The organism is Bacillus sp. BS3(2021) (assembly GCF_021043345.1).
GTDB lineage: Bacteria > Bacillota > Bacilli > Bacillales > Bacillaceae > Bacillus > Bacillus paralicheniformis.
Genome location: NZ_JAJNDM010000003.1, coordinates 342,823 through 398,878 on the forward strand (window position 1 = coordinate 342,823; position 56,056 = coordinate 398,878).

Annotated in this window: 60 protein-coding genes, 1 other RNA gene and 3 other annotated features (1 of these 64 cut by a window edge); of the genes, 11 read left to right on the forward strand and 50 right to left on the reverse strand. The window is 47.2% G+C overall.

Translation table 11 applies throughout. The annotated features are described in order from the left end of the window. Positions 1-1,128, forward strand: partial view of a replication-associated recombination protein A gene (locus LQ247_RS09385; RefSeq protein WP_105980170.1) — the 3' portion only. 138 nt of this gene lie to the left of the window's left edge; 1,128 of the gene's 1,266 nt are visible here — the last part of the coding sequence; its start codon lies beyond the left edge, outside the window; the stop codon is at positions 1,126-1,128. A gap of 146 nt (positions 1,129-1,274) precedes the next feature. On the opposite strand, the gene LQ247_RS09390 is transcribed toward LQ247_RS09385, so the two are convergent. From LQ247_RS09390 to LQ247_RS09410, 5 genes are all read right to left on the reverse strand, one after another. Next, on the reverse strand, positions 1,275-2,039 hold the full coding sequence (locus LQ247_RS09390) for a tRNA threonylcarbamoyladenosine dehydratase (protein WP_025811059.1): 765 nt from the start codon (positions 2,037-2,039) through the stop codon (positions 1,275-1,277). A gap of 154 nt (positions 2,040-2,193) precedes the next feature. Next, positions 2,194-2,390, reverse strand: a non-coding RNA gene (gene ssrS / locus LQ247_RS09395) — 6S RNA. A 68-nt stretch (positions 2,391-2,458) separates the two neighbouring features. After that, positions 2,459-4,237 carry an aspartate--tRNA ligase gene (gene aspS / locus LQ247_RS09400; RefSeq protein WP_023855386.1) on the reverse strand — a complete coding sequence of 593 codons (1,779 nt, stop codon included), beginning with the start codon at positions 4,235-4,237 and terminating at the stop codon, positions 2,459-2,461. Positions 4,238-4,251: 14 nt separating this feature from the next. After that, positions 4,252-5,526 carry a histidine--tRNA ligase gene (gene hisS / locus LQ247_RS09405; protein WP_023855387.1) on the reverse strand — a complete coding sequence of 425 codons (1,275 nt, stop codon included), beginning with the start codon at positions 5,524-5,526 and terminating at the stop codon, positions 4,252-4,254. 80 nt (positions 5,527-5,606) lie between these two features. Then, positions 5,607-5,846: a binding site (T-box leader), on the reverse strand. A gap of 54 nt (positions 5,847-5,900) precedes the next feature. Continuing rightward, the gene (locus LQ247_RS09410) at positions 5,901-6,065 is read right to left on the reverse strand and encodes a YrzK family protein (protein ID WP_023855388.1); all 165 of its coding nucleotides are present in this window, start codon (positions 6,063-6,065) and stop codon (positions 5,901-5,903) included. Positions 6,066-6,207: 142 nt separating this feature from the next. Here LQ247_RS09410 and LQ247_RS09415 point away from each other — a divergent pair, with 142 nt between their 5' ends. Beyond that, positions 6,208-7,779 carry an SH3 domain-containing protein gene (locus LQ247_RS09415; RefSeq protein WP_199792212.1) on the forward strand — a complete coding sequence of 524 codons (1,572 nt, stop codon included), beginning with the start codon at positions 6,208-6,210 and terminating at the stop codon, positions 7,777-7,779. 27 nt (positions 7,780-7,806) lie between these two features. Here the strand turns inward: LQ247_RS09415 and dtd are convergent, their stop codons facing one another. The 7 genes from dtd to LQ247_RS09450 form a co-directional block, all read right to left on the reverse strand. Continuing rightward, complete coding sequence (gene dtd / locus LQ247_RS09420) at positions 7,807-8,250, reverse strand: D-aminoacyl-tRNA deacylase (RefSeq protein WP_035338452.1); 444 nt, start codon at positions 8,248-8,250, stop codon at positions 7,807-7,809. Positions 8,251-8,263: 13 nt separating this feature from the next. Continuing rightward, on the reverse strand, positions 8,264-10,465 hold the full coding sequence (locus LQ247_RS09425) for a RelA/SpoT family protein (RefSeq protein ID WP_023855390.1): 2,202 nt from the start codon (positions 10,463-10,465) through the stop codon (positions 8,264-8,266). Positions 10,466-10,634: 169 nt separating this feature from the next. After that, positions 10,635-11,147: an adenine phosphoribosyltransferase gene (locus tag LQ247_RS09430; protein WP_023855391.1), complete on the reverse strand. Its 513-nt coding sequence runs from the start codon at positions 11,145-11,147 to the stop codon at positions 10,635-10,637. 17 nt (positions 11,148-11,164) lie between these two features. Further along, positions 11,165-13,513, reverse strand: coding sequence for a single-stranded-DNA-specific exonuclease RecJ (gene recJ / locus LQ247_RS09435; protein ID WP_026579146.1), 2,349 nt, complete (start codon positions 13,511-13,513; stop codon positions 11,165-11,167). 71 nt (positions 13,514-13,584) lie between these two features. Beyond that, complete coding sequence (locus LQ247_RS09440) at positions 13,585-13,878, reverse strand: LapA family protein (RefSeq protein ID WP_231005934.1); 294 nt, start codon at positions 13,876-13,878, stop codon at positions 13,585-13,587. A 152-nt stretch (positions 13,879-14,030) separates the two neighbouring features. Beyond that, the gene (secDF, locus tag LQ247_RS09445; RefSeq protein ID WP_039072894.1) at positions 14,031-16,256 is read right to left on the reverse strand and encodes a protein translocase subunit SecDF; all 2,226 of its coding nucleotides are present in this window, start codon (positions 16,254-16,256) and stop codon (positions 14,031-14,033) included. Positions 16,257-16,292: 36 nt separating this feature from the next. After that, the gene (locus tag LQ247_RS09450; protein ID WP_023855396.1) at positions 16,293-16,589 is read right to left on the reverse strand and encodes a post-transcriptional regulator; all 297 of its coding nucleotides are present in this window, start codon (positions 16,587-16,589) and stop codon (positions 16,293-16,295) included. A 117-nt stretch (positions 16,590-16,706) separates the two neighbouring features. Here LQ247_RS09450 and spoVB point away from each other — a divergent pair, with 117 nt between their 5' ends. Then, on the forward strand, positions 16,707-18,260 hold the full coding sequence (spoVB, locus tag LQ247_RS09455) for a stage V sporulation protein B (RefSeq protein ID WP_026579144.1): 1,554 nt from the start codon (positions 16,707-16,709) through the stop codon (positions 18,258-18,260). A gap of 9 nt (positions 18,261-18,269) precedes the next feature. On the opposite strand, the gene LQ247_RS09460 is transcribed toward spoVB, so the two are convergent. Beyond that, positions 18,270-18,920 carry a DUF421 domain-containing protein gene (locus LQ247_RS09460; RefSeq protein WP_020452417.1) on the reverse strand — a complete coding sequence of 217 codons (651 nt, stop codon included), beginning with the start codon at positions 18,918-18,920 and terminating at the stop codon, positions 18,270-18,272. A gap of 155 nt (positions 18,921-19,075) precedes the next feature. Here LQ247_RS09460 and LQ247_RS09465 point away from each other — a divergent pair, with 155 nt between their 5' ends. Then, positions 19,076-19,459, forward strand: coding sequence for a TIGR04086 family membrane protein (locus LQ247_RS09465; protein WP_020452418.1), 384 nt, complete (start codon positions 19,076-19,078; stop codon positions 19,457-19,459). Between the two features lie 175 nt (positions 19,460-19,634). On the opposite strand, the gene yajC is transcribed toward LQ247_RS09465, so the two are convergent. The 7 genes from yajC to LQ247_RS09500 form a co-directional block, all read right to left on the reverse strand. Next, the gene (gene yajC / locus LQ247_RS09470; RefSeq protein WP_085959518.1) at positions 19,635-19,898 is read right to left on the reverse strand and encodes a preprotein translocase subunit YajC; all 264 of its coding nucleotides are present in this window, start codon (positions 19,896-19,898) and stop codon (positions 19,635-19,637) included. Between the two features lie 46 nt (positions 19,899-19,944). Next, the gene (gene tgt, locus LQ247_RS09475) at positions 19,945-21,090 is read right to left on the reverse strand and encodes a tRNA guanosine(34) transglycosylase Tgt (protein WP_020452419.1); all 1,146 of its coding nucleotides are present in this window, start codon (positions 21,088-21,090) and stop codon (positions 19,945-19,947) included. 28 nt (positions 21,091-21,118) lie between these two features. After that, positions 21,119-22,147: a tRNA preQ1(34) S-adenosylmethionine ribosyltransferase-isomerase QueA gene (gene queA / locus LQ247_RS09480; protein WP_020452420.1), complete on the reverse strand. Its 1,029-nt coding sequence runs from the start codon at positions 22,145-22,147 to the stop codon at positions 21,119-21,121. A 40-nt stretch (positions 22,148-22,187) separates the two neighbouring features. Further along, the gene (locus tag LQ247_RS09485; protein WP_003183984.1) at positions 22,188-22,388 is read right to left on the reverse strand and encodes a DUF2905 domain-containing protein; all 201 of its coding nucleotides are present in this window, start codon (positions 22,386-22,388) and stop codon (positions 22,188-22,190) included. Continuing rightward, complete coding sequence (gene ruvB, locus LQ247_RS09490; protein ID WP_023855398.1) at positions 22,381-23,385, reverse strand: Holliday junction branch migration DNA helicase RuvB; 1,005 nt, start codon at positions 23,383-23,385, stop codon at positions 22,381-22,383. The genes LQ247_RS09485 and ruvB overlap by 8 nt, the downstream gene beginning before the upstream one ends. 9 nt (positions 23,386-23,394) lie before the next feature. Then, positions 23,395-24,000: a Holliday junction branch migration protein RuvA gene (gene ruvA, locus LQ247_RS09495; protein ID WP_231005935.1), complete on the reverse strand. Its 606-nt coding sequence runs from the start codon at positions 23,998-24,000 to the stop codon at positions 23,395-23,397. A 123-nt stretch (positions 24,001-24,123) separates the two neighbouring features. Beyond that, entirely contained in the window at positions 24,124-24,645 is a 522-nt protein-coding gene (locus LQ247_RS09500; RefSeq protein WP_105980164.1) for an intercompartmental signaling factor BofC, read from the reverse strand. 231 nt (positions 24,646-24,876) lie between these two features. On the opposite strand from LQ247_RS09500, the gene LQ247_RS09505 reads away from it, so the two are divergent. Together LQ247_RS09505 and LQ247_RS22030 are read left to right on the forward strand one after the other, a co-directional pair. Further along, positions 24,877-25,524: a protein kinase family protein gene (locus LQ247_RS09505; protein ID WP_231005936.1), complete on the forward strand. Its 648-nt coding sequence runs from the start codon at positions 24,877-24,879 to the stop codon at positions 25,522-25,524. 70 nt (positions 25,525-25,594) lie between these two features. Further along, positions 25,595-25,717: a hypothetical protein gene (locus tag LQ247_RS22030; protein ID WP_023855401.1), complete on the forward strand. Its 123-nt coding sequence runs from the start codon at positions 25,595-25,597 to the stop codon at positions 25,715-25,717. 81 nt (positions 25,718-25,798) lie between these two features. Here the strand turns inward: LQ247_RS22030 and LQ247_RS09510 are convergent, their stop codons facing one another. The 3 genes from LQ247_RS09510 to LQ247_RS09520 all read right to left on the reverse strand — a co-directional run bounded on the left by LQ247_RS09510 (position 25,799) and on the right by LQ247_RS09520 (position 27,321). Continuing rightward, positions 25,799-25,978 (reverse strand): small acid-soluble spore protein H, encoded by a 180-nt coding sequence (locus tag LQ247_RS09510; protein ID WP_023855402.1) that lies wholly within the window; start codon positions 25,976-25,978, stop codon positions 25,799-25,801. Between the two features lie 108 nt (positions 25,979-26,086). Further along, positions 26,087-26,551, reverse strand: coding sequence for a DinB family protein (locus LQ247_RS09515; RefSeq protein ID WP_231005937.1), 465 nt, complete (start codon positions 26,549-26,551; stop codon positions 26,087-26,089). A 59-nt stretch (positions 26,552-26,610) separates the two neighbouring features. Next, positions 26,611-27,321 (reverse strand): poly-gamma-glutamate hydrolase family protein, encoded by a 711-nt coding sequence (locus LQ247_RS09520; RefSeq protein ID WP_023855404.1) that lies wholly within the window; start codon positions 27,319-27,321, stop codon positions 26,611-26,613. Positions 27,322-27,724: 403 nt separating this feature from the next. Here LQ247_RS09520 and LQ247_RS09525 point away from each other — a divergent pair, with 403 nt between their 5' ends. After that, complete coding sequence (locus LQ247_RS09525; protein WP_003183993.1) at positions 27,725-27,904, forward strand: hypothetical protein; 180 nt, start codon at positions 27,725-27,727, stop codon at positions 27,902-27,904. Between the two features lie 89 nt (positions 27,905-27,993). On the opposite strand, the gene LQ247_RS09530 is transcribed toward LQ247_RS09525, so the two are convergent. The 7 genes from LQ247_RS09530 to nadB all read right to left on the reverse strand — a co-directional run bounded on the left by LQ247_RS09530 (position 27,994) and on the right by nadB (position 34,807). Beyond that, positions 27,994-28,320: a hypothetical protein gene (locus tag LQ247_RS09530; RefSeq protein WP_101561154.1), complete on the reverse strand. Its 327-nt coding sequence runs from the start codon at positions 28,318-28,320 to the stop codon at positions 27,994-27,996. A gap of 138 nt (positions 28,321-28,458) precedes the next feature. Then, positions 28,459-29,181, reverse strand: a complete 723-nt coding sequence (locus LQ247_RS09535) for a YebC/PmpR family DNA-binding transcriptional regulator (protein WP_023855406.1) — start codon at positions 29,179-29,181, stop codon at positions 28,459-28,461. Between the two features lie 124 nt (positions 29,182-29,305). Beyond that, the gene (locus LQ247_RS09540) at positions 29,306-29,941 is read right to left on the reverse strand and encodes a YhcN/YlaJ family sporulation lipoprotein (protein ID WP_023855407.1); all 636 of its coding nucleotides are present in this window, start codon (positions 29,939-29,941) and stop codon (positions 29,306-29,308) included. Positions 29,942-30,113: 172 nt separating this feature from the next. Then, positions 30,114-31,166, reverse strand: coding sequence for a SafA/ExsA family spore coat assembly protein (safA, locus tag LQ247_RS09545; RefSeq protein ID WP_231005938.1), 1,053 nt, complete (start codon positions 31,164-31,166; stop codon positions 30,114-30,116). 115 nt (positions 31,167-31,281) lie between these two features. Continuing rightward, positions 31,282-32,391 carry a quinolinate synthase NadA gene (gene nadA / locus LQ247_RS09550; protein ID WP_023855409.1) on the reverse strand — a complete coding sequence of 370 codons (1,110 nt, stop codon included), beginning with the start codon at positions 32,389-32,391 and terminating at the stop codon, positions 31,282-31,284. Positions 32,392-32,412: 21 nt separating this feature from the next. Continuing rightward, positions 32,413-33,252 (reverse strand): carboxylating nicotinate-nucleotide diphosphorylase, encoded by an 840-nt coding sequence (gene nadC, locus LQ247_RS09555; protein ID WP_101561156.1) that lies wholly within the window; start codon positions 33,250-33,252, stop codon positions 32,413-32,415. Then, entirely contained in the window at positions 33,233-34,807 is a 1,575-nt protein-coding gene (nadB, locus tag LQ247_RS09560) for an L-aspartate oxidase (RefSeq protein ID WP_105980155.1), read from the reverse strand. Before nadB ends, nadC begins: the two co-directional genes overlap by 20 nt. A gap of 100 nt (positions 34,808-34,907) precedes the next feature. Between nadB and LQ247_RS09565 the strand changes: the two genes are divergently transcribed. Together LQ247_RS09565 and LQ247_RS09570 are read left to right on the forward strand one after the other, a co-directional pair. Then, on the forward strand, positions 34,908-36,086 hold the full coding sequence (locus tag LQ247_RS09565) for an IscS subfamily cysteine desulfurase (RefSeq protein WP_231005939.1): 1,179 nt from the start codon (positions 34,908-34,910) through the stop codon (positions 36,084-36,086). Next, a complete protein-coding gene (locus tag LQ247_RS09570; RefSeq protein ID WP_020452437.1) occupies positions 36,055-36,597 on the forward strand; it encodes a transcription repressor NadR in 543 nt (180 codons plus the stop codon). The genes LQ247_RS09565 and LQ247_RS09570 overlap by 32 nt, the downstream gene beginning before the upstream one ends. 41 nt (positions 36,598-36,638) lie before the next feature. Here LQ247_RS09570 and pheA read toward each other — a convergent pair whose 3' ends face one another. The 9 genes from pheA to LQ247_RS09615 all read right to left on the reverse strand — a co-directional run bounded on the left by pheA (position 36,639) and on the right by LQ247_RS09615 (position 42,970). Beyond that, positions 36,639-37,490 (reverse strand): prephenate dehydratase, encoded by an 852-nt coding sequence (pheA, locus tag LQ247_RS09575; RefSeq protein ID WP_231006003.1) that lies wholly within the window; start codon positions 37,488-37,490, stop codon positions 36,639-36,641. A gap of 27 nt (positions 37,491-37,517) precedes the next feature. After that, on the reverse strand, positions 37,518-37,961 hold the full coding sequence (locus LQ247_RS09580; RefSeq protein ID WP_023855415.1) for an ACT domain-containing protein: 444 nt from the start codon (positions 37,959-37,961) through the stop codon (positions 37,518-37,520). Between the two features lie 117 nt (positions 37,962-38,078). Further along, entirely contained in the window at positions 38,079-39,365 is a 1,287-nt protein-coding gene (gene obgE, locus LQ247_RS09585; RefSeq protein ID WP_020452440.1) for a GTPase ObgE, read from the reverse strand. A gap of 32 nt (positions 39,366-39,397) precedes the next feature. Beyond that, complete coding sequence (locus LQ247_RS09590; protein WP_020452441.1) at positions 39,398-39,976, reverse strand: sporulation initiation phosphotransferase B; 579 nt, start codon at positions 39,974-39,976, stop codon at positions 39,398-39,400. Between the two features lie 226 nt (positions 39,977-40,202). Next, on the reverse strand, positions 40,203-40,484 hold the full coding sequence (rpmA, locus tag LQ247_RS09595) for a 50S ribosomal protein L27 (protein ID WP_003184023.1): 282 nt from the start codon (positions 40,482-40,484) through the stop codon (positions 40,203-40,205). 12 nt (positions 40,485-40,496) lie between these two features. Next, positions 40,497-40,838 (reverse strand): ribosomal-processing cysteine protease Prp, encoded by a 342-nt coding sequence (locus tag LQ247_RS09600; protein WP_020452442.1) that lies wholly within the window; start codon positions 40,836-40,838, stop codon positions 40,497-40,499. 12 nt (positions 40,839-40,850) lie between these two features. After that, the gene (gene rplU / locus LQ247_RS09605) at positions 40,851-41,159 is read right to left on the reverse strand and encodes a 50S ribosomal protein L21 (protein ID WP_003184027.1); all 309 of its coding nucleotides are present in this window, start codon (positions 41,157-41,159) and stop codon (positions 40,851-40,853) included. A 12-nt stretch (positions 41,160-41,171) separates the two neighbouring features. Beyond that, positions 41,172-41,246 (reverse strand) — a sequence feature (ribosomal protein L21 leader region). Positions 41,247-41,319: 73 nt separating this feature from the next. Continuing rightward, on the reverse strand, positions 41,320-42,186 hold the full coding sequence (locus LQ247_RS09610; protein ID WP_020452443.1) for a M50 family metallopeptidase: 867 nt from the start codon (positions 42,184-42,186) through the stop codon (positions 41,320-41,322). Next, on the reverse strand, positions 42,179-42,970 hold the full coding sequence (locus LQ247_RS09615) for a peptidoglycan DD-metalloendopeptidase family protein (RefSeq protein ID WP_105980149.1): 792 nt from the start codon (positions 42,968-42,970) through the stop codon (positions 42,179-42,181). The genes LQ247_RS09610 and LQ247_RS09615 overlap by 8 nt, the downstream gene beginning before the upstream one ends. A gap of 145 nt (positions 42,971-43,115) precedes the next feature. Here LQ247_RS09615 and LQ247_RS09620 point away from each other — a divergent pair, with 145 nt between their 5' ends. Next, positions 43,116-43,544 (forward strand): SRPBCC family protein, encoded by a 429-nt coding sequence (locus LQ247_RS09620; protein ID WP_144498734.1) that lies wholly within the window; start codon positions 43,116-43,118, stop codon positions 43,542-43,544. Further along, on the forward strand, positions 43,544-43,867 hold the full coding sequence (locus tag LQ247_RS09625) for an ArsR/SmtB family transcription factor (protein WP_023855421.1): 324 nt from the start codon (positions 43,544-43,546) through the stop codon (positions 43,865-43,867). The genes LQ247_RS09620 and LQ247_RS09625 overlap by 1 nt, the downstream gene beginning before the upstream one ends. 46 nt (positions 43,868-43,913) lie before the next feature. Here the strand turns inward: LQ247_RS09625 and minD are convergent, their stop codons facing one another. The 11 genes from minD to LQ247_RS09680 all read right to left on the reverse strand — a co-directional run bounded on the left by minD (position 43,914) and on the right by LQ247_RS09680 (position 55,625). Further along, on the reverse strand, positions 43,914-44,720 hold the full coding sequence (minD, locus tag LQ247_RS09630; protein WP_020452447.1) for a septum site-determining protein MinD: 807 nt from the start codon (positions 44,718-44,720) through the stop codon (positions 43,914-43,916). A 2-nt stretch (positions 44,721-44,722) separates the two neighbouring features. After that, positions 44,723-45,403, reverse strand: a complete 681-nt coding sequence (gene minC / locus LQ247_RS09635) for a septum site-determining protein MinC (RefSeq protein ID WP_096748468.1) — start codon at positions 45,401-45,403, stop codon at positions 44,723-44,725. A gap of 53 nt (positions 45,404-45,456) precedes the next feature. Then, entirely contained in the window at positions 45,457-45,975 is a 519-nt protein-coding gene (gene mreD / locus LQ247_RS09640; RefSeq protein WP_020452449.1) for a rod shape-determining protein MreD, read from the reverse strand. Continuing rightward, the gene (mreC, locus tag LQ247_RS09645) at positions 45,972-46,880 is read right to left on the reverse strand and encodes a rod shape-determining protein MreC (protein ID WP_231005940.1); all 909 of its coding nucleotides are present in this window, start codon (positions 46,878-46,880) and stop codon (positions 45,972-45,974) included. The genes mreD and mreC overlap by 4 nt, the downstream gene beginning before the upstream one ends. Before the next feature lie 30 nt (positions 46,881-46,910). Further along, positions 46,911-47,921, reverse strand: a complete 1,011-nt coding sequence (locus LQ247_RS09650) for a rod shape-determining protein (protein WP_003184042.1) — start codon at positions 47,919-47,921, stop codon at positions 46,911-46,913. Positions 47,922-48,008: 87 nt separating this feature from the next. Further along, the gene (gene radC, locus LQ247_RS09655) at positions 48,009-48,683 is read right to left on the reverse strand and encodes a RadC family protein (protein WP_020452451.1); all 675 of its coding nucleotides are present in this window, start codon (positions 48,681-48,683) and stop codon (positions 48,009-48,011) included. 54 nt (positions 48,684-48,737) lie between these two features. Then, entirely contained in the window at positions 48,738-49,310 is a 573-nt protein-coding gene (locus LQ247_RS09660; RefSeq protein ID WP_020452452.1) for a Maf family protein, read from the reverse strand. Between the two features lie 150 nt (positions 49,311-49,460). Continuing rightward, a complete protein-coding gene (locus LQ247_RS09665) occupies positions 49,461-50,495 on the reverse strand; it encodes an SPOR domain-containing protein (RefSeq protein WP_026579135.1) in 1,035 nt (344 codons plus the stop codon). A 205-nt stretch (positions 50,496-50,700) separates the two neighbouring features. Then, the gene (locus LQ247_RS09670; RefSeq protein WP_231005942.1) at positions 50,701-51,450 is read right to left on the reverse strand and encodes a prepilin peptidase; all 750 of its coding nucleotides are present in this window, start codon (positions 51,448-51,450) and stop codon (positions 50,701-50,703) included. 152 nt (positions 51,451-51,602) lie between these two features. Next, positions 51,603-52,901 carry a bifunctional folylpolyglutamate synthase/dihydrofolate synthase gene (locus LQ247_RS09675; RefSeq protein WP_020452455.1) on the reverse strand — a complete coding sequence of 433 codons (1,299 nt, stop codon included), beginning with the start codon at positions 52,899-52,901 and terminating at the stop codon, positions 51,603-51,605. An 81-nt stretch (positions 52,902-52,982) separates the two neighbouring features. Then, on the reverse strand, positions 52,983-55,625 hold the full coding sequence (locus tag LQ247_RS09680; RefSeq protein ID WP_231005944.1) for a valine--tRNA ligase: 2,643 nt from the start codon (positions 55,623-55,625) through the stop codon (positions 52,983-52,985). Positions 55,626-55,685: 60 nt separating this feature from the next. After that, positions 55,686-55,918, reverse strand: a binding site (T-box leader). Positions 55,919-56,056 lie beyond the last annotated feature (138 nt).

The window sequence follows — 56,056 nt, forward strand, 5'->3', positions numbered from 1 at the left end:
CCGGGCATCGGCAAAACGTCGATCGCCACGGCGATTGCCGGCAGCACAAGCATCGCTTTCCGAAAGCTGAACGCTGTCATCAATAATAAAAAGGACATGGAAGCCGTTGCCGCCGAAGCCAAAATGTCGGGGCAGGTCATCTTAATCCTTGATGAAGTGCACCGGCTTGACAAAGGCAAGCAGGACTTTCTCCTTCCGTATTTGGAAAACGGCATGATTATTATGATCGGGGCGACGACAGCCAACCCGTACCATGCGATCAATCCGGCGATCAGAAGCAGAACGCAGATTTTCGAGCTGCAGCCATTAGACTCTGAACAAATCAAAGCGGCCATTAAACGGGCGCTTGAGGATGAACACAGAGGCCTCGGTTCGTATGATGTTGCTCTCGACGATGAAGCCCTTGACCATATGGCCCGCGGCTGCGGCGGCGATGTCCGCTCCGCTTTGAATGCGCTCGAGCTTGCCGTATTGTCCACAAAGGAAAACAGCGAAGGAACCATCCGCATTACATTGGAAATCGCAGAAGAATGCCTGCAGAAAAAAAGCTTTGTCCACGACAAAGATGGAGACGCGCATTATGATGTCATTTCCGCTTTCCAAAAATCGATCAGAGGCTCTGACGTCAATGCGGCACTTCATTATCTGGCAAGGCTCATTGAAGCGGGGGATTTGGAAAGCCTTGCACGGAGGCTGCTTGTTATCGCCTATGAAGATATCGGCCTGGCGAGTCCGCAGGCTGGAGGAAGAACGCTTCAAGCTATTCAAACGGCGGAACGAATCGGATTTCCGGAGGCAAGGATTCCGCTCGCCAACGCCGTAATCGAGCTTTGCCTGTCTCCTAAATCGAACTCGGCGATCCTTGCGGTTGACGAAGCACTGTCAGACGTCCGCTCCGGAAAGATCGGCGATGTGCCGAACCATTTAAAAGACGCCCATTATAAAGGAGCCGCAGAGCTTGGCAGAGGCGTCGATTACAAATATCCGCACAATTACGAGAACGGCTGGGTCAAACAGCAGTACCTGCCTGATCCGCTGAAAAACAAAGTTTACTATCAGCCGAAGCAGACAGGAAAATTTGAGCTCGCGCTGAAACAAGTATATGACAAGCTGATGAAACAAAAATAATAAACAGCCTGTTCCCTTTTCATATGGGGAACAGGCTGTTTATTCTTACACTGAGCTTTAAAGGATGACAAAATCCCAAAACGGCTTTTAGTTTTGAGATTTTGTCAACAATCTTAAACGACAGCACCGTTGCCGTCATTTTTGTATTACTTATCTTTCACCCTTTTGATCGGGATATCTTTCAAAAGCTCCATGATCACATGGCCGCCCATGATCAAGCCTGCGACTGACGGAACAAAAGCATTCGAAGACGGCGGCATCTGCGCTTTGCGAATTTTCGCTTCGTCATTTCCGACGATTTGGCGTACGTCTTCGCGGATCACGATCGGGCTTTCGTCAGAAAAGACGACTTTAATGCCTTTCGTAATGCCTTCCTTGCGAAGCCTCGTCCGGATGACTTTTGCAATCGGATCGGTGTGGGTTTTTGAAATATCGGCCACTTGGAACCTTGTTGGATCTGTTTTATTGGCCGCTCCCATGCTTGAAATGATGTTGATGTCCCGCTTCAGGCACTCTTTCATTAAGTGAATTTTATAATGAATCGTGTCTGACGCGTCGATTACATAATCCGGTTCATAAGCAAAAAACTGTTCATACGTCTCTTCGGTATAGAACATTTTTAAAGCGATGACATCACACTCAGGATTAATATCGGCGATTCTCGCTTTCATTAAGTCAACTTTCGGCTGTCCTACCGTTGAAAGTAAAGCCGGCAGCTGACGGTTGACATTGGTGATGTCAACATCGTCTTTATCGACCATCACGATTCTGCCGACACCAGAACGGGCGAGCGCTTCCGCGGCGAAAGAGCCGACCCCGCCGACGCCTAAAACGGCGACCGTGCTGTTTTTTAAAATATTTAAACCTTCTTTTCCAATCGCTAATTCATTGCGTGAAAACTGATGTAACAAGAATCTCACTCCATCTTTATTAACAGTTACCGATAGTATCTTATCATAATCGGGTGATTAAACAAGCGGTCTATTTCATTTTCCCGTCATATTTTTTCGCTTCGCCTCATAGATTATCCTATGTATGGCCGAAAAAGGCCTTTTCAAGCACAAAAAAAGTCCCGATTGTGCCGTTGTCGTATTCCTTCGTTTTGATCCCGCTCTCGGCAGGTGGGTGTTCTGTTCCAAACTTTGCAAGTCCTCCTGAGCACACGAGTGATAAGAGGCATTTGCTCCATTTGGAAACGTCGAACTCCCAAGTAAAAAAATGTTCGGTCAAAACTAGGTGTACAACAAACACATCAGGACTTTATTTGTTAAAAATGATATCATACGTCCCTTTGATTTTCAATGGGATGTACAGCCGTATATTTTACAATTTACTGTCGAACTTTGCGGTTGATTGACAGGTGCAGCTCATCGAGCTGGGCGCTGTCCACTTCGCTAGGTGCTTCCATCAACAAACAGCTTGCGCTTGCCGTTTTCGGGAATGCGATCGTATCTCTCAGGTTGGTGCGGCCGCTGAGCAGCATCACAAGCCGGTCAAGGCCGAGCGCGATTCCGCCGTGCGGGGGAGCCCCGTATTCAAACGCTTCAAGCAGGAAGCCGAACTGCTCTTTCGTCTCTTCCTCAGATAGACCCAAAAGCGCAAACATTTTCTCCTGAACATCTTTTTCAAAAATACGGATTGATCCGCCGCCCAGCTCATAGCCGTTTAAGACAAGATCATAGGCTTGCGCTTTCATGTCTTCCGGATTCGTGTCGACCAGATCAAGGTCTTCCCGGACAGGCATCGTGAACGGGTGGTGTGCCGCATAGAAACGTCCTTCTTCTGAATCATACTCAAGAAGCGGCCAATCAACGACCCATAAAAAGTTGAACAAGCTTTCATCGATCAGATTCAATTCTTTTCCGAGCTTTAAGCGCAGCGCGCCGAGCGCGTCATTGGCGACTTCCAGCCGGTCTGCGACAAAGAGGATGAGGTCCCCTTCCTTCGCGTCAAGCGCTTCAATGAGCACCTGCTGTTTTTCGTCCTGGAAGAACTTCGCAATCGGGCCTTTCAGTCCGTCCGCTTCGGCTTTCAGCCATGCCAGCCCTTTCGCCCCGTAGTTTGCGGCGAATTCGCCGAGTGCGTCAATGTCTTTCCGCGAATATTTAGATGCAGCGCCTTTAACGTTTATCGCTTTAACCGCGCCTCCGTTTGCCACAGCTGACGCAAACACTTTAAAATCGGAATCCTTTACGTTTTCTGATACATCGGTCAAAAGCATGTCAAAGCGGGTATCCGGTTTGTCGGATCCGTAAAGGTTCATCGCATCCTGATATGACATTCTCGGCAGCGGCAGAGAAATGTCCACACCGTGCGTTTCGAGCATGACTTTCGCCATCATTTCTTCAGCGAGCTTCATGATGTCTTCCTGGTTCATAAATGACATTTCGATATCGATCTGCGTAAACTCCGGCTGGCGGTCGGCGCGCAAATCTTCGTCCCTGAAGCAGCGGGCGATTTGATAATAGCGGTCAAAGCCGGACACCATCAACAGCTGTTTGAAAAGCTGCGGAGACTGCGGCAGCGCGTAAAATTCTCCTTCATGGACGCGGCTCGGTACGAGATAGTCGCGCGCTCCTTCAGGCGTTTTTTTTGTCAACACCGGTGTTTCAATATCGATAAAGCCGTTGTCATCAAGGAAGCTGCGGACGGCTTTTGTAACGTTATGCCGCATTTTTAAGGTGTTGAACATCTCCGGTCGGCGCAAGTCGAGATAGCGGTGCTTCAACCTGATGTCTTCAGACACTTCTGAAGCCTGGTCGCTGATCGCAAAAGGCGGCGTTTTGGCCGCACTCAGCACATTGACCGATTCCGCTTGGATTTCGATTCTTCCGGTTTTCAAGTTCGGATTGACTGTTGCTTCTTCACGGGCAACGACTTTTCCTGTAATATCAAGCACATATTCGCTGCGGATGCTTTCAGCTGTTTCAAGGGCGTCTTTGGAAACGTCGGGATTAAATACAACCTGCACAATGCCGGTGCGGTCTCTCAAATCAATAAAAATCAAGCCTCCGAGATCGCGTCTTTTTTGAACCCATCCTTTTAAAACGACGGATTCTCCGATCGCCTTCTCCGTTATTTCGCCACAATAATATGTTCGTCCAAACAAAGCGGTCCTCTCCTTTAACTTTCAGTGTTTGTTTTCAAGAAATGGATGAATTCATCAAGGCCGATGGCCTGTTGATCTCCTGTTTTCGCATCTTTGACATTCATTTGATTTTGGCTCAGTTCATCTTCGCCCAAAACAGCGATATATTTCGCATTGAGACGGTCGGCGGATTTAAACTGGCCTTTCATTTTTTTCTGTTCATAGTCGATTTCGGCGGAAATTCCTGCTTCTCTCAATTTATAAAGGAGGGATACAGAATAGTCTTTGGCTTTGTCGCCAAGTGTCACGATATAGCAGTCAATGCCTTCATCCGCTCCGACTTTCACATTTTCCGCGTCCAGTGCGGCGAGAAGACGTTCGATACTCATTGCAAAGCCGATGCCCGGCGCTTTCGGTCCGCCGAACTCCTCGGTAAGGCCGTCATAGCGCCCTCCGCCAGCAAGCGTTGTAATCGCTCCGAAACCTTCGGCATTGCTCATGATTTCAAAAGCTGTGTGATTGTAATAGTCAAGACCTCTCACCAGGTTCGGATCGACCTCAAACGCAATGCCGATGTCGGTCAGATATTGCTGCACTTTCGCAAAATAGGCTTTGGATTCTTCATTTAAGTAGTCAAGAATCGAAGGAGCGGTTTTCAGCAGTTCATGATCCCTGTCTTTTTTACAGTCCAGAATCCGCAGCGGATTTTGCCGGAGCCGTTTTTGACAGTCTGAACAAAACTCGTCGATCCTCGGCTCAAAGTGGCGGATCAGCGCTTCTCTGTGAGCGGTTCGGCTCTCTTTGTCGCCGAGGCTGTTAATGACCAGCTTCAGATTGCTGAGACCCGCTTTCCGGTATACGCTCATCGCCAAGGCAATGACTTCCGCGTCAATCGCCGGATCGTTCGAACCGATCGCTTCGATGCCGAATTGATAAAATTGGCGGTAGCGGCCTGTCTGCGGCCTTTCATAGCGGAACATCGGTCCGATGTAGTAAAGTTTCGTCGGCTGAACCGGATTAGCAAAAAGTTTGTTTTCCACAAAAGAGCGTACTGCAGATGCAGTGCCTTCAGGACGAAGCGTCAGGCTTCTTCCTTTTTTGTCAGCGAATGTGTACATTTCCTTTTGTACGATATCGGTCGATTCTCCCACCCCGCGGGAAAATAGTTCTGTATGTTCAAAAATAGGCGTCCGGATTTCTTTATATTGATACGCATGACACGTTTCTCTCGCAATCTTTTCGACGTATTGCCAGCGTTCCGATTCTCCTGGGAGAATATCTTGTGTTCCCCTTGGAATATTAAATCCCATTTTTAAATCCTCCTCATGACTTAAATGCTTTTTTTCATTTATGGAAATAAAAAAACCCCCGAACCTACTATAAAACCAATAGTAGGGACGAGAGTTATACCCGTGGTGCCACCCTAGTTGGAACGATCAACCCGTTCCCGCTCATGCCTTTAACGCAGGTTCACGTCCGCCGCCTAATTGCTCGCAAGTTCTGCCGGGCTTTCAGCGGGAAACCTTCGGAGTGTTCATTCGGTCAAGATACCGTGCAGACCGCTTTCAGCCCAGGGCGGTTCCTCTCTTTTCACGTACTCTTGCCTACTATTCTCCATCTTCAGTTCAACTCATATGTACACTAATTTATATTATAATACGAGTGTTAAGTGTGCATGTCAACCCTATTTGCGGTTCTTTTTATTCTGAATTGATTCTTTGGACGCGAGCCCCAGCTCAGTCGCCGTTTCTTCCATAAAGCCGGCTTGCTCCGGATCCGCATGATCCTTTAGATGCAGATTTGCATCTTGCTCATGGATCGCTCTGCCCATTCTTTGATTATACCTCACACAACAACATCCTTTTGATATCTTTTTTCTATAGTATAAACAAATCATTTTCATTTTATTAAAAAAACGGCAAGGAATATACGATATAGAAGAAGAAGTAGTGTTCCAAGTTTTTTACCGAAAGGAGGAGATGGGTAACAATATGAAAAAAAGAACAGTATTGATCCTATCGATGATGCTGGCAGCACAAGCAGCCTTTTATACATCGTCAAACACAGCTTCTGCAGCCATCGGGGAAGCCGTGATTGCCACCGATGAAATCAATGTCAGGAGCGGACCCGGACTGAGCCATGAAATCGTCAGCGTCGTCAGCCGGAATGAAAGCTATCCGATTCTTGAAGAGCGCGGGGATTGGGTCCAGATCCAGCTGAACGGCGGACAAAAAGGATGGGTTGTATCCTGGCTGATCAAGAAAAAAAGCCAAGTCTCCAACGGCTCTGATTCAGCGGCGGGAAAAGTCACATCTTCCGAAGCAAACCTGAGAATCAGAAAAGGCCCCGGCACTTCATATGAAGTCCAAGGCGTATTCCCTGAAGGAGAACAGGCTGACCTGCTAAAGACCGACGGAAACTGGGTAAAGATTTCCTATCAGAACATCACTGGCTGGGTCCATTCAGACTATGTCAATCAAGGTTCAGGAGCAAAACAGTCTCAATCGTCTTCATCACGCGCTTCATCAACAAAATCAGGAACGGTCGGCGTATCCACCTTAAATGTCAGAAGCACAGCTTCCCATCAGGGACGGATTATTGCGTCGCTTCAACGGAATGCAAGTGTGACGATTTTAAACGAACAGCACGGCTGGTATGAAATCGAATTTAATGGTCAAAAGGGCTGGGTCGCAAGCCACTATATTCTCGAAGGACCCAAACAGAAAAGCGGAACTTCGGAAACAAGCAGCGGCTCCGGGTCAAAACAGCAGGCCACCATCGTGTATGAAGGCACAAATGTTAGAAGCGGGCCTTCGACATCCTCAGCGATCGTCAAGCGCGCAGGGAAAGGCGAGTCTTATCCGATCGTCTCTGCAAAAGGCGACTGGTATGAAATCAAACTGTCAAACGGCGATTCCGCCTATGTGGCAAACTGGGTCGTTCAGACCGCTGACCAGTCTGGCTCAGCCGGAGATTCGAAAAGCGCAGCACCGCCTTTGGCAAAGCGGTCAAGCGCGAGCGGCACAATCAAAAATAAAACGGTTGTCATCGATGCCGGACACGGAGGACATGACAGCGGGACAATCGGAACGCGGGGGACGCTCGAAAAACGGCTGACCATCAAAACAGCAACGATTCTTGCCGCGAAACTGAGAGCCGATGGCGTCAACGTCTATATGACGCGGAATGACGATTCTTTCGTCAGCCTTCAGTCGCGGGTCGCGACCTCTCATTACCGAAATGCCGACGCTTTTATCAGCATTCATTATGATAGTTTTCCAAACGCGTCCGTAAGGGGAAATACCGCCTATTACTACAGCCCGTCAAAAGACCGGAAGCTCGCAGCAGACGTTCAGTCCGAGATCGAAAAACACTCGCCTCTGCCTAGCCGCGGCGTATTATTCGGGGACTACTTCGTATTAAGAGAAAATAAACAGCCCGCCGCATTGTTTGAACTCGGCTACTTGAGCCATCCTCAAGAAGAAGCGGTTGTCAGCACGAACGCTTATAGAGAAAGAGTGACAGACGGCATTAGAAGCGGCTTAGAAAACTATTTTAACTAATAAAAAAGCTCCCAAATGGGAGCTTTTTTATGCTTTCGAATCCATAATAAAGGTGACGGGACCCGAATTTGTCAGCTTGACATTCATCATTTCGCCAAATCTTCCCGTTTCGACAGCCACGCCTTTCGCGCGAAGCATGCTGTTCCACTCCTCGTATAATTGAAGCGCCTGATCGGGTTTTGCCGCTTTTGTAAAATTCGGCCGCCTTCCTTTTTTCGTGTCGCCGTACAAGGTAAACTGAGAAACCGATAAAACGGAGCCTCCGACATCTAAAAGCGACAGGTTCATCTTTTCGCCTTCATCTTCAAAAATCCGCAGATTGACTAGCTTTTCCGCCAAATATGCGGCATCTTCGCTCGTATCCTCATGCGTCACGCCGACAAGCACCATCAAGCCGAGGCCGATTTGACCGACAGTCTCGCCTCCTACCGAAACGCTTGCATCTGTGACGCGCTGAACAACTAATCTCATGACGCTTTTCCTCCTAATTCATCACCCTGCGCACGGAGTAGATATCTTTAATCTGTTTGATCCGTTCAACCACTTTATGCAAATGATTAATATTTTGAATGAAGATGGCCATATGGATCGTCGCCACTTTATTGCGGTCCGATTTACCTGATACAGATGAAATATTTGTTTTTGTCTCATTAACGGCCTGAAGAACTTCATTAAGAAGGCCGCGGCGGTCATAGCCGAGAATTTCGATTTCGACGTTATATTCTTTTCTCCGCTGCGTCTGCGGCTCATGCTCCCATTCTACTTGAATCAGCCGGTCGAGCGCTTCATTTGTTAAAACATTCGGGCAGTCCTCGCGATGGACGGATACACCACGGCCTTTTGTAATGAATCCGACGATCGGATCTCCCGGAACGGGGTTGCAGCATTTTGACAGTCTGATCAGAAGGTTGTCAACGCCTTTGACGCGAACACCCGCTTCGCGTTTTTTCCCTTGGTAAGGTTTCGGTTCAGGTGTTACATCTTGAACGCTTTTCACCTGTTCTTCCTGATCTCTGATTTTCCGTTCTTTTTCCGTCAGACGGTTTGCAACTTGAGCGGCTGTAATGCCGTTATAGCCGACTGCGGCATACATGTCTTCTTCATTGGCAAAATTGAACTTGTCGGCGACTTTCTGCAGATTCTCAACAGTTAAGACGTCCTTCACTTCAAAGTCCAGGTTTTTAATTTCTTTTTCAACCAGTTCTCTGCCTTTTTCGACATTTTCCTCTCTGCGCTGCTTTTTAAAGAACTGGCGGATTTTATGCTTAGCCTGAGATGTCTGCGCAAGGTTGATCCAGTCCTGGCTCGGACCGTACGAATGCTTGGATGTCAGAATTTCTACGATATCCCCTGTGCGCAGCTTGTAATCAAGCGTGACCATTTTTCCGTTTACTTTCGCCCCGATCGTTTTATTGCCTATTTCTGAATGGATCCGGTACGAAAAGTCGATCGGCACAGAGCCTGACGGCAATTCAATGACGTCCCCTTTCGGCGTAAAAACGAACACCATGTCGGAAAACAAATCGATTTTTAGAGATTCCATAAATTCTTCGGCATCGCTCGACTCATTTTGAAATTCCAAAATTTCGCGGAACCAGGAAAGCTTTTTATCAAAGCTTGAATCTTCATTGACATTTTTGCCTTCTTTGTAAGCCCAGTGGGCCGCGATTCCGTATTCCGCAATTTCGTGCATTTCAAACGTCCTGATCTGGACTTCCAGCGGATCCCCCTTCGGCCCGATGACGGTAGTGTGGAGGGACTGGTACATGTTCGGCTTCGGCATTGCGATATAGTCTTTAAATCTGCCCGGCATCGGCTTCCAGCATGTATGAATGATGCCTAGAACCGCGTAGCAGTCCTTGATGCTGTTGACGAGGATCCGGACTGCGAGCAAGTCGTAAATTTCATTGAATTGCTTGTTTTGCATCGCCATCTTTCTGTAGATGCTGTAAATATGCTTCGGCCGGCCGGAAAAGTCCGCTTTAATATTGACCTCTTCGACGCGGCTTTTCACTTCGTTTACGACCTCTTCGACGTACAATTCTCTTTCGGCCCGCTTTTTCTTCATCAAATTGACGATCCGGTAATATTGCTGTGGATTTAAATAGCGTAAAGCGGTATCCTCAAGCTCCCACTTTATTTTTGAAATCCCAAGGCGATGAGCCAGCGGAGCAAATATTTCAAGCGTCTCATTTGAAATTCTGCGCTGCTTTTCCTGCGGCAGGTGCTTCAAGGTTCTCATGTTGTGAAGGCGGTCCGCCAGCTTGATCAAAATGACGCGGATGTCCTGAGCCATAGCCACAAACATTTTCCGATGATTTTCTGCCTGCTGTTCTTCCTGTGATTTATATTTAATTTTCCCAAGCTTCGTGACGCCGTCGACAAGCATCGCAACTTCTTCGTTGAATGCTTCCTTTAAATCTTCAAGCGTTACGCTCGTATCTTCCACCACATCATGGAGAAATCCTCCCGCTATTGTGGCGGGGTCCATTTCCAAATCGACGAGGATACCCGCGACCTGGATCGGATGGATAATATACGGCTCGCCCGATTTGCGGTATTGTTCGCGATGTGCGTCTTCCGCGTACTGATAAGCCTTTTTTATAAAAGCAACATGTTCATCGGAAAGGTAACTTTTCGCCTTCTCAATGACTTGCTCAGCGGTTAATACTTGTTCGTTCGCCATGGAATCACCTTTTTTATAATTGAAAACTGTATTGTAATTATTATCAAGAAAAATGTCACAGATGTAAAGAGAAGAAATTCAAAAGGACTTTTGCCGGCCCCGGAATACTATATGAATAGGAAAAAAAGCACCCGCTTTTTATGAGTGCTTTTTATAGTATAAAATTTGTTTAGTATTGCATCAAGGTTAAAATATCATATCCGTCCAGTTTATTTCTTCCTTCAAGATATGTCAGTTCGATCAGGAAAGCGATTCCGGCTACGACGCCGCCAAGCTCTTCAACCAGCTTGATCGTTGCTTCGATCGTTCCGCCGGTTGCAAGCAGGTCGTCAGTGATCAAGACGCGCTGCCCCGGTTTAATGGCATCTTTATGGATGGTCAGGACATCTTTTCCATATTCCAATCCGTAGTCGACTTTGATGACTTCACGCGGCAGTTTGCCTTCTTTGCGGACAGGCGCAAATCCTACCCCGAGCGAATATGCGACAGGGCAGCCGATGATAAATCCTCTCGCTTCAGGTCCCACGACAAGATCGATCTCTTTTTCTTTCGCATACGTTACAATTTGATCTGTCGCGTAGCGATAGACGTCGCCTTTGTCCATCAATGTTGTAATATCTTTAAATTGTACGCCTTCCTTCGGGTAGTCCGGCACAATTGTCACATACTTCTTCAAATCCATCTGTCTTCATGTCCTCCTCATACTTTATAAGCGACGGCGTTTTCCGCCATCCGCTTATCCAGCCACTGTTTAAGCTCATCCGCCGAAGAATAAATGAGCTTTTGCTCCAATTCAATCAGGCGCTGTTTTTCCCGGTAGGTTTCAGAATCTGTCAGATCGCGCTTTTCGGCATGATAAACAACAGATAAAACACCATTCTCTATTGTAACAAAACCGAGCTCAAAAAACACCTTTGTCATAAAATCAATTGTGTCTTTTGTCCAGCCTTTATGTCTGGCAAGCTCCCCGCCGTATTTCGGCAAGTCAAAAGAACCTCTTTTCAGGAGGAAAGCATAGTACCATTTAAAATATTCCCTAGTTGGAAATGTTGAGAAAAAATGTTCGTCTGATTGATAAAAAATCAGATAAATGCGCTCCAGTTTTTTGCCTTTTATCACTTGGTCAAAGATGTCGAGCGACGGCGGAATATCTATAAATACCGCATAGCGGCTCTCAAGGACGAGACGCTCTGCATCTTCAGGACCGCTGATGACGGTCAGCTCTTCTTCAAGGCCTGTCCCCGCAAGCTTCGCTTTGGTTTCCTCACGGAAGCAGATGCACGCCCGTTTCGCAGGATCCAGCTGCAATATTTTTTCTTCCCATGACCGTTTTCCCCGCAGATCAAACAGCTGCCATTCATTGACGGCCGCATCTTTGATCATCAGCTGCGGTTTTTTTCTGTTATTCCACTCGTTAATCGACAGTTCCCCGACAATCGAGATCTTTGCTCCAGGAACGATTCCGTCTTCGATGGCGCCTTTATAAAATCCGATGCAATCAAGCTTGTTCTCGCCGTCTGCCAGCACAAGCTTCAAGTGATTCTTGTTGGCGCCGATTTTCCTGGAATCATCAATTTTAACGTCGCTGACAAGGACGAAGGGCTTCGGATTTCCCGTGCCGAACGGCGCCAGCATGTTCATTTCGGCAATGCTGTCAACCGTGATATCTTCGAGCCGGCAGCACAAATCGACGTCTTGAACGGGAATAAAATCTTCCTCGGTCAGAACCGCTTCAGCCTGACGGTTGATTCTCTCCCTTAGTGCCGAAACATCTTCCAGGTTGAGTGTCATTCCGGCTGCCATCGGGTGCCCGCCGAAGTGCGGGAGAATATCCCGGCACTCCGAGAGATTTTGAAATAAATCAAATCCTTTGATGCTGCGCGCAGATCCTTTGGCAATTCCTTTTTCTTCATCGATACCGAGAACGATGGCGGGCCTGTAATACCGCTCGACAAGCTTTGAAGCCACGATTCCGACGACACCGGGATTCCAGCCCGGCCGCGCCGCGACGATCACCGGCCGGTCAAGCCCTTCCTCCTCGATCATCTGAACGGCTTCCTCTGTCATCTGATTGACGATTTTTTGGCGCTCCTTGTTCAAGGCGTTGATATCTTCGGCCAGCTCTTCCGCTTCTGTTTCGTCTTTTGTGTTCAGGAGGTAAACGGCCGGGTCAGCCTGTTCAATTCTGCCGACCGCGTTTAAGCGGGGCGCAATTTGAAAACCGATGGTCTCTTCATCCGCACTATGTATCTCCGCTCCGGCAATTTTGGTCAGCGCCTTTAATCCGGGGCGCTTCGTTCTCCTGAACTGTTCCATGCCGCGCTTGGCAATCTGCCTGTTTTCATCATGAAGCGGCACAAGGTCGGCAATCGTGCCGATCGCACAAAGGTCGAGCAAATCTTCCGGGAGCTCTCCGTTCAAAGCGTGGGCTAGCTTAAATGCGACACCGACGCCGGCAAGCTCTTTAAATGGATAGCCGCAGCCCGGCTGCTTCGGATGAATGATCGCATAGGCATCCGGCAAAACGGGTCCCGGCTCATGGTGATCCGTAATGATCAAATCGACGCCAAGCTCTTTAGCGACTTCAGCTTCATGAACGGCGGCAATGCCTGTGTCAACTGTGATGATCAATGAATAGCCTGATTCTTTGATCCCGCGAAAGGCCGCTTCATTCGGGCCGTACCCTTCTTTAAAGCGGTCAGGTATATAAAAATCGGCTTGTGCTGAACATTTTTTCAACATTTGCAAAAGGACAGTCGTGCTTGTCACACCGTCCGCATCATAATCGCCGTAAATCATAATCTTTTCTTGATCTGAAATTGCCTGTTTGATTCGCTGTACAGCTTTTTCCATATCTTTCAGCAGATAAGGATCGTGAAAAACAGCATCCTTGCCATTTAAAAATGAAGATGCTTTGTCGGCTGTATCGTAACCTCTCATGACAAGCAATGAGGCGGCAAGGGGAGTAATGCCTAATCTTCCGGCGAGCTGCTCCACCTTTTCTTTGTCGGGCGTTTGCACGTCCCAACGCATTTTTGACGCTAACATAAATTCACCCCTCAACCACACTATTATACTAGAGCAGCATGAGGGGATTCAATTTATTTCGTGCAATCTTTCTAGTCTTTCTGATTTTCGGGGGCCGCCGATTCGGCTTCAAGTTCAGGATACTTTACCCGTTCTTCTCTCTTGAACGCCTTCAGCTCTTTTTTCAGCCGCATGATCTGAAAAGCGCCTGCCGAGCCGATAATGATCGCCCCCATCAATACCGATACCAAAATGACCAGGATCAAAGGCCATTCTGCCGTTCCAAAAAGAAAATCAACCTTCACCGGTTCAACATTAATGACCGCGAAAACAGCAACAATTAATGTAAAAATAAGTGCAGAGATTAACGTCCATTGTTTGTTCATGAGATACTCTCTCCATTCGCGTCGTTTTCTAGCGTTATTTTCCCGCTCTGCTCCCATTTTAAACAAAAAGAAGATCGATAGAAAGCCGCCAAAACAACTTTTTTCTCTTCAAACCAAAAAAGGACCGCCCGGCAGTACGGGCAGTCCTCGATTTATTCTCCTGCAGGCTTGCGCTTCGGCTTTTTCAGATCGCGCCCTTTCCAGACAAGCCATACTTGAGCTGCGATGTAGAGCGATGAATACACTCCACTCAACAGCCCGATTAACAGCGCGACAGAGAAGTTCGTAATCGATGCTGCGCCAAAAATGAGGAGCGCAATGACCACAATGACGACGGTCAGCACCGTATTAATCGAACGAGTGAACGTTTGCTGCAAGCTCAGATTCACAATATGCGATAAATCGCTGAAGCTCTTCGGCTTGCGCTTTTTCACCTGTTCCCTGATTCTGTCAAACGTTACGATCGTATCGTTGATCGAATAACCGATAATCGTCAGCACGGCTGCGATAAACGTAATATCCACCTCGAGCCTTGTAATGCTGAAGACCGCGATGATGAAGAATGCATCGTACAGCAACGAAGCGATCGCCGCAATTGCCATCTTATATTCAAAGCGGATCGAAACATACAAGATGATCCCGAGAGCCGCGACGGCCACCGCATAGAGGGCGTTTCTCGCCAGCTCTTTTCCGACTGTCGGTGATACTGTGCTGACGTTCGGCTCCGAGCCGTATTTATCTTTAAAATAATCCTTCACTTCGGCAATTTTTTTCTGATCCGGAACGCCGACAAATCTGGCGACGCCGTGTTTTTGATCATCACCCGAAAGAACGATTGAATCGGCTGTCAACCCGACCTCTTCAAAGTCTTTTTTCAGCTCTTCGCTCGTAAGCTTGTGGTCGCTTTGCACTTCGATCCTTGATCCGCTGGAGAAATCGATGCCAAGGTTCAGCCTGAAAACAAGCAGAATGACAATTCCCGCAGCCAAAATAATCCCGGAAAATACGAAGAACCATTTACGCTTACCGACGAAATCCCATTTGGTAAACGGAGTCGGAGGCTCAGTATTTTCGTCTGTCTTGCTGATGTCCAGGATGTCTTTTTTGCGCACTCCAAACCAGCCTTTTTTCCGGTCAAGCCAGCGGCTTTCGACCAGCAGGCCGAGCAGGAAGCGCGACAGGAAGACAGCTGTAACAAAGCTTGTCAAAATGGATAGGATCAGCATGGTCGCGAAGCCTTTGACAGAGCTCGTACCAAATATGAAAAGCACGATTCCGGCAAGCATCGTCGTAATATTGGCATCAAAGATCGTTGCAAATGATCTTCTGTTTCCTGCTTTAAAAGCCGAGCGGACCGATTTGCCGAGCTTCAGCTCTTCTTTTATGCGTTCGTACGTAATGATGTTTGCGTCAACCGCCATCCCGACACCCAAAATAAGAGCCGCGATCCCCGGAAGGGTCAGAACCGCATTCATCCAGTCAAAGATCTGCAGTGTAATGTAGATGTAGACAGAAAGCGTAATGACCGCGACAAAACCAGGCAAGCGATAATAAAGAAGCATAAATAAGAAAATAATAGCAATACCGACGATTCCCGCAAACACGGTATCATTCAAAGCCTGCTCCCCAAACTGCGCGCCGACGGATGTCGAATACTTTTCAACGAGTTTGACAGGAAGAGCGCCCGCATTTAAAATGCTCGCCATATCTTTTGCTTCCTGAATCGTAAAATTTCCTTCAATCATCACGTCTGACGTGTTCAGCACCTGGCTGACATTCGGAGCGGAGATGTATTTATGATCCGCTTTTTGCGATTCTTTTTTAAAGGAGTCGCCTTTTTTGTAATCAAGCCAGATGACGAGCTGGTTGTTCGGCTTCATATCGAGCACTTTCTTTGTCACTTCGCCGAATTTATCGGCATCCTTCAGCTTGATCGTCACGATCGGCTCATTTGTGTCCTGCTTGAACGACTGTTTAGCACCGTTTTCGACAAGATCTGAACCGTTCAAAAGCTCTTTGTCATTCGTATCCCTGAACGTAAGCTGAGCCTGTGTGGATAAGATTTCCCGCGCCCTGTTCTGGTTGTCGACGCCGGCAAGCTGAACCCTGATCCGGTTGTTTCCTTCGATTTGAATGTTCGGTTCGCTGACGCCCAACACATTCGCCCGACGGTTCAGTGCTTCAACCGTACTGATGAGGGCGTCCCTGTCAATTTTGTCGCCCTGTTTGGCAGGCTGGACTTCATACAGAACCTCAAAACCGCCCTGAAGGTCAAGGCCGAGGCTGATGCTGTCTGCAGCCGGCTTCGTGAACATTCCCAGTCCCGTACCGATCAAGAGAACGGTAAGGAAAAACGCAATCAAGCGTCCTTTTTTCATTATGTATTTCCTCCTTAAATCAACCAAAATCTACGGCTACCTCAGCAGCTCATCGAGCATATTCTGCCCTTCTTTGCTGTCGAGTAAATTAGACGTTTTAAACGATTCTACGGTTGCATAGTTCATAAATTCGCCAATTTTCACAGATAAAATATCACCGGCGAGCTGATGAATTTGAACATCCTTCTTTTTCTTCCATTTCTTATTCAATAAGTATGACCACAATTCCTCTATTTCAATATCGTCATAACCGAGTATCCTGAACTCTTCCGTCTTGCTGTGAAGAAAGGGTTTTAAATGATCCTTGTACAGATCAGCCGGATGTTTGCCCATGCCAAAGCCACGCTCCTTTCACATTTTTTCAGAGAGACTTGTCATGCTTGGACGATGTATGCGCATATCTTATTGTATATGATTAAAGGTTGTTTGAGAAGGCAGGGGACTCTAGAAATGACGAAGCAGACGTTTTTAAAAGGAACGCTCATTTTAATAGCGGCAGGTTTGATTACGAGAATGCTCGGCTTTATCAACCGGATTGTCATCGCAAGGTTCATCGGAGGTGAAGGTGTCGGGCTTTATATGATGGCGGCTCCGACTTTTTTTCTGGCGGTCACCCTCACCCAGTTCGGCCTACCTGTCGCCATCAGCAAGTTGGTCGCTGAAGCGGAAGCGCGCGGAGACCACAGAAAGACAAAGCAGATTTTAGTGATGTCTCTTGCAATTACCGGGACGCTCAGCGCCGTCATTACTCCGGTGTTTCTCATCTACGCCCCGCTGATGGCCGACACGCTGCTCACAGACAAAAGAACGCTTTATCCGCTTTTGGCGGTTACACCGGTCGTTCCGATCATTGCTGTTTCCAGCGTGCTGAGGGGCTATTTTCAAGGAAAGCAAAATATGAGGCCGCTTGCCGTATCCCAGGTTCTCGAACAAATTGTCCGGATATCGCTTGTCGCCGTATGCACGACGGCATTCCTTCCGCTCGGCATCGAATATGCGGCTGCGGGCGCGATGCTGTCATCCGTGTTTGGCGAGTTGGCTTCACTCCTTTATTTGTTCGTCGCCTTTAAATACAAAAAGAAAATCCGCATCAGAAAACGTTTTTTCCAATCCCTGAAATCTGGACGAACCACGTTTTTCGAGCTGATGAGCGTCTCGCTCCCAACAACGGGCAGCCGTTTTATCGGCAACCTGTCATGGTTTTTTGAACCGATTGTCGTAGCGCAAAGCCTTGCAATAGCAGGGGTCGCCGCTTCCGCCGCAACGAGCCAGTACGGAGAGTTGACCGGCTTTGCCCTGACGCTTCTCACCCTCCCGAGCTTTATCACATATTCTCTGTCTACGGCGCTCGTTCCAGCCATCAGCGAAGGAATCGAACAGAAAAAAATGCAAGTCGTGGAATACAGGCTTGAGCAGGCGATGAGGCTTTGCCTTTTAAGCGGCGGAATATCGGCGGTCATTTTGTTTTCGTACGCGGATGAGCTGGTCAGCGTGATGTACGGGTCGTCAAATGCTGCGATTTATGTGAAAATCATGGCTCCATTCTTTTTATTTTACTATTTCCAAGGTCCGCTGCAGGCCGTCCTGCAGGCTTTAAACCTGGCCGGCGCGGCAATGATGAACAGCCTGGTCGGCGCCGTTGTGAAAACAGGTCTCATTTTTGTTCTCGCTTCACGGCCTTCACTTGGCATTATGGGGGCTGCGCTGGCGATTTTGACGGGGATCATCCTCGTCACCCTGCTGCACGCCGCAACCGTCAGCAAAGTGCTTCCCATCAGCATTAACCTGAAAGAATATATCGTATCCTTCGGCGTCATTTTGATATCAGGGTGGGGAAGCCTTCTGATGAAAGAACACCTTTTTTTAGACCAGTCCGAGCCGATGCGCCTGCTTTTGTGTGTCGCGGTTACAAGCTTTCTTTACGTCTTCCTTCTGGTCGCCTTCAAGCTGGTCAAAAAAGAAGAAATCCAGCGGTTTCCGCTGTTCGGCCGCTGGATTTCGTAAGCTCTCGCTTTAAGGTTTAAATTCATCCTTTATGTCAATAAAAAAAGAACCTTTATTATATGTGCAATAAGAAATTTTGGAAAGATCGCGGTGTCCTCTTTTTTCAAGCTTTTGCTCAAGCCACTCCCGGTCTTTCCCGATCTTTTCTAATTGTTCTTTTTGAACCATTCCGTCAACAATCAACGGCAGTTCGATCATTTTGTTTGGCCCGTCTTTTGTAAACACTGAAAGCTTCCCGGTCGGCTCCAAAATCGCATATGAAACATCCCCGATTCGTTCCACATTCTTATCTCTCAGCTGTGTCATCAAATCATCGTAATTATAGCGCTGTGTCCTCATGGCGTGTTCATCAATTTTTCCGCGGTCTATGATAATCGTTGGTTTTCCATCGAGAAGCCGGCGGATTTTTTGATTTTTCAATGACAGATATGCAAATATAACCTGGATCAGCGTCAAAACGAGAATTGGAATGATCGTATGGAGAAGGTGGTCATCGAGATTTTCAATGGCCAAAACCGCGATTTCGGCCATCATAATAAAAACGACAAGATCCAATATGCTCAGCTCGCCTATTTCCCTCTTTCCCATCAAGCGAAACAAAATAAAGATGATGAAATACAAAACGACCGTCCGAAACGTAAGAGCTAAAATTTCATCCATTACCGCCCGCCTCCTTCCGCCTATCATGATCATAAACATAGCCTTTGTAAAATTGAGGCTTTTATGTATAAAAGGTCGGGGGAGCTAGTCTATTTGCCAAACGTGCAGAATACATTTAAAAAGACGAGCCCGTCTATATTGAAAGGAGGATCGTGATGAACGAACCAAAACAAGTCGGCAAAGGGATTTTATACAGCTTGGCGGTTATTTTCGCTTTGATGTTTGCGGGAAGCCTGGTCATTTCGCTGCTCCTCACCTTCACATCATTAACCGAAAGTTCATTCAGCTGGTTTATTACCGCCATTTCTTTTATTACCTTGTTCATCGGCGGTTTTATTGCGGGAGGCAAATCGAAGGAAAAAGGGTGGCTGAGCGGAGGGTTGACAGCGCTTTGCTTCTCTCTTACGGTGCTTTTGTTTCAATATCTCGGCTTTGGCGAAGCCTTCAATTTGAAGCAGCTGCTCTATCATTCCGGTTTTTTGGGAGTCAGCATGCTGGGCGGGATTTTCGGGGTCAATCTGCAGGGGAGCCGTGCATAAAGACAGCAAAAAGGGAGCGGATGACCGCTCCCTTTTCTCATGCCCATCAGGCTTCTTTTATGCCATGTCACATCAGGAACAACTGCGGCTTCATCAAGACATAAGGAACGGCGCTAGCGCCGTTTTCACGTCCTACGACAGTCTGATTTCCGATGCTTATGTATCAGCCTTTCGGCTATTCTGCTGACGCCTCTCTGATCGCGCGGCGGTCGAATGTCAGACGGGTATTGTCGCCTGTTTTGATGACAACCTTGCTTTCGTCAATTGAATCAACGATGCCGTGCAGGCCGCCGATCGTTACGACCTTATCTCCTTTTTTCAGCTCCTCCTGCATCTGGCGGACAGCCTTCTGCTGCTTTTGCTGCGGACGGATCAAAAGGAAATAAAGAACCGCAAACATTAAAATAATCGGAAGTAATGTTCCAAGCATCTCCATTATTTTTTCACCCCTTTCAAATGGCTTTATCGCTTTCTTCGTTTATGTGTCAGAAACTTTTAGCATTTGGTTTATTAAAACCGTAGCGCTCAAAAAACTCTTCCCGGAAATCACCTAAACGATCTTCACGAATGGCATCTCTGACTTGCCCCATTAATTTTAACAGAAAATAAAGATTATGATAAGAAGTTAAACGAATTCCAAACGTTTCGTTACAGCGGATTAAATGTCTGATATAAGCGCGCGAGTAATTGCGGCACGTATAGCAGTCGCACTGCTCGTCGATCGGTCTGAAATCTCTTTCATATTTGGCATTTTTCACGACGAGACGCCCTTCGCTCGTCATGAGCGTACCGTTTCTCGCTATCCTTGTCGGCAGCACGCAATCGAACATATCCACTCCGCGGATGGCTCCGTCAATCAGAGAGTCCGGTGAGCCGACCCCCATTAAATAGCGCGGTTTATCCGCAGGAAGCAGCGGAGTTGTAAACTCCAGCACACGGTTCATCACGTCTTTCGGCTCTCCGACGGATAGTCCACCTATAGCATATCCCGGAAAATCCAGTGAAATCAAGTCTTTCGCACTTTGTTTTCTCAAGTTTTCGTACTCTCCGCCTTGAACGATTCCGAAAAGCCCTTGCTCGTCAGGGCGTTTGTGAGCTTTCAGGCACCTTTCCGCCCAGCGGCTCGTCCGTTCAACAGACCTCTTCATATAATCGTACTCTGCCGGGTACGGCGGGCATTCGTCAAACGCCATCATAATATCTGATCCGAGGGCGTTTTGGATGTCCATCGCTTTTTCAGGAGATAAAAACAGCTTGTCTCCGTTTAAATGATTGCGGAAATGAACGCCTTCCTCTTCGATTTTGCGGAACTCGCTCAGGGAAAACACCTGAAAGCCGCCTGAATCCGTCAAAATGGCGCGGTCCCAATTCATAAACTGATGAAGGCCCCCCGCCTCTTTGACGATGTCATGGCCCGGTCTCAGCCAAAGGTGGTACGTATTGCTTAAAATAATGCCTGCACCCATTTCTTTCAGCTCTTCCGGCGCCATCGTTTTAACGGTGGCGAGCGTTCCTACGGGCATAAACACCGGCGTTTCAAATGAGCCGTGCGGGGTGTGCACTCTCCCCAGCCTTGCTCCTGTTTGTTTACATGCTTTTATGAACTCATAGCGTATCGGTTGCTGCGACAAATTATGAGCCCTCCAATCTTTTTGAATTTTATTTGATCAACATGGCATCTCCGAAGCTGAAGAAGCGGTATTCGTGTTCCACTGCGGTGCGGTAGGCAGAAAGCACATGCTCTCTGCCTGCGAGCGCGCTGACAAGCATAATGAGGGACGATTTCGGAAGATGAAAATTGGTAATCATCCCGTCAATCGCCCGGAATGTGTAGCCTGGATAAATAAAAATCGATGTCCAGCCTCTCGCTTCCCGGAAACGGCCGTCATGTTCGGAAGCGATGGTCTCAAGCGTCCTCGTCGATGTCGTGCCGACGGAAATGATTTTTCCGCCTTCCTGTCTGACGCGGTTTAACAATGCTGCCGTTTCTTCCGACATTTCATAAAACTCGGCATGCATATCGTGTTCCTCTACATTTTCCGCACTGACAGGCCGGAATGTCCCGAGCCCGACGTGAAGGGTAATAAACGCAATATGCACGCCTTTTTTCCTGAGCGCATCCAGAATCTCTTCCGTAAAATGCAGCCCGGCCGTCGGCGCAGCCGCCGATCCTTGTTTCTTTGAGTAAACCGTCTGATAGCGCTCTCTGTCATCGAGCTGTTCTTTAATATAAGGAGGCAGAGGCATTTCGCCGAGCGATTCGAGCACCTCGTAAAAAATTCCTTCATAGCGGAATTCAATTTTTCTTCCGCCGTGCTCGAGCTCTTCTGTGCAGACCGCCGTTAGACGGCCGTCTCCAAACGAAAGAACGGTTCCGCGCTTGACCCGCTTTGCGGGCTTGACAAGCGTTTCCCATACGTCCCCTTCCTCCTGTTTTAACAGAAGAACTTCAACCTTTGCGCCCGTCTCTTCCTTGACTCCGTACAAGCGGGCCGGTAGCACCCTCGTATCATTCAACACGATGCAATCGCCCGCGTTCAGAAAATCAATCACGTGCTTAAACGTGCTGTGAGTGATTTCTCCTGTTTTTTTATCCAGCACCATCAGCCTGGACGCATCCCGCTCTTTTAAAGGAACCTGTGCGATAAGGCGTTCAGGCAAGTCAAAATCGAATAATTCTACTTTCATCTTTTTTCACCTTACTCTATCTATAGACTTGAATGTCGCGTCATTTCATTCGTCCGAAAAACGAAAACACCACGGACAGAATGATGCTGATGACAATGCATGTAACAACCGGAAAGAAAAATGTCACGTTTCCCTTTTTTACAAAAATATCGCCGGGGAGCCTGCCGATGACTTGCATGAATAAACCGATGCCAAAAATGACGGCGCCCAGCACCATTAAAATCTTTGGAAATTCAGTCACGGTTCGGAACCTCCATTTTAAAGTGGCTGTATACATCAGGGGTTACGATGCGCCCCCGCGGCGTTCTTTGAATAAAACCGATTTGAAGAAGATACGGCTCATACACATCCTCGATCGTGTGAGACTCCTCACCGATGGTAGCCGAAATCGTATCGATGCCGACTGGACCGCCGCCAAATTTTTCGATCATGCCCATTAAAAGCTTGCGGTCGATATGATCAAGCCCGAGTTTATCAACCTGGAGGCGTTCCAGCGCATCCACCGCCACTTCCTCCGTGATGGAGCTGTTTCCAAGCACCTGGGCAAAATCTCTGACCCTCCTCAAAAGCCTGTTGGCAATCCGCGGCGTCCCTCTTGACCGTCTCGCGATTTCGAGAGCCGAGAGCGAATCGATGTCAACCTCAAACAGCTCCGCCGTTCTGATCACGATGTCTGAAAGCTCGTCACGCGTGTAATACTCAAGCCTTGACAGAACGCCGAACCTGTCCCTGAGAGGCGCGGTTAAAAGCCCGACCCTTGTGGTCGCGCCGACAAGGGTAAAAGGAGGAAGATCGAGCCTCACAGAACGCGCCGACGGCCCTTTGCCGATCACGATATCAAGGCAGAAATCTTCCATCGCAGGATACAGCACCTCTTCGATCGAACGGTGCAGACGGTGGATCTCGTCAATAAATAAAACGTCACCTGGCTCCAGAGCAGTTAATATCGCCGCCAAATCGCCGGGGCGCTCGATCGCCGGACCTGACGTCGTTCTGAGATTGACTCCCATTTCGTTGGCGATGATCGCAGCGAGCGTCGTTTTTCCCAATCCCGGCGGCCCGTACAACAAGACATGGTCAAGCGTTTCTTCCCGCATTTTCGCAGCTTCAATGAATACCTTGAGGTTGTCTTTCACTTTTTCCTGGCCGATATACTGAGCCAGTCTTTGCGGACGCAGACTTTGCTCGATCGCTGATTCATGGTTGTCTAGTTCACTTGATACAAGCCGCTCATCCATGATATCACCTTACTTTAACAATTTTTGCAATGCTTTTTTAACGTATTGATCCGTCGAAAGCGCCTCTTCCTTTTTCAAATGAGGCTGGACTTTTTTAATTTCCCGGTCGGAATAGCCGAGCGCTCTTAATGCTTCAAGCGCCTCCTCAAGAGCCGTTTCCGCTTCATGAATTTGCTCCCGCTCTTCATGGTTAAACAGATCGGCCGCGATTTCAGGAACGGCGTCCGCGAGCCTCCCTTTCAGATCAAGAATGATCTGCCTTGCCGTTTTTTTGCCTACACCGGGGAACTTGACGAGAAACGCTTCATCCTCATTCTCGATCGCTTCAATCACCGCTCCCGGATCGCCGGAAGCGAGGATCGCAAGCGCTCCTTTCGGGCCGATTCCCGTAACATTCAGCATTTTCGTAAACAGCATTTTTTCTTCCCTTGTCGAAAAGCCGTACAGCGCATTCGTATCTTCTCTTACATAATGGTATGTATAGATTGTTTCGTTGCTGTTTTTCTTATAAATAAACGGATTTGGCGTAAAGATCTGATAGCCGATCCCGCCGTTTTCAATGACAATATATTGGGGCGATACATAATCAATCGTCCCTTTTACGAATTCGATCAACGTTCATTCACCTCTTTGACTGCTCTTCATTGTAACACAAAACAGGCAAGGCTAGAATGAAAAAGTTAACATATGTTCGCTAAAAATGGCTTCTGTCTGCAGCTGAAAAAAGACATAACAGCGTCATGTCTTCATATCTTTTACATGATGTTGGCTTCCGGATGATTTTACGGCTTCAATGACATGTTCAAATTCCTTTTTCGTGCGGTATGGGATCCCTTTGCGCAAATCATCCGCCATCCGGCTTTCCAGGCGCTTTATATCAATCTGAAAAAACGATTGAATCGGCTCTGATAATATGCCCGGGCGGCCGTGAAAAGTCGAAATCACGCCGTCTTCCGTCACTCCGATATAACCGTTTGTTTTGCTGAGGGGAGAAATGTCGTCCACCTGTTTGCGAAACAGAATAAACCCCTTTTTCTGATCGATGAGCTGCCACCCTTTATAAGCAGCTTTAAAGTCTTCCAGTGTTCGAGCGGCCTCTACTTTATTTTCGATTCCAACGTCCCCGTCCAGATAAACCTTTTCAAGCTGGATTTGAACTTTAGCCGGCTTTTCGGCCAGGGCCTCCAGGTGAAAGCTGAGCGCGGCCAGCAGACTTCCAATAAACAATAAACCGATTTTGAACTTGCTTTGGCTGTTCATCAATATCACCTTCTTTTTTGCCTTAACGATCATATCCATAGTTTGACCAACGCTTTTAAAAATTAATCTAAAAAAGCAATTAGATGACAACCGGTTTACGAATGTTACATTTTTAAACCAATATGAAGAACTCAAAAGCATTTAAGGTGCAAAACCCCTCGTTCTCATGTATAAACAACATTATAGAGAGTTTTTCGTTTGACCAGCCCTTAAAAAGAAGGTGAGTTCGGCGTGAAAAAGGCGCAAACCTATGCAGAGGCCGTAAAGTATAATACGAAAAAAAAGTTCAATAAACTTATCCAAAAACCCGATGACTTAGAGTTGATCGGGAAAGGCAGGAGCGCATACGTTTTTAAGCTGACTGAAGAGGGCAGGGAAATGGCTCTTAAAGTCTTTTTTCCCGAATTTAAGAACATTGCCGCAAGGGAAGCGGAGATTTACAAAAAGCTTTCTGATTCGAATTATTATCCTGATATATATGAAACAGGGCCATCATATATTTTAATGGAGTATATTAAAGGATACACTTTTTATGAGTGTTTAAACAAAGGCATTCTGATCGATGATGACATGATCTGCGAGGTCGACCGCGCATTGAACGATGCGAAGCGGAAAGGGTTGAATCCATCCGATATCCACCTCAGAAACCTGATACTGACGCCGGCTGGGACAATCAAAGTCATCGATGTGGCCAGGTTTTTGCAGACAAAAGAATGCAGACAGTGGGATGACTTAAAAACAGCCTATCAAACCATTTATAAAAAAAGCCGTTTCCCGCAAAGGCTTCCTAAGCTGTGGATGGAATTGATCGCTTATCTTTATAAAAAAAACTGGCTTCAGAAACAATGGGCCGCCAGAAAAAACAAATTTCACCTGTAATTTGAAACTTAAAGAAGGCGCGTCCGTATATGAAATAACCCCATTAAAGTCAGGAAGGGAGAAACAGCTGTTGAAGAAAAAGAAGAAACGAAATGATGATAAATGGGATTATCTTTATCTCGTTGATTTGCTTGAGCCGTTGTTTTATGTGCTGAGGCTGGCAGTAAGAGGACTTGCAAAAATCATAAATTAAACACTCGGGCTTTCGAGTGTTTTTTTTGATGGCCGAGTGATAAGACAAATACAAAACCCCTTCATTTGAAGGGGTTGCTTTTTAATGCTCTTTCAAATTTGCGAGCGGTACTTCCTGCTCGTTCTCCGGCTGGCCGAGCGGAAAAATTCTTGCGGTTTCATTTTGTTCGTTGACATGCTGAATATAAATCGGCCTGCCATTATAAGTAACATCAACCATGTCGGGTGATTCGACGATTTCCTGGGCACGATGCGTATTCATGCTGACACCCTCCTTTTGCTTTTACTCATAATGTGTACACCCGGCTGCTTTCGTATTCCTTTTGAGCCGGTTTTCTTTCAAGGAGGGGTGATCTTCAGGCTCCCGTAATCAATGAATCTTTACGTACAAAGGCAGATCCGTGTGTCCCATTTCACGCACATAAACAAACAGATTGCCTTTGTGATGAATTTCGTGTCCGATCGCGAGCTGCAGCAGCTGTTCGCCGGCTACTTTCCGTCCGAAGACGCCGGTCAAATCGACCTCACGATCCAATTCTTCATCCGTAAAAGATTCAAGCAGCTTTTTTGTTTTTTCTGTATACGTTTTGGCGAGATCGCTCAGGCTTGACCCTGTTTCTTCCGGCTTCTTTTTAAAAGACTCTCCGTTTCCTTCTTTTGCCGCCGAAGCAAAGGCATAGAAAGATTGCAGCATATGCGTGACAAGTTCCTTCGCTGGCATCGACGTTTCAGTCGGTTTGTAATCGAGATGTTTTTCATCAATCTTTTGAATCAGTTCTTCTGTCACCAGGCGGTGGGACATAAATTCCTGAACGATGCGGTCTTTTCGTTCCATTTTTTATTCCTCCTTCGTGTTTTAGCAGTTCATACACAGAATAACACGAGTTTCCATTTTCAGCATCTGTCCTGCAGCACCCTTCGGACCGCCTTGACATATTTGCGGAATGTTCTCGTTTTTGTTTCCTCCCTCTCTTTATAGGAAAAGTCTTCGAAAAACTCTTTCCTTTGAGCCGTGCTGATTTCAAGCTGCACGCTCATTCCTGACTGGCTTTCATTATTGATGTTTTCCTCGGCAGTTCCGGCAAATTTCCCGTCCACTTTGACCAATTCTGCGGAAAAGTCAGACTTTTTCAGAGATTTGACGATGGCTTTTGCCAGCTTTCTGTCCGTTCCTCCCACAAGCGTGTGCGGGCGGTCGCCGGAATAGCCGTGGAATGCGATGGTATAGCGGTGTTCTTTTATTTTCTGCAATGCCAGAGGCTCGTCAAAGTTTGTGCTTGTAATATGAAGATCCGAGTTGTTCTCATCCTTTTTTCCTTCGAATAAATAAGTTGAATAATCATCTTTGAAAGCTCTGACAAGCTCGCTTACTCCGCCTTCTATTCTTCCTCCATGAGGCGAAAAAATTAAACAGTCGCTTCCCGCTTTTTCGTGGTACTCAATGTCATAACCGCTTTTTTCGTGTTCCTGCAATTCCTTGAAATTCATGTATCTGTCCCCGGCCTGGATCTGAAAGTTCTCCCGGGTTGTTTTTTCGAACCACCTGTATGCGCCATTTATCATCACTGCTGCGATCACCAAGTAGATGAGTACTTTTTTCTTCATTGATTATTCCCCTTTTACACTACCTTTCGATTTCTAAGCATGTCCTCCAAGCCTCATTGTATTTTTGGCTTTTTTGTGACACAGTTATTTTACGCTTTAGACATGACGCGTTCAATTATGAATAAGTTTGATAAAAAATAAAAATTTAAATAAAATGATGCTTTTTCATTAGTTTAAAAGATCGATAAATTTTAAGAAAAAAATCTCATAAGAATAGGCGTCTCTTGTTGCACGACTTTCCCTACAGCCTATTCCGCTTGAGAATAAGGCATTCTATCAGAAACGGGGTATACGGTTTGATAAAAGTAACATCTGCCGCGTCTGCCGGCTGCTGATGTTATATTTTCTTTTCATCCCCGTTCTGTTATCCTATTACCGACAATAAAAATGCAGGTGATAAAACATGGAAACAGAATATGAAACAAAAGGCTACGACCTGACAAAAGTTTATGATTACAATCAATATCCGGATGTCCGCCACGGACGGTGCGACAATTGCGATTACACCCTTTTTAAAAGCTCTGTAAAAAACGGGCAGTTTTTGCGTGAATGCCGGCGCTGCGGCATGAAAAAAAGCATTTAGCGTTACAGTACATTCTCATATGTATAAAAAAACTTGCCGACAAGGCTGAATGGAGCTTTGCCGGCAATACACGTCATGCTGTCAAATGCTTAAACATCTTTTTGATCTTTGTTTGTGACGATCACGTTGATCGATTCACCGATCTTTCCGCTAAGATCAGCATTCAGGCTGTTGATATTTTGAATGTATTCGCTGATGATATTTTGGACCGCTTGATTAATCTCTGCATTTTCACTTTTTGTGAGGTCGGCCTCTCTCAGATCGATGCCGCTGTTTTTCTGAACCAGCTCATTGATGGATTGACCAAATCCCGTGATAAAGCTGTTGATTTTTTCGATGACTTGAGCGGTTTCCTGATCTTGCGCACCCGCGTCTATAGCCGTGAAAGGCTTCTCATTTTCGCGCTGTTCAGCCATTTATAGAACCTCCTCTCATGATGACAGATTCCTTCACAATATATGATGAACAATCAAATCTTGATTCCGCAGCAGCTTGATACGGCTGCTAAATGGTTGAATGCATAAAAAGACGCCGCGAACCTGGTGCGGCGTCCTTTAATGAACGTTCGTATACACTTCCTGCACATCGTCATCATCTTCAAGTGCGTCAATGAGTTTTTCGACTTTTTCCTGAAGTGTTTCATCGACCTCTGCATAGGTTTGCGGAACCATTGTCATTTCGGCTGTCGCCGTTTCGTAGCCGCGCTCCTCCAAGTTTTTCTTTACTTCTTCAAACTGTTCGGGCTCTGTATAAATCTCGAACAGCTCTTCGCTCGTTTCGAGCTCCTCGGCACCGGCATCAATGACCTCAAGCATAAACTCCTCTTCATCTATCTCAAGATCTTCACGCTCGATTGCAATATATCCTTTCCGGTCGAACATATAAGAAACACATCCTGTTTCCCCCAAGCTGCCGCCGTTTTTGCTGAAAGCGGTTCTGACGTTTGTCGCCGTCCGGTTTTTATTATCTGTCAAACATTTGACCATGACAGCCACACCGCTTGGGCCGTAGCCCTCATACGTAATTTCCTCGTAGCTTTTTCCATCCTGGCTGCCGGAAGCTTTTTTGATGGCGCGGTCGATGTTGTCGTTTGGCATGTTTGCATTTTTGGCTTTATCGATGACGAGACGCAGACTTGCGTTAGATTCGGGATCGGGTCCCCCTTCTTTTGCGGCTACATATATTTCTTTGGCAAGCTTCATGAAAATTTTGCCGCGTTTAGCATCTTGGGCATTTTTTCTTCTCTGAATATTTTTCCATTTAGAATGGCCAGCCATATCTTTCTACCTCCAAAAAAATTCTCGTCTCTATGTACACTTTATACGGTTTTCCCCGTTTTTGTAAAGAAATCGGCCGAACGCTTACAAAAAAATTGCCGGGGAATCCCCGGCAATTCCCTGCTTATTGGTTGCGCAAGCGGTTCAAATTGTTATTCGTCGTGTCTCCGCGATCCCTAATGTTCTGAGGGTCGTCGTTCATTTCGCGCAGCCTTGTAAATGCGCCGTCGTCCTCGACAACTTGAACGGTCCGGTCTCCAGCAAACGTTTTGGCTGCTTTTCTAATTTGAGTTCTCTCATTATTTGTCAGCTGTTTATCTGACCGTACCGCGATGATGACCGTTTCATTCGTTACGACGGCCTGACTCTCGTCAACATAATTCAACTTGTTGACGCGTCCAGTGATATTCCTGGAGATTTTACGGTTTTCCGGTCTGTTATAGCCTGTGTCCGCCGTGTTCACCAAATGATTGTGATAATTCATGTCTCCCCGGCTGAAAGTTCCATCGCCTGTTGGAACGGGATTGCCGTTGCCCGCTCGATTGTTCACGTTCGTTGCACCGTTTCTCCCGTTCATGTTTTCAAGCATTTCTGTAACAGGACCGTCATTATCAAGACCGTTATTACGATCTGCATCATTTGAATAATATCCGATCGGACGCGTATTGTTTCCATTATCTATAGCGTCGTTCGTTCCGCAGGCAGATAGACCAGCTGTCAAAAGCAAAATACCCGAAAACACTTTCAGCTTGCTGTCCAATGGTAATACCCCCCGTGAAAACCGCTGAATTTGAGCATTGCGCTCTTTTTTAGGATGTGCGAGATGTGAAGAGTTACCCTTGACAGTTATAGACAGTCCAGTGAAAAAGCATGAAAGTGTTTATAGCGGCCCACAATAAAAAAGGAACGATAGATCATCGTCCCATTCCGAATCAGTCTTCTTCATCTTCCGGTCTGTTAAACATCTGTCCGCCTGCGGGCTGCTGTCCGTATCCGCCCATACCGTACGGAGCTCCCATTTGCGGCATCTGTCCATATGGCGCTGTACCCGGAAAACCTCCCGGGAATTGGCCTGGCCCGCACCCGCAGTCATCTTCTTTGCCGTGTGCCATATTGGGATCGTGACCGACGTTTGGCGATGCATATCCCGGAAACGGCTGATAAGGCGCATATGCCGGAGCAGTCATCGGCTGATGATGATATCCGTGATGACCGGCATTGTCATGCCCCATGTTGTCATCACCGTCATATTCAGCAGGAGATACATAGCTAGGCTGAGGCATGTAAGGCATTTGAGCAGGATATGGATACCAAGGGTGGCATAAGCCCGATCCAGGCAGCACCGGTGAAACAGGAATCCAGCAGCCTCCAGGATAGAACGGATAAGGATGCGGATGGTGATGGTGATGATATCCGGCAGCAGCTACATTTGGCATGCCGTGAAACTGCTTATTTTCATCACCTGCTGCACCGACATTCGGCGGCTGCGGAACATTCGGATAATTGACATTTTCCATATGATTCTCCTCCTCATTTGTCCATGGATTATACATGTTGGGGCCTTTCTCTTGATGTTCATAAGGTTTTGGAGGTGCGTACGGCTGATGAAGCTGATTGACGCTTTGATACAAATTTGAAATGTCGCCTTCAGGCAAACTTGACTGCCCGATGTTCGGGACAGGCGGAACATAAGGAACCGAAGGCTTTTCTTTCGGTTTTATATCTTCAACATCAAGCTTACCTTTCGGCTTTTCTTTTGCAAATGGATGTTCCTGCTGTTTTTTCGGCAACTCTTTTCTCATATTGAGCTGTTCTTCTTTTTTGACCGGCACTCCCCCTGACGGTACTTTGATTTTCATGCCCGGCATGATCAAATCTGGATTGCTCAGCTGCGAATTCAGCTTTTTCAGTTCTTCAAAGTCCACTTCATATCTTTCCGCGATTTTTTCCAGAGAATCGCCCTTTTGGACAATATGAATTTTCAACGTTTTCCCCTCCTATGCAAAAACGTGAACGAACAGATGAGAATAACAAATATGCTTCTCCACAAATTTATGCGCATAGCGGAGGGGTTATGATAAAAACTTGTTCTCCAAACATTTAACGGATCGTTAACATCCGATTCAGCGCAAGAATGGCATCTTTTGCGATATCTTGATCAACTTTGATCACGCCTGTCAGTTCACCTTTGTCAATCTGCTCCAGCGACCACAGCAAATGCGGCATGTCGATTCTGTTCATTGTCAAACAAGGGCACATATCTGGATTAAGGGATTCGATTTGTTTATCAGGATGTTCTTGAATGATGCGCGAAACAAGGTTCATCTCTGTTCCAATCGCCCATTTGCTCCCCGGTTTTGCTTCATTAATCGTATCGATGATTTTTTTTGTAGACCCGCTGAAATCGCTGAGTGCGACGACTTCATGGGTGCATTCCGGATGAACGATAACATTAATGTCCGAATCCCGTTCTTTAACACTTTTGATATTCGCCGCGGTAAATTTTTCGTGAACAGAGCAATGCCCCTTCCACAAAATGATTTTTATGTCTTCATAATCGCCGTTATACTCAAGTTTTTCTGCGATGGGATCCCACACCGCCATTCTGCTGAGGGGAATGCCGAGGTCAAATGCCGTGTTTCGTCCCAAGTGCTGATCCGGAAGAAATAAAATTCTCTCCTTTTGCGATAGCGCCCATGTCAACATGCGGGCCGCATTTGAGGATGTCACGGACGCTCCCCCGTTTCTTCCTACAAAAGCTTTGATTTCCGCTGTCGAATTGACATATGTGAGGGGAATGATAGTATCGCCAAACAGCTCTGCAAGCTCTTCCCAGGCGCGATTCGTCTGCTGCATGTTGGCCATATCGGCCATCGAACAGCCTGCGCGCATGTCCGGCAAAACGACAATCTGTTCGTCGGAAGTAAGCATATCGGCTGTTTCTGCCATAAAATGTACGCCACAGAACACGATATATTCCGCTTTTTTATTTTTTTGGGCGACTTGCGCCAGCTGAAGCGAATCTCCTGTCGCGTCCGCAAATTGGATCACTTCGTCTTTTTGGTAGTGATGCCCCGGGATAAACAGCCTTTCTCCGAATTTCTTTTTGATATTCAAAATCCTTCCGGCCATTTCTTCTTCGGTCAATTCTTTATACAGCTCCGGCATCATGCCGGCGTTCCTGTCATGAATCAAGTTTAAAATAGACATCTGTCACCTCTCCAATCCCGCTTATTTTTTTAGATCGACATTCATGCTGATATCAAGGCTTTTCGCCGAATGGGTCAAGTAGCCCAATGAAATACAGTGCACCCCTGTTCCCCTGTATGCGGGGAGATTTTCAAATGAAATTCCGCCTGAAGCTTCCGTCATAATGCCTGCGGGTGTCATTTCCGCAAATGCTTTCACCTTGTCAGGAGGACAATTGTCAAACATAATGATATCGGCTTCAGCCTCAATCGCTTCTTGAAGCTCTTGTTCAGACTCGATCTCCACCTCGATTTTGACCATATGGCCGCACGCTGCCCGTGCTTTTTCAACCGCTTTTAAAATCGAGCCGCAGGCGGCAATGTGGTTGTCTTTAATCATGATGCCGCCGTCCAAACCAAAGCGGTGATTGCAGCCCCCGCCGGTTTTGACCGCGTATTTTTCAAGAATGCGCAGGCCCGGCGTCGTCTTTCTCGTATCGCAAATCGCGATATCCGGATCATTCAGCCTGATAACGGACTGCTTTGTTAAAGTGGCGATCCCCGACATTCTTTGAATGAGATTCAGCACGACCCGTTCGCCGGTCATGAGAGAAGCTGCACGGCCTTTGAGCCGCGCGATCGTTTCTCCTTTATGGACCGCTTCGCCATCTGTTTTCAGCATTTGCACGGCGATCGTTTCATCGAGCAGCCGAAAGCCTTCGAAAATCACTAATTCTCCTGCAAACCATCCGTCATCCTTCGCTGTGATGACCGCTTCGCATTGAAGATTGGCATCGAAAACGGCTTCAGAAGTGAAATCCCCCCAGCCGATATCTTCCTTGAAAAATTCTTTAAGCATGTTCCTAAGTATGAGCCGCTGCATATTTCACAATCCCTTCGTTTTGTCTTATCTTGATCCCGCCTTTTGTGTGAACGATTTGCTTGCCATGCCAGTTTTTATCATCAGGCGCCGGGCGATCCGAACGGTAATGGCCGCCTCTGCTTTCTGTACGAAGCAATGCCGAGGCCGTCATCTGCTTGGCGGTCTGCCATAAATGAGCTAATTCAAGCTGTTCTTTTGTGATTTCTTTCACATTCACGATTTGAAAAGGCACTCGCTCAAGCCATTCTTTCGCCTTCGTCAATTCATCCTCCGTTCGCACGATCGCCACATGATCTGTCATGTGTTTTTGAATATCCTTCACATCTGTCAGGGGAACAGAATACGTCACATCCTCAGACTGAGGAGATTGTCCTCTGACAGGCTCAAGTTTTTGATAAGCTTGTATCCGTTCCGCCGCTCTCCTTCCGAAGACGATGCATTCCAAGAGAGAATTGCTTGCCAGACGGTTGGCACCGTGAAAGCCGGTGCATGCAGCTTCCCCAATCACATAAAGGTGTGGAACCGCCGTTTCCCCCCATCTGTTCACAGAAACGCCCCCCATTAAAAAATGCATGCCCGGTGAAACCGGAAGCCGGCCTTCTTCAATGGAAATTCCGGCTTTTTCGCAAAGAGAGGAAATCGTAGGGAAGCGGCTTTTAAAGTCTGATATGCGGGTAATATCCAAAAATACGCTGCTTCCGCAGGCAAGCTTTTCGTGAATCGCACGAGATACGATGTCCCGCGGCGCTAAATCCTGCATGGGGTGAATCCCTTCCATCACCCGCTGGCCGTTTTCATCAACCAAGACAGCTCCTTCTCCACGCACAGCTTCTGAAACAAGCCCGTGTGCGCGCCCGTCTTTGACGAGCAATGTAGGATGAAATTGAACGAATTCCAAATCTGCGAGCTCGGCTCCTGCCCGATATGCCAAAGAAATCGCATCGCTTGTCACAGAACGGTTATTCGTGTTGATTTGAAATAGACTTCCGCAGCCTCCTGCCGCCAGCACAACAAAATCGGCTTTCCTGAGAAAAGTCTTTCCCTGGCGGTCTTTCGTCCAGACGCCCGCACAGCGTCCGTCTTCCATCCATAAATCCGCCGCCGTTTCGTATTCTTTCAGTATGACGTGAGGACCGAGCCTTCCGATTAAGTGCCGGATCAGCGCCTGCCCCGTAGCGTCTCCCCCGGCATGCAAAATTCTGTTCATCGAATGTGCGCCTTCTTTGCCGAGGTTGAGCTTTCCGGATTCGTCAGTATCAAAAGGGAAATGCTGAAGAATCAGCTCATCAATAAGGCGCTGGCCGTCTTTAATGGCATCTTGAACGGCTTCGATTTGATTGTGGCCGCATCCGGCATATAATGTGTCGTCCGCATGAGCTGACCAGGAATCGCGAGGCAATACAGCCGAGGCAATTCCTCCCTGAGCGAGGGTTGAATTGCTGTCTTTTACAGATGCTTTTGTCATCACAATCACTTCATAAGACGGCGGAATGGATGCAGCAAAAGACAGCGCAGCGGCACCTGCTCCGACAACAATTATCGTCTGATGAGACATGTCGACTCCTCCTGTAAATTTACATGTGTCTTGACACCTATATTTACATATCGATAAAATAAACTCAAGTATTTTTTATAAAGAATGGGAGACGAGAGCCGTGATTTATCTTGATTATGCAGCGACGACACCGGCGGCAAAAGAAGCCTTGGACGCGTTTCAAAAACTGAGCATAGACGTGTACGGAAATTCGAGCAGTCTGCATGATGCAGGAGGGAAAGCCGAAAGTATTCTGCGCTACTGCCGCCAAAAGATGGCGGAACTTTTATCCGGGGAAGAAGAAGGCGTTTATTTTACGAGCGGCGGCACCGAAGCCAATTTTTTGGCGATTCATTCCATCTTAAATGGACTCCCCTCGAGAAAGCAGCGCTTTTTAATGACAGAAATGGAACATCAGTCGATCCACATTTTGAAGCGGCATCTTGAGATACTGGGCTTTGAAGTCGACTTGATGAAACCGAATGCTTCAGGCATCATCACAACAGAGATACTGGAACGGCACCTCCGTCCTGATACAGGTCTCGTCTCAATTCAGCATGCCAACTCAGAAACAGGCGTCATCCAGCCCCTGGCAAAGCTTTCGGCTTACTTGCATAAGCGGGACGTGCTCCTGCACAGCGACTGCGTACAGACCTTTGCCAAGATTCCGGTCGGCATTGATGAGCTCGGCGCTGATGCCTTATCTGTTTCAAGCCATAAAGTATACGGACCAAAAGGAGTTGGAGCGGTCTATATTCGGCCTGGTGTGAACTGGAAACCCGTCTACCCGGGCACTTTACATGAAAACGGATTGAAGAGCGGCACCGTCAATGTCCCTGGAATCGGCGCTTTCATTACCGCTGCTGAGTTGACAATAAAGCGTATGGATGCCGCGTATCTTAAACATCAGGAGCTGCGCGCCCGTTTTCTGGAAAAGGCAAAAGCCCGGAAGCTTCCCGTCTCCCTCGCTGTGCCCGATTCGGCAAATTCGCATGTTCTGCCGCATATTATAGGTTGTTTTTTTCATTCCTTTGAAGGACAATATACTATGCTGGAATGTAATCGGAGAGGAATTTGCATTTCTACCGGAAGCGCGTGTTCAGCCGGCTATCATGAGCCGTCGAATACGATGAAAGCCCTTTTAGTCCCAAGGGAGCTCGCGCTTCAATTCGTCCGAATTTCGTTCGGATGCGATACGACAAGCGAACATGTTGATAAGCTGTTGGACGTTTTTGAAGATATGATGCATGAGAAAGGAGACCATCGGATTGACAGACGGATTAAAACTTACGGGCGCTGAGCGGCGCCAGCAGCTTCTGGCCTGGCTGAAGGAGTCTGAGGCTCCGCTGACAGGAAGCGAACTGGCGAAAAGAGCATCTGTTTCACGGCAGGTCATCGTACAGGACATTTCTTTATTAAAAGCAAAAAACGAACCGATCATCGCAACAAGCCAAGGATACGTGTATTTGCAGTCAGTTCTCGGCAAAAAACAGCCGGTTCAGCGGCTCATCGCTTGCGACCATGAGCCGGAAAAAACGGAAGAAGAGCTGAATCTGATCGTCGACTTTGGCGTAACGGTGAAAGATGTAACGATTGAACATCCTGTCTACGGCGACTTAACAGCTTCGATCAGAGTCAGCACAAGAAAAGAAGTCTCGGACTTCGTCAAAAAAATCTCTTCGACAAACGCCGCTTATCTGTCTCAACTGACAAACGGCACCCATCTGCACACATTGGAGGCAGATGACGAAGAGAAGATCGAACAAGCTTGCGACGCCCTGCAAAAAGCGGGCATCCTCATTCCCGAATAAAGAAAAGGTCCTTTGCCGTCATCAACGCAAAGGACCTTTCTTTATAATGTATACGCATTGTAGGCTCCGAGCATTTTCACCTTGCAGCCCAAAGCTTCAAGCTCAGCTATCGCACCTGGAATCAGCACGTCGTCCAGTGCCATTTCAATATCAATAATGAAAAAATAATTGCCGAGACCGGTTTTTGTCGGCCGCGATTCAATTTTAGAAAGATTCAAATTTCTCCAGGCGAAAGCCGACAGCACCTGGTGGAGAGCCCCTGATCTGTCCGAAGGAAGGGTTACCAGCAAAGTCGTTTTCGGCCTTCCCTTTAACTGAGGATTGACCGGCGGAGATGCCTCGTGATCCGGATGAAGCATCACAAATCTCGTGTGATTGTATTCATAGTCATGCACATCTCTTTTGACGATGTCTAATCCATACGTAGCGGCTGCCATTTCATTGGCAATCACGCCGATGTTCTCGTCCGGATGTTCACTCACGTATTTTGCAGCTGCACCGGTGGATGTCGCATATTCAAACGGAATGGAGCGGAACCGGCTGTGCAAAAATTTATGACATTGCGCGATCGCATGGGAATGGGAATAAACTTTCTGAATGTCTTCCCAAGCCTCTTTTCTTGCAGGATGCACAAGTAAATGCTGACGGATGGGAGCGGTGATTTCTCCGACAATATAAAGAGGCTGTTCGTGGATTAAGTAGTCTATTGTCAGATTCACCGATCCTTCAATCGCATTTTCAAGCGGGACGACAGCCAGATCAATCTCGCCGTTCATCGCCGCATCCATACAGGCGGGTATCGTGTTAAATGCTTGCTGGTCTGCATCTGAAAAGCAGGAGCAGACGGCAAGGTGCGTAAATGTTGCTTCTGGACCTAAATAACCTACTCTCATACTCATGATATATGACATTCTCTCCCTTTAAGCGCCCGAACCTAGTATTTCGACCTTTTCTACGAATTCCAGCTTTCTTAATTTGTTCATCAGCAAATCGATATTTCCATCCATTCCTCTCGTACTGACGGACAGCGTGACATTCGCTCTTCCTTGAAGAGGGATGGTCTGGTGGATCGACAGCACGTTGCAGCCCGATTCAGCCACCACTTGGAGCAGATGGGACAGCGTTCCCGAGCGGTCCTCCAAATGAAAAAAAAGCGTGATAATCTGTTCCTTGACCATCGTATAAAAAGGAAAAACCGCATCTCTGTACTTGTAAAAAGCGCTTCGGCTCAAATCTACCTTTTGGACGGCTTCAGCTACAGATTCCGCTTTTTTCCGCTCAATCAGCTTTTTGACCTCAAGTGTTTTCCGCATTGCCTCCGGCAGCACGTCTTCCCTGACAAGATAAAAGGTCTCCTCTTTCACAGACTTTTCTCTCCTTTTAAAAACCCTGATTCCTTTACATTGATCCAGCAAGCGAAAGGAAAGGCGTTCCTTTCAGCTAAAAGTCGGAGAGCTTGCCTGGCAAACTCTCCGGTATGATCAGTCGATAAATTCAAATTCAAATTCGAGAAGACGGATCGTATCTCCGTCTTTTGCACCGCGGGCCCGAAGCGCGTCATCAACGCCCATTCCGCGAAGCTGTCTGGCGAAACGCTTAACAGACTCGTCTCTTGAAAAATCCGTCATTTTAAATAAGCGTTCAAGCTTGGCTCCGCTGAGCACAAAGGTGCCATCAGGATCACGGCTGATCTCAAACGGCGCTTCCTCATCCTCAAGCTTATACATGACTCTGTTTTCAGTCATGTCTTCTTCGTCGTAGAGCGGGAATTCCGGCGTCGTTTCCAAACGGTCGGCAATCTCAAACAGCAGATCCCTCAATCCTTGTCTGGTCAACGCGCTGATTGGAAAAACAGGATAATCATCTGTAAGCTTTTCTTTGAATGCCTTCAGATTTTCTTCCGCATCCGGCATATCCATTTTATTGGCGACAATAATTTGAGGACGTTCTGTCAGCCTCAGATTATACTGTTCAAGCTCTTTATTGATGGTCACATAATCTTCATACGGGTCGCGCCCTTCAAGACCCGACATGTCGATCACGTGCACGATGACGCGCGTTCTTTCGATATGTCTGAGGAATTGGTGTCCGAGGCCAACCCCTTCGTGCGCCCCCTCAATCAGTCCCGGAAGATCCGCCATTACAAAGCTGCGGCCATCTTCCGTTTCGACCATTCCGAGATTCGGATTCAGCGTTGTAAAATGGTAATCGGCAATTTTCGGCTTGGCCGAAGACACGACAGACAGGAGTGTTGATTTTCCAACGCTTGGGAAACCGACAAGACCGACATCGGCCAAAACTTTCAGCTCGAGAACGATATAGCGCTCCTTGCCGGGTTCGCCGTTTTCAGAAAGCTGCGGCGCCGGGTTGGCAGGCGTCGCAAAACGGGTATTGCCTCGTCCGCCGCGTCCTCCTTTTGCGATGACGGCTTCCTGTCCGTGCTCCGTTAGATCAGCGATGACCTGCTTTGTATCATCGTCAATGACAACCGTGCCGGGCGGGACTTTTACAACCATGTCTTCTGCATTTCGGCCGTGCTGGTTTTTAGACATGCCGTGTTCTCCGCGCGTCGCCTTAAAATGTCTTTGATATCTAAAATCCATCAGCGTGCTGAGGCCTTCGTCAACTTTGAAAACGACGTCTCCGCCTTTTCCGCCGTCACCTCCGGCAGGGCCTCCTTTTGGCACATATTTTTCGCGGCGGAAAGCAACCATTCCGTTGCCTCCGTCTCCGCCTTTTACGTATATTTTTACCTGATCAACAAACATAATGTCCTCCGTTCTATTCCTAAAAAACCGCTTTACTTGATATGAATTTCAGCGATGCACTCACGGTCTGTTACATCAAGCCGCTTGATTTCATAAAAATCAGCCAGTGAATGATGAAAGTCTTTGATACCGGTCAGCTTTGTGAATACGCCGTGGAAATCCAGAAAGATGACGAGCCGGTCGTCCGGACCGTCCGTCTGCAGCGTGATCGTCAGATGATTGTCGCCGCCTTTCAAAACGGCATCCTCAAAAGTCCCAAACAGCTTTCTGACGAAAACGACGAGCTTCTCTTCATAAGCTGACAAATCTCTGACCTGACCGATCACCTCATATTCAAGCGTCAGCGAATGGGCCATCCAGTTAAATGTAAGCAGCTCATACGCCGCACGCGGGATTTTAAGGTTTGAAAGCTTTGATTCATGCTGAGCTTCGATGACCACTTCATCAATAATTTCAAATACGCGGTCATACTTTTTTAATGTTAAGTTTCCTTTAATCAATTGCAGTTTATTCATCCAGTCGTGCCTTGAATGGCTGAGCAGATGAATAAGCTCATGGGTCAAAGCCTTATCGTCCATCGTCTTTTCTTGTTTTTTCGAAGTTTCTTCCATTTTTGCACTCCCAATCGTTTGTTCTCTATTTTAGGAGTCTGATTCAGTTTGTACTTTGAATTATAACAGAGAAGGCAGTATAAATGAAACACGTTTATATACTTTAAAGAAGCAGAATCAGAGCGGAAACCCGGCCTTGTCCAGGGGGCGGGAAGGTGTTTTTCAGCAAGTCACGGTGCTGTATGTAAAAAACTCCGGTCAGAACGACCGGAGTTTCGTTTAAAGGTTAGGCTACAGGATATACGCTCACTTTTTTGCGGTTACGGCCGAAACGTTCGAATTTAACAGTTCCGTCGACTTTTGCATATAGAGTGTCATCTCCGCCGCGCCCAACGTTTTCACCTGGATAGATTTTTGTTCCGCGCTGACGATAAAGGATGGAACCGCCAGATACGAATTGACCGTCTGCACGTTTAGCACCTAGGCGCTTCGCCTCAGAGTCACGTCCGTTCTTCGTTGAACCTACTCCTTTTTTAGATGCAAAAAACTGAAGATCTAATCTTAGCATGTAGCTCACCTCCTATATTTTGTTCGTCGTTACTTTTAAGTAACCTTTGTAGTCTCGTTCGATCGTTTCAAGGGAGACGATCATGCCTTCGAGAAGGAGCTGCGCCTTTTCAAAAGCCTCCCGATCCGTACCGTCCGGGAATCCGAAAGATAAAAATCCGCCGTCTTCCCCGAGGTCAATGACCGGCTCAATGCCCGTCAGCTTCATGACGGCATTGACAGCTCCAAAGGCGACCGCCGATGCCCCTGCACAAACGAGATCCTGACCATGTTCAGCAAAATTCGCATGTCCCGACATTTCAAAGCCTAAGATGTCTTTGTTCGATCGGGCTCTGGTAACCTTTGCATGAATCATATCATACACGCCTTAAGCGTTGATTTTTTCGATTACAACTTTAGTGTAAGGTTGACGATGACCTTGTTTTTTATGTTGGTTTTTCTTCGGCTTGTACTTGAATACGGTAATTTTTTTCGCACGGCCTTGTTTTTCAACTTTGCCTGTTACCGTAGCGCCTTCAACCGTAGGGCTGCCAACTTTAACATTTTCACCGCCGACAAACAATACGTTGTCAAAAGTAACTGTTTCGCCGGCTTCAGCAGCAAGCTTTTCGACGTATACAGTTTGGCCTTCTTCAACTTTGATTTGTTTTCCGCCTGTTTGAATAATTGCGTACATCTCTGCACCTCCTAATAAACTAAGACTCGCCAATCACAGGGGGCTAAGAAAGCACTTAACACCTGTGCTGAGCGGTTGTAGCACGGGTGCTACATCCATAACATTAAAAAATATACCAGAAAAGAGCCCGAGTGTCAATGTCTTTTAGAAGGATGGACGGTCAATAAACCAAAAGCAGATCTTCCATTGAGGAAGTCGTACGCTTGTCTGTAAAATAAGCGTGGAGAACTTCATTTTCATCAAGCTGGCTCAGTTTTTGTCCGTCCTTCTCAATAATGATCGGGTGTTTGCAGCCTCGTTTAAACAGGAGCATGACCTCATAAATCTGCTGTTCAGCGCACACCGTGATCGGGGCGAGGCGTCGCACTTCCCTCTCCTTTCCGTAATAGCGCTCAAGCAAAAAACGGATATGGACGTAATGGCGATTGCGATATTCTTGGTAAAGGGATGCAGCCAAAAATACGAGGAGCACCCAAGCGCTCAGCTGTGACGGGGAAACCAACAGAATTGCCGCGATTAAAACAGTACAGCAAAAGCACGACACAGCCAGCATCACCCGCTGTGCTTTCTGATACGGAAGGTGTTTTGAAAACAGCAAAAACAGCAGCTTCCCGCCGTCAAGCGGCCAAACCGGAAACAGATTAATCAAGAGGATGGTCAGATTGTAAAAGGTAAACGTTTCAAATATATGAGGGCTGACGAGCGAATTGACCGCCAAAAGCCATGCAGCAAATTGAAGCCAGATATGCTGAACAGGCCCCGCGGCGATGACGGCCAGCTCTTCCTTTAACGGTCTGTTGCCATGTTCATCGACTTCAAGCGTTCCCCCAAAAGGCAGCAGGAAAATGCCTTTAATTCTCCATGAAAAATAAACGGCAGCAGCAGCGTGGCCAAGCTCGTGGATCAAAATAACGATCATTAAACAAAACAGCGCTTTAATATGTCCTGTCATGATACCGATCGCCATGACAAGCCACAGCAGCGGGTGAATGTGAAGCTTGGTGAAGAGCTCCGTCCATTTATTCAAATGTGATCACCTGTATCGGATCAACAAATTCCTCTCCTTGTTTGATCGCAAAGTAATAGACGCCTTTTTGATTTTTATCCTGCTTAATCGTTCCGAGCTTCGTTCCTTTATCTATAAAATCGTATAAAGCGACATCCGCTTTTTTCAGCTGGCCGTAGTAGGTATAGCTGTTGTCCGCATGCTGCAAAACCACCGTCAGGCCCGTTTCCGGATTTTTGTCCACTTCAATGACATAGCCTTCCTTCATGCTGCGGATCGTTTCGTCTTCTGTTTCTACCTTAATGCCCTGGCCTGAGAATTTCTCCTGAACCTTTCCCATGGCAGGAACAGCGAGATCTTGATTCACCTCGACCTGACCGGATGGTTTTTCACCTTTCGGTTGAAAGAATGCGAGGGGATCGCCAAACTTGGATTCATACCAATTCTGGAGAGCCGCAAATTGGAACTCTTCAGTAAACACCTGGCTGATGACCGGTTTGATTTGGTTTGCGGGTTCAAACTGGCCTTTGTAGGCAATAGCGGACACAAGGACAAGACATGCCGACAGAAGACATTTCATGATGAGCGCATCCGCTTTGACAAGAGGGTGCTTCCCATTTATCAGCAGGGAGCTTCCCTCAGGCGGAGGGAAGTCTCCGGCCTTTTCATCTTCCGAAAAGGCTGTCCATGCAGGCGGCTTGACCGGCAGCTTTTTGCCGCCTGACGAAAAGGGCTGTTTATCCGGCGCTTTCCGCTTTCTTTTCCTGGCCATTCTTTTTCGAATCTCATCTGCTCTATGACTCATAACCCTCATCCTTTACATTCAGGTTCGTTTGTTCAATGATATGTCTTGTCCCAGGCGTTTATGACGGTATATTGACATAAAACCAAAAGGTTTCATATAATAGATAGGAAACCTTTTGGTTTTACTTTTTTCTAGGAGGTCTATTATGAGCAATCAACAATTACCTGATATACATAAACAGGCTGTTTTTCACGCATCGATAGAAAAAGTGTGGGAGGCCGTCGCCACCAGCGAAGGCATCGCCGCCTGGTTTATGCCAAATGATTTCCGTCCGGAGATCGGCTGTGAATTCACCTTGCAGTCTCCGTTCGGCCCCTCCCCTTGCAAAGTGATCGAGCTTGAAGCGCCGCATCGACTCGCTTTCAGCTGGGATACGTCGGGATGGATCGTCACATTTGAATTGAAAGAGCTGTCTGCAGAAAAAACCGAATTTACCCTGATTCATTCAGGATGGGGCGCGCCGGAAGAAACGGTTGCAAAAGCGGGAGAAAAACAAGCGGATGTCCGCAATCGGATGAATGGCGGCTGGGAAGTGATCGTCAATCAAAAGCTGCGTCAGGCAGTTGAAGGCTAGTGACATCATCGGCCGTAAAACATGATGTGTTCCAAGCCGTTTCCGATCCCTCACGGCGAAAGATGCTGAAGCTCCTCGCCGGCAGGGAATTGCCTGTAACAGATATCAGCACTCATTTCCCGATGAGCCGAACGGCTGTTTCAAAGCATCTGAGAATTTTGTCAGAAGCCGGGCTTGTCAGCGGAAGAAAAGCGGGCAGAGAAAAACTGTACAGGCTTCATCCCGAACCTCTCGCGGAGCTGCAGCAGTGGCTCGCCTACTTCGACATGTATTGGGACAATAAGCTTTCCTTGTTAAAGCACAAAGTCGAAAACGATCAATGAAACTGCAAAAAAAGCAATCTCGTTTTGGAGATTGCTTTTTTGCAAGTTAAGCGCGTACGCCGAAAAATGATTTAATCTTTGCGAAAACGCCTTTATTTTCTTCTTCAAACGACTGTAAAGGCACAGATTCGCCCAGCACGCGGCGGGCGATGTTCCGGTATGCGATTGAAGCTTTATTGTTCGGATCCATGACGACAGGCTCCCCGTTATTGGAAGCTTTAATCACTTCGTCATCATCCGCAACAATACCGATCAGTTCGATCGACAAGTGCTGAATGACTTCATCAACATCCAGCGTATCGCCGTTTTTCATTAAGTGGTTGCGGATCCGGTTGACGACAAGTCTCGGCGGCTCAATATTTTCTTCTTTTTCAAGCAGGCCGATGATCCGGTCGGCGTCACGAACAGCGGAGATTTCCGGTGTCGTCACGACAATCGCTTTGTCAGCGCCCGAGACCGCATTTTTATAACCTTGCTCAATCCCTGCAGGGCAGTCGATGACAATGTAGTCGAAGTCTTGTTTGAGCTGCTGGACAAGCTTGACCATCTGCTCGGGAAGAACAGCCGACTTATCGCTTGTCTGGGCGGCCGGGAGCAAATAAAGCAAATCATCGAAGCGTTTATCTTTCACAAGCGCCTGATGGATTTTGCATCGCTCCTCAACGACATCTACCAAATCATATATGATTCTATTTTCAAGGCCCATGACGACATCAAGATTGCGCAGGCCGATATCCGTGTCAACGAGACATACCCGTTTTCCCAAAATGGCCAAGGCGGTGCCAAGATTTGCGGATGTCGTCGTTTTGCCTACTCCGCCTTTCCCCGAGGTTATTACGATAGCTTCACCCAATTTTACATTCCTCCCTCAAGCCTTGTTAAACTAGGTCTTAAATGAGCTAATTGCTGAAGGCGGTCAATGACCATATTCTCATTTTCATCTAAATAAGCACATTCCATGTCGTTCCCTTCTTGGATGTGGTCTGGGGAGCGATTGAGCACATGATTGATACGCAATTGAGTCGGTCTCATATCCGAAGCCGCAATAACAGCTCGTTTATTTCCATTAAAACCGGCGTGGGCAATCCCTCTTAATGAGCCGAGGATGAAAATATTCCCTCCGGCCTTCACCATTCCTCCCGGATTCACATCCCCAATCAGAAGCAAATCACCCTCCGTTTCGAGGACTTGCCCTGAACGGACAATTTTAGCGACAGAAATAATTTCGCTTTCCGCTTTTAAACGGTTTGCTTCATCTTTGGTTATGACTTCACTTTCAATGGAGTGGATGAACAGATTTTGTTTCTCAGTGATCACATCGGTCAGGATCTGTTCTTGCTCCTCGGTCACAAAACGGTGGCCGAGCTTAACGAGCACACTGATTTTCTGGCCTTTTCCATCCATATAATGTTCGAGTGACAGCATATCCTGAAGACCGTACAATAATTCTTCAAAAGAGCATGTGTCATCAAGATGAAGCGTCAATCCATTTTTCGTTCCTTTAATTGTTACGTATTGCTGCTTTTGGGTCTTCACGGTGTTCACCTCAACATCATACTCTTTTCGACATCGGCTCATAAAATCCTCTTTTACTCATTCCTCAGCTCTTTCTTAAGACTGGTAAAAAACCATTTGAACGGGTAAATGAGCAAAAGGCCGCCAACGGCGTTCAGCCCAAGCGTAGGCAGGAGCCTGCCGAGCACAAATTGATGGAACGGCATGATTTCCGGACGTATCAGCATCTGCACGCCATATTGGTAAAATTCAAGAACACAGACGGCGAGCAGCGAAATAAAAATGACGACCAGCGCGTTTGTCTGCAATACTTTGAATGCTTTTGACGATAAATAGCAAATACCGGCAAAACCGAACATATATACACCTAAAAGGTCGGTGTAATTAATATCATATAACAGTCCGAAAATAAATCCATATGTAATGGCAAAAGGCTGATTGACATAAGCCGTCATAAAAACTAAGACAAGCAGCAGAAAACGCGGGATGAGCTGCTGTTCTTCCGTCACAAAAGGCAGGTTGACAAAATCCGCGTAGACGCTGTCAGATACTAAAACAAACATCATCACGACGGGAAGAAGGAAGCGTTTCACGAACCTTCCTCCTCATCGTCCATCTTGTTGACATCCACCGTATCAAGCGTTCTGTCGACGACGATGACGTTATCAAGGTTATACATATCGGCCGCCGGCTCTACATAAGCGATTTTTGTCAAGCCGTAGGAATCGGGTTCAACCTCTGTCACTTTTCCGATTGTCAGGCCTTTCGGAAAAACGCCGCCCGCCCCGGAAGTTTCGACGAGGTCTCCTTTTTTCACTTCCCTGTCTTCATCAGGCTCAATGATTTCCATTGACAGCGCCTTTTTCTCGGAGTCGTAGCCGTTGATGATTCCGTTGACCGTTTTCTTGCCTTTATTTGCAGCGATAACCGTAGAAATTCTGTTGTTTCTGTCTGTTGCGCTTAAAAGCTGGACGGTGGAAGTGAAATTGTTCACTTTAGTGCTTTTGATTTTTCCGATCAAGTTGCCGTTTTCATCTGTGACCGCCATATCCTTTTCGACGCCGTGCTTAGAACCTTTGTTAATCGTGATCAGGTTCCACCACTCATACTTATCGGGATTTCTGGCGATAACAGTCCCCAGAATCGGCGTGTAGTCTTTAATTGATTTCAAATGGCCGAGCTCTTTTCTTAAAGACTTATTTTCATTTTCAAGCTCTTGCAGCTTTGCCTCGTATTGCGTCTGGCCGTCGAGCTTTTTCCGCAGGCGCTCATTTTCGCTGTACGTATTTTTTAAGTCTTCGATATTTTCAAAGAAGCCCGCAAAAAATTGAGCGGGCGTATGAAAAATCGTCTGGAATACACCAGTTGTATCGCCAATAAATTTTTCGGGCCAAGTTGCATTCCGGTCATTCTTTAACGAAAATCCAATCATTGCCACTAAAATGATGATACAAAGGAGTAAAAGCATCAACCGTTTATTCGTAAAAAACTGCGGCATGATTATACACCTCTTCTATTCCCTGTGTCCTTAATTTTTGCCTTTAAATAGATGAATTTGCTCGAGAGCTTTACCTGTTCCGATCGCTACACAGTCAAGAGGGTCTTCCGCAATTAAAACCGGCATTTTCGTTTCTTCGCTGATGACTTTGTCCAAGTGGCGCAGCAGCGCACCGCCTCCTGTCAGGACGATTCCGCGGTCCATAATATCAGCCGCGAGTTCAGGCGGAGTTTTTTCAAGCGTATTTTTTACGGCATCGACAATTGCAGTCACAGTGTCGCGAAGCGCCGCTGTAATTTCTTTTTCAGTGATTTCAATCGTTTTCGGCAGACCTGTTAAAAGATCGCGGCCGCGGATTTCCATGCTTTCTCCGTTTTCAGAAGCTTCGGCAGAACCGATTTCAAGTTTGATCGCTTCCGCAGTACGGTCACCGATCATCAAGTTATATGTTTTTCTAATATAAGTAATGATTGCTTCATCCATTTCATCACCGGCAACGCGAATAGACTGGGATGTGACGATGCCGCCGAGGGAAATAATCGCGACTTCGGTCGTTCCGCCGCCGATGTCGACCACCATGCTTCCAGTCGGTTCCCAAACAGGAAGATTGGCTCCGATCGCCGCTGCAAACGGTTCTTCAATCGGATATGCATCTCTCGCCCCGGCCTGGCGCGTAGCGTCGATTACCGCACGCTGCTCAACCGCCGTAATTCCCGACGGGACACAAACCATGACATAAGGCTTTCTCGCAAATAAGCCTTTGTTTTTAACAGCTTTGCTAATATAATGTTTCATCATTGTCGCTGTTGTTTCATAATCAGCGATTACGCCATCTTTCATCGGGCGGAGGGCGACGACATTGCCGGGCGTACGTCCGATCATGTTTTTCGCATCGTTTCCGACTGCAACGATCTGCTTTGTATCTGTTTGCAGCGCAACGACGGAAGGCTCCCTGACGACAATTCCTTTACCTTTCACAAAAACAAGCGTATTCGCCGTTCCTAAATCTATTCCAAGGTCTCTCGCACCAATTCCAAACATTTGTATGTATCTTCCTTTCTTAAAACAATATTCCTAAGCAAAAACCCATAAATTCTATTATAGCTTAATTTAATGAAAAAAAAAGTGTTACAAATATCCTTTTTCTTTTAAGCTCACAAATTTTTGATCACCGATGATGATATGATCGAGCAATTCGATTCCAAGCAGCTGTCCGGACTCGTGAAGGCGCTGTGTAACTTCTATGTCTTCGCGGCTTGGAGCCGGATCTCCGGACGGATGATTGTGGACGCAGATGAATGAGGCTGCGGAGCGCTTTAAAGCTTCCTTAAACACTTCCCTCGGATGGACGATTGAAGAGTTCAAGCTTCCTATAAAAATTGTTCGCTTGTGGATCACCTGGTTTTTCGTGTTCAGATACAGGCATACGAAGTGCTCCTGAGACAGAAAGCGCATATCCCCCATTAAAAAATTGGCCGCATCTTCGGGAAAACGGATCACATAACGGTCTTTGCAGGCAAGGCTGTGAATGCGCCGGCCAAGTTCGAGCGCCGCCAAAATCTGCACGGCTTTGGCGCGGCCGATCCCGGAAATGCTTGAAAGCTCCTCAGCGGATGCTTCTTTTAACAAACGGAGGCCGTCAAACGTTTGAAGCAGCCGGCTTGAAAGCTGAAGAACCGATTCTTTTTTCGTCCCGGTTCTGAGCAGTATCGCGAGCAGTTCATGGTTTGACAAACTTTCGGCGCCTGTGTTGAGAAGGCGCTCCCGCGGCCTTTCTTCATCAGGAAAATCCTTTAATTTCAACGGCAGATCGCTTATGATAAACCCTCCCTTTTGATTCCCTTCTCGTTCGGTTTATCAAAAGGAGTGAAGATCGAACGTTTTCAGCATTCTCATCGTTTTGGAAATCGGAAGACCCACAACTGTATAATAGTCTCCCTTTATCTGTTTGACAAAAAGCGCGCCTTTTCCTTGTATTCCGTATGAACCGGCTTTATCAAACGGCTCTCCTGTAGCGATGTAAGCGCTGATTTCCTTTTCTTCAAGAGGCCAAAAAAAGACTTCGGTTTCTTCAAAAAATGTTTCGCATCTCTCGCCGTCCTTAATGCAGACGCCGGTAAGCACTGAATGGGTCTGTCCCGAAAGCATGCTCAGCATCCTTTTTGCATCTTCGGCATCTTTGGGCTTGCCCAAATAAGCCCCGTCATAAAGAACAATGGTGTCGGCGCCAAGCACGACGGCATCAGGATATTGTTCGGCTACTGCACGCACTTTTTGTTCCGCCAACCATTTGACGTTTTCTGCTGGTGAAAAGTTTCGAATTAATTTTTCTTCCGCGTTGCTCGTAACGATGCTGTATGGAATCTGAAGAAGATCGAGGAGTTCCTTTCTGCGGGGTGATTGTGAAGCCAATATGAGCTGTCGGGTCATAAGAAGACATCCTTTCAAAGGTTTTTGCATAGGAAAAAAAGATACCTGTTTTATCCTACCAAAAGAACGCCGCCGCCACAATTTCAGAAAAGTAACTTTTTAATGACAAAAATCGTGAAAATAAAAAAACCAGCGCCTCTGCTGGTTTTTTTATTTTATTTGGCTCAGCAATAGCTGCTGGCTTTTCCAGCCGTTGGCTGCGGTCGGTTTCTCAAGCAGGTTGACGGCTTCCAGTATGCTCTTCTTTACCTCTTCAGATTCTCCTTTTGATTTGGCGCCGTCAAGTTCAGCTTTGACATCAGCTATGTTTTGAGATGTAACCTCCGCGCCGAGAATCGCTTTTGCCGACAGCTCGGCCGCTTCTTTAAAAGGCTCTAGCAAACCGGGCTCGAGTGCAACCGGAAGCTCTTTTCCGCCCCACGCTTCAAAATCGTTTTCGATTAATATTTTGCCAATTTCAGATGTCATCTGTTTTTCCCCTGTTATTCCGGCGATCACATAAAATCCGTCGTCTTTGGCAATCGAAACGGCGGCATACCCCTTGTCTGCGATTTGAGAGGCCAGCGTCTCCGCTCCTTCTTTAGATGAAAACTTGCCGGCCTGAACGGCAAAGCTGTGAAAAGATTCTCCCGCTTGTCCGCTATTTTTTTGTCCGCTCTTTTTCTCTTCGGCACCTGAGTCACCGGCTTTTACCGCCTGTCCGTTTTCCGCATCCGCACCCAAGCTGCCGGATGCCGGCACTCCTTCTTTATGGGTTGCGAGATTCAGCGCGAACAGCCCGAGTCCCGTGCCGAGCAACACAGCAAAGATAATGGTTGCAGCAAAGCGCTTCAAAGGAAACGTAAGGGACATTTTCGCTTTTCGGTTGTTTTTAGCCTCGTTTTTCTTTTGATAAGGCGCCACCACTTTGGGATCGTCTTTGTACACGGTTTCTTCTTCGTCTGGAGGCGTCCATGTAAATTCATCTGTTTCAGGTGCGCCGTCCTCTTTTGAAGCCGATATTTCCCGTTCCGCCTTTCTCTTTTCTTCCCAGTTTGAAAAGGTGAACTTCTTTTCTTCATTTCTGTTGGAAAACTCTTTTTCATTTCCGTAGATGGTCTCTTCTCTGCCATTGATCATCACTTTAAGCGGGTCTTCCTGGGGCACTTTTTTAGCTGAGTTTTTCTTGCTTTTCCGTTTTTTCATGTGGCTTCCCTCGCTTTCCGTTTATTGTTTTATATTGAGATTAGGCGGCAGATTGGCCGCTCTCTATACGATCGGCAGAGGGAAGCCAGAAGGAAGGAGGAGTTCTCCCAAAGGCTGTCCCTCTTATTGTCCACACTTTAACACAGCCTCAAAAAAAAAGAACAAGACTTTTGTCGTCTTGCCCAAAAAGGTTTCGTCAAATTTTTCACCACCGTGCCATTTGAAGGTACCACTCGATCATTGGATTGCCATAGAAACAGCTTATCAGCGTCCCGATCAGAATCGCGGGAGCAAACGGCATAGGTTCATTTTTCTTTAGCTTTCCTGCCAGCAATGCAATCAGACCAAGCACCGTTCCTGCGGCTGCCGAAAGGAAAAAAGCGAGAATGAGGAGGCGGCTGCCGAGCGCCATGCCGAGCACCGCAAACAGCTTTACATCCCCCCAGCCGATCCCTCCTTTCGTCAAAAGCAGCGTCAAGAGCGGAAGCATGCCGCCGGCAAACGCACCGCTTAAACCGGAATGCCACGGCTCGAGGGGAACAAGAAACCGTCCGACAGCAAAGACAATCAGGAAAAAACAAAGCACAGCATCCGGAATGACCATATGTGTCACATCAGATACAAAGACGATCAAAAGCAGGGAAATAAGAGCAAGCACAATCACCAGCTCCCCCTGATGCCCAATCTGCATACCGGCAAACGCAAACAGGATGGCGGCGGAGAGCTCAACTGCCGGATACACGATCGATATCGGGGTTTGACACCCCTTGCACCTCCCCCGCTGCATCAAATAGGACAAAACAGGTATCAGCTCCGCGAGGCCCAGCTTTCTTTTGCAAGCCCGGCAGAGGGAACGCGGAGCAATCAATGATATCTTTTCAGGGATGCGGCGCCCGGCTGAACTAAAAAAGGAACCGAGCACTAACCCCGCCGTAAAAAGGTAAAAGATGAACATCACTATCAGCCTCGCACAATCAAATTTAACCGCTTCATGGGAAAAAACGGCTTCCTGAGGCTGTTATTTTAGCAAATATGAAGCGCCTCCGCTTTTCATAAAACATAAAAATGCGCAGTCAGCCGATGGCCAAAAGCGCATTTTTATGTTTTTTATTCAGTTAAAACTGCCCTGACGGCGGAAATAAAGTAAAGCGACCCGGTAACAATGACCACCGCTTTTTCATCTTCAGCTTGTTCTTCGATATAGCGGAAAACAGAGCCGATGTCTTCATCACATGTTTTATGATCAGCGGTACTTTGCTCAAACAGCTTTTGAGCGGATTCCGCTCTCGGAAAATCAAAAGATGTGAAGTGAATCGATGACGCAAACGACTCGATTTTGCGGATCATGTCTCTGTACGGCTTATCTTTGAGAGCACTGAAGCATACGTGAATATTTCGCCCGTCGAAGTGGGACGTGATCGTCTCGGCCAGCCGCTCTACCCCTTCTTTGTTATGAGCGCCGTCGATATAAACGAGAGGCCTGTTCAATACCTTCTCAAACCGGCCGGGCCATCCCGCCTTATGAATGCCGCGTTTCAGCTCTTCTTCGCTGATGGCCGCATGTTTTTCGGCTGTCAGCCATTCGGCCGCAAGTATGGCCAGAGACGCGTTTTGCCGCTGATGGGTGCCGATCAGGCTTGTTTCAATTCTTTCATAACGATGTAACGGTGTTTTCAGTGAAAACTGCTCTCCATCGGGCAGTGAACGCTCTCCGGACAGCTCGCAATCCTCATGAAGGGATATAAAAGCAGATTCTGTCTCCATCGCCTTTCGCTTTATCACTTCAGCTGCTTCACGCTGATGAACGGCTGTGATAACAGGAACGCCGTGTTTGATGATTCCCGCCTTTTCTGCGGCAATCTCTTTCAGCGTGCCGCCTAATATTGCCATATGGTCATGGCCGATCGAAGTGATGACCGTTAACATCGGCTTCACGACGTTTGTCGAATCCAAACGGCCGCCTAATCCCGTTTCAAAAATAACAAAATCGGTGCGCCGGTATTTAGCAAAATATAAAAATGCGCATGCCGTAATAATTTCAAATTCGGTGGCGGCTCCGAATTCGGTTTTTTCAAGCTCAAGGACGAGAGGCCCGACCTCATTAAAGAGCGCCGTCCATTCGTCGTCCGAGATCGGTGCGCCGTCAACGCTGATCCGTTCGTTAAAGGTAATGATATACGGTGATGTGAAGGTGCCTGCTGTATAACCGGCTTCATTGAATACCGTACGGAGAAAAGCGATCGTTGAACCTTTTCCGTTTGTTCCGGCGACATGAATCGCATTAAGCTTTTTCTCGGGGTGCCCGAGCTTTCTCAGAAGCCATTCCATTCGTTCCAAACCCGGCTTCACGCCGAATTTAAGCCTTCCGTTAATCCAGCTGAGTGCTTCATCAAACGTTTTGAACAAGCGAATTCCTTCCCTTCAATTGATGAAGGTGTTTTCCAGCATCTTTAGAAAGACCTGGAAAACACCTCCTTTTTTCGTTGATTAATTTTTCAATTCGGCGATTCTTTTTTCTACAGCTTCACGTTTTGCCGTATAATCGGCTTCTTTCGCCCGCTCTTCTTCAATGACATGTGCTGGCGCCTTTTTCATAAATCCTTCGTTGCTTAATTTCTTTTGAACCCGTTCAACTTCCTTCGTCAGCTTATCGAGTTCTTTTTGCAGGCGGCTGATTTCTTCCTCAATGTTAATCAGACCTTCGAGCGGCAAAATCAGCTCGGCGCCGGATACGACAGCGGTCATCGCTTTATCGACCGCCTGAATATCCGTTCCGATTTGAAGAAGGCTCGGATTCGTAAAGCGTTCTACGTACGAACGGTTTTCTTCAAGTCGTTCGGCGATTTCCGGCGTGCTTGTTTTAATATAAAGCTCAATCTGCTTGCTGAGCGGCGTGTTGACTTCGCTCCGGATGTTCCGTACAGCGCGGATGACTTCAACGAGAAGCTTCATATCCGCCGCTGCTTCGGTGTCCGTATATTCTTTAACAGCTTCAGGCCACTTGGCGACTGTAATGGATTCCCCTTCGTGAGGAAGATGCTGCCAGATCTCCTCCGTCAGGAAAGGCATAAACGGATGCAACAGGCGCATCGTTTGATCCAGCACATACGCTAAAATAGAGCGGGTCGTCTTTTTCGCCGCTTTATCTTCACCGTAAAGCGGAAGTTTAGCCATTTCGATGTACCAGTCGCAGAAATCATCCCAGATAAAATTGTAGAGATGGCGGCCAACCTCGCCGAATTCGTACTTGTCAGCCAGCTGTGTCACAGTTTCAATCGTTTCGTTCAACCTTGTTAAAATCCACTTATCGGCAACTGATTTTTCTCCTGACAGATCAAGCTCTTCGTATGTCATGCCGTCCATGTTCATCAGGGCAAACCTTGATGCGTTCCAAATCTTGTTCGCAAAATTCCATGTTGACTCCACTTTTTCAAAGCTGAAGCGTAAATCCTGCCCTGGAGAGCTTCCCGTCGCAAGGAAGTAGCGCAGCGAATCCGCTCCGTACTTATCGATCACATCCATCGGATCGACGCCGTTTCCGAGCGATTTGCTCATTTTGCGGCCCTGGTCGTCGCGGATGAGCCCGTGGATCAAAACATCTTTAAACGGACGTTCTCCGGTAAATTCGATACCTTGGAAGATCATTCTGGATACCCAGAAGAAAATGATATCGTATCCTGTGACAAGGACGTTCGTCGGATAGTAACGCTTGAAATCTTCCTCATTGATATCCGGCCAGCCCATCGTTGAAAACGGCCAAAGAGCGGAACTGAACCATGTGTCAAGAACGTCTTTGTCCTGCTCCCAGTTTTCGGCATCTTCAGGAGCTTCAGCGCCCACATAGATTTCCCCCGTTTCTTTATGGTACCACGCAGGAATACGGTGGCCCCACCAAAGCTGGCGGGAAATGCACCAGTCGCGGATATTTTCCATCCAGTGCAGATACGTTTTTTCAAAACGGTCAGGGACGAAGTTGACTTTTCCTTCGCTTTTTTGCAATTCGATGGCGGCATCGGCAAGCGGCTGCATTTGCACGAACCACTGCGTTGACAAATACGGCTCAACGACTGCTCCGCTGCGTTCGCTGTGGCCGACCGAATGCGTATGTTCTTCAATCTTGAACAGCACGCCCTCTTCCTGAAGATCTTTCACGATCTGCTTGCGGCATTCAAAACGGTCCATGCCTTTATATTGAAGCGCCTTGTCATTCATTGTGCCGTCTTCATTCATAACGAGAATGCGTTCAAGGTTGTGGCGGTTTCCGATTTCAAAGTCGTTCGGATCATGGGCAGGTGTAATTTTGACGGCACCTGAGCCGAATTCCATATCGACGTAGTCGTCTCCGACAACCGGAATTTCCCTTCCTGTGATCGGCAGAATAACCGTTTTTCCGATTAGGTGTTTGTACCGCTCGTCTTCCGGATGTACCGCAACCGCTGTATCGCCGAGCATCGTTTCCGGACGGGTCGTCGCAATTTCAATCGAGCCTGAACCGTCTTTCAGCGGATAGCGCATATGATAGAACGCGCCTTGTACGTCTTTATAGATGACTTCGATGTCAGACAGAGCCGTTTTAGTGGCCGGGTCCCAGTTAATGATATATTCTCCGCGGTAAATCAGCCCTTTTTCATATAGCTTCACAAATACTTCGCGAACCGCTTTAGAAAGCCCTTCATCAAGGGTGAAACGCTCCCTTGAATAGTCAAGGCCAAGCCCGATTTTCGCCCATTGGCTGCGAATAAAATCGGCATATTCCTCTTTCCATTTCCATGTTTCTTCAAGGAATTTTTCGCGGCCGAGATCATAGCGCGTTTTTCCTTCTTCGCGAAGCTTCGCTTCTACTTTTGCCTGAGTTGCAATACCGGCGTGATCCATACCCGGCAGCCAGAGCACGTCATAGCCCTGCATCCGTTTCATTCTTGTCACGATATCCTGCAAGGTGGAATCCCAAGCATGCCCCAAGTGCAGCTTACCCGTCACATTCGGCGGGGGAATGACAACGGTGTACGGTTCTTTTTCAGGGTCGTTTTTCGCTTCAAAAAATTTGCCGTTCACCCAATAGTCGTATCTGTCTTTTTCAACTGCAGACGGATCGTATTTTGTCGGCATCGTCAGTTCTTGATTATCCATTTTCAAACCTCCAACAGTATTAAACGGCTGAACAATAAAAAAGAGCCCTCTCGATCCTGTTAAAAGGACGAAGAGAACTCTCTCGCGGTACCACCTTTTTTCATGAATGCGAAAAAAACGCATTCACGCACTTAAATGGGATAACGGGACTTTCCCGAATTTCTCTACTTTTTGTTCGAGAAATTGCGCTCCTGGGCGACCTTCCAAAAAAGACTGACTGGGAGCCTTTCAGCGAACCGGCTTCCCTCTCTGCAAGCGTCTGTTTTTGTACTCTTCCCATTCAAAGCGGGTGATCATTGACTTTTCAGCACGTACTTTTTCTTTTTCTTATATTACTAAATCTTTTTCATTTTCGTCAATCATCTTTTCCGTTTTTCTCTTGTTTTATACGATACTGGGCCATGCACACAAGCTCCTTTTCCTCATATGAT

What these genes read in the sequence shown, in the direction of transcription:
- LQ247_RS09450 (WP_023855396.1), bottom strand. Translation starts at nt 16,589, where the DNA reads ATGGGCAAACATCCGGCTGATCTGTACAAGGATCATTTAAAACCCTTT.
- LQ247_RS09660 (WP_020452452.1), bottom strand. Translation starts at nt 49,310, where the DNA reads ATGACCCGACAGCTCATATTGGCTTCACAATCACCCCGCAGAAAGGAA.
- LQ247_RS09500 (WP_105980164.1), bottom strand. Translation starts at nt 24,645, where the DNA reads ATGAACAGCCAAAGCAAGTTCAAAATCGGTTTATTGTTTATTGGAAGT.
- queA (WP_020452420.1), bottom strand. Translation starts at nt 22,147, where the DNA reads ATGAAAGTAGAATTATTCGATTTTGACTTGCCTGAACGCCTTATCGCA.
- LQ247_RS09665 (WP_026579135.1), bottom strand. Translation starts at nt 50,495, where the DNA reads ATGAAAAAACGGAAAAGCAAGAAAAACTCAGCTAAAAAAGTGCCCCAG.
- nadC (WP_101561156.1), bottom strand. Translation starts at nt 33,252, where the DNA reads ATGCAGCGGCTCATACTTAGGAACATGCTTAAAGAATTTTTCAAGGAA.
- hisS (WP_023855387.1), bottom strand. Translation starts at nt 5,526, where the DNA reads ATGGGATTTAATATTCCAAGGGGAACACAAGATATTCTCCCAGGAGAA.
- LQ247_RS09520 (WP_023855404.1), bottom strand. Translation starts at nt 27,321, where the DNA reads ATGAAGAAAAAAGTACTCATCTACTTGGTGATCGCAGCAGTGATGATA.
- LQ247_RS09680 (WP_231005944.1), bottom strand. Translation starts at nt 55,625, where the DNA reads ATGGATAATCAAGAACTGACGATGCCGACAAAATACGATCCGTCTGCA.
- dtd (WP_035338452.1), bottom strand. Translation starts at nt 8,250, where the DNA reads ATGAGATTAGTTGTTCAGCGCGTCACAGATGCAAGCGTTTCGGTAGGA.
- LQ247_RS09670 (WP_231005942.1), bottom strand. Translation starts at nt 51,450, where the DNA reads ATGTTCATCTTTTACCTTTTTACGGCGGGGTTAGTGCTCGGTTCCTTT.
- nadB (WP_105980155.1), bottom strand. Translation starts at nt 34,807, where the DNA reads ATGTCTCATCAGACGATAATTGTTGTCGGAGCAGGTGCCGCTGCGCTG.
- LQ247_RS09620 (WP_144498734.1), top strand. Translation starts at nt 43,116, where the DNA reads ATGAGCAATCAACAATTACCTGATATACATAAACAGGCTGTTTTTCAC.
- LQ247_RS09430 (WP_023855391.1), bottom strand. Translation starts at nt 11,147, where the DNA reads ATGGATTTGAAGAAGTATGTGACAATTGTGCCGGACTACCCGAAGGAA.
- secDF (WP_039072894.1), bottom strand. Translation starts at nt 16,256, where the DNA reads ATGAAAAAAGGACGCTTGATTGCGTTTTTCCTTACCGTTCTCTTGATC.
- LQ247_RS09590 (WP_020452441.1), bottom strand. Translation starts at nt 39,976, where the DNA reads ATGGAAGAAACTTCGAAAAAACAAGAAAAGACGATGGACGATAAGGCT.
- LQ247_RS09515 (WP_231005937.1), bottom strand. Translation starts at nt 26,551, where the DNA reads ATGGAACGAAAAGACCGCATCGTTCAGGAATTTATGTCCCACCGCCTG.
- rpmA (WP_003184023.1), bottom strand. Translation starts at nt 40,484, where the DNA reads ATGCTAAGATTAGATCTTCAGTTTTTTGCATCTAAAAAAGGAGTAGGT.
- LQ247_RS09535 (WP_023855406.1), bottom strand. Translation starts at nt 29,181, where the DNA reads ATGGCTGGCCATTCTAAATGGAAAAATATTCAGAGAAGAAAAAATGCC.
- nadA (WP_023855409.1), bottom strand. Translation starts at nt 32,391, where the DNA reads ATGTCTATTTTAAACTTGATTCATGACAGGAACGCCGGCATGATGCCG.
- LQ247_RS09600 (WP_020452442.1), bottom strand. Translation starts at nt 40,838, where the DNA reads ATGATTCATGCAAAGGTTACCAGAGCCCGATCGAACAAAGACATCTTA.
- mreC (WP_231005940.1), bottom strand. Translation starts at nt 46,880, where the DNA reads ATGCCGCAGTTTTTTACGAATAAACGGTTGATGCTTTTACTCCTTTGT.
- LQ247_RS09425 (WP_023855390.1), bottom strand. Translation starts at nt 10,465, where the DNA reads ATGGCGAACGAACAAGTATTAACCGCTGAGCAAGTCATTGAGAAGGCG.
- LQ247_RS09615 (WP_105980149.1), bottom strand. Translation starts at nt 42,970, where the DNA reads ATGAGTCATAGAGCAGATGAGATTCGAAAAAGAATGGCCAGGAAAAGA.
- rplU (WP_003184027.1), bottom strand. Translation starts at nt 41,159, where the DNA reads ATGTACGCAATTATTCAAACAGGCGGAAAACAAATCAAAGTTGAAGAA.
- spoVB (WP_026579144.1), top strand. Translation starts at nt 16,707, where the DNA reads ATGACGAAGCAGACGTTTTTAAAAGGAACGCTCATTTTAATAGCGGCA.
- LQ247_RS09460 (WP_020452417.1), bottom strand. Translation starts at nt 18,920, where the DNA reads ATGGATGAAATTTTAGCTCTTACGTTTCGGACGGTCGTTTTGTATTTC.
- LQ247_RS09415 (WP_199792212.1), top strand. Translation starts at nt 6,208, where the DNA reads ATGAAAAAAAGAACAGTATTGATCCTATCGATGATGCTGGCAGCACAA.
- obgE (WP_020452440.1), bottom strand. Translation starts at nt 39,365, where the DNA reads ATGTTTGTTGATCAGGTAAAAATATACGTAAAAGGCGGAGACGGAGGC.
- LQ247_RS09530 (WP_101561154.1), bottom strand. Translation starts at nt 28,320, where the DNA reads ATGGCTGAACAGCGCGAAAATGAGAAGCCTTTCACGGCTATAGACGCG.
- LQ247_RS09525 (WP_003183993.1), top strand. Translation starts at nt 27,725, where the DNA reads ATGGAAACAGAATATGAAACAAAAGGCTACGACCTGACAAAAGTTTAT.
- recJ (WP_026579146.1), bottom strand. Translation starts at nt 13,513, where the DNA reads ATGTTAGCGTCAAAAATGCGTTGGGACGTGCAAACGCCCGACAAAGAA.
- pheA (WP_231006003.1), bottom strand. Translation starts at nt 37,490, where the DNA reads ATGAGAGTAGGTTATTTAGGTCCAGAAGCAACATTTACGCACCTTGCC.
- LQ247_RS09440 (WP_231005934.1), bottom strand. Translation starts at nt 13,878, where the DNA reads ATGAACAAACAATGGACGTTAATCTCTGCACTTATTTTTACATTAATT.
- LQ247_RS09650 (WP_003184042.1), bottom strand. Translation starts at nt 47,921, where the DNA reads ATGTTTGGAATTGGTGCGAGAGACCTTGGAATAGATTTAGGAACGGCG.
- ruvB (WP_023855398.1), bottom strand. Translation starts at nt 23,385, where the DNA reads ATGGATGAGCGGCTTGTATCAAGTGAACTAGACAACCATGAATCAGCG.
- LQ247_RS09465 (WP_020452418.1), top strand. Translation starts at nt 19,076, where the DNA reads ATGAACGAACCAAAACAAGTCGGCAAAGGGATTTTATACAGCTTGGCG.
- LQ247_RS09510 (WP_023855402.1), bottom strand. Translation starts at nt 25,978, where the DNA reads ATGAATACGCATCGTGCCCAGGAAATCGTCGAATCACCCGACATGGTT.